Consider the following 57,671-nt stretch of genomic DNA (forward strand, 5'->3'; position numbering starts at 1 on the left):
GGCGCATGATGACTCAATTCTTCCAACTGCTCACAGTCACTCCGGTGGACCGAAATTCCCCGCCCCTGAGTAATGTAGCCTTTAATCTCATCTCCGGGAATCGGTCGACAACAACGAGCCAGGTGCGTCATCAGATTATCGACTCCTTCAACAACAACGGCATCTTTACTCGGCGCCGGTGTAGCCGTTTTCTGCTCGCTTTCCTGTAGTTTTTCCAGAACAAGCTGATCTTCTTCTTCTGCTGTCGGTTTATTAACCAGAGCATTGATGTGATTAACGATCTGATTAATCCGCAAATCACCACTTCCAATCCCGACATACAACTCATCCGGTGAATTGACATTAAACCGCTTCAGGGCATATTCGCTGGCATCTTTCAGCGTCGCTCCGATTTTTGCCAACTCTGTTTCCAGAATTTCCCGGCCGGCTTCTAAATTTTTCTCCCGACTCTGCTTCCTGAACCAAGCATTAATCTTCGCCCGAGCCCGCCCGGAGTGCACAAATCCCAGCGCGGGATTCAGCCAGTCCCGAGATGGATTCGGTTCTTTTGCTGTAATAATTTCAACCTGATCGCCCATGGTCAGCTTGTGGGTAAACGGTACAATCCGTCCGGCGACTTTCGCCCCGATACAACGGTGCCCGACTTCGGAGTGAATATGGTAGGCGAAGTCCAGTGGTGTCGCTCCCATCGGCAAATCAACCACATCACCTTTAGGTGTAAAGGCATAAACCCGGTCATCAAAAACCTGACTACGCAGCTCATCCAGCATTTCTCCGGAATCTGACATCTCTTCCTGCCAGTCGAGCAGCTTACGCAACCAGGTGATTTTCTCATCATATCCCCGATGTCCGGCAGTACTCCCTTCTTTATATTTCCAGTGGGCTGCAACCCCCAGCTCCGATTCCTCGTGCATCTGACGGGTGCGGATCTGAATCTCTATCGTCTTTCCTTCCGGACCAAGAATTACCGTATGGATAGACTGATATCCGTTTGGCTTCGGGTTTGCGACATAATCATCAAACTCACTGGGTAAATGTTTATACTTGGTATGGACAACCCCAAGTGCTGCATAACAATCCTGTAGTTTCTCCGCAATAATCCGCACAGCACGAACATCAAACAGTTCGTCAAATGCCAGACTCTTTTTCTGCATCTTACGCCAGATGCTGTATATATGTTTCGGCCGACCGCTGACTTCTGCCTGAATATTTGACAGGTGCATCTCTTCACGCAGATCTTCGACGAAGTCCTGAATATATTTTTCACGAACAATCCGCCGCTCAGACAACTGCTTCGCGATCTGTTTGTAGGTATCCGGCTGTTGATAGCGAAACGCATAATCTTCCATTTCCCATTTCAACTGACCAATACCCAGACGATTCGCCAGTGGCGCATAAATATTGGCACACTCTTTTGCAGCCTGACGACGGATCTCATCCGGCTGATCTTTGACTTCCCGCAGATTGCAAATTCGTTCCGCCAGCTTAATCACAACGCAACGAAAATCATCAACCATCGCCAATAACATCCGCCGGACATTATCCACCTGAGTCGAGGCTTCACTCCCCTGTACAGTGACGTTCAGTTGCCCGATCGCAGCCATCTCTTCAACGCCATCGATCAGTTTAATGATCTCTTTGCCATAACGTTCCTGCAAAATTTCATAATCGAGCAATCCGCCGGAAACAACAGGAAACAATAAAGCAGCGACTAGCGTTTCCTGGTCCATCGACAAAGTCACCAGAATCTCGATCATTTCACGACCTCGCCATAACAACAGAGGCCCTGCAGGATGATCTTCCACTAAATCTTCAATCTGCCGGTAAACTTGTCTCAGTCTGCCTGCAATTTTAGGGTCACGCACGATACCGGCAATCCACTTATCGAGCTCAAATTGCTCGTCCGGATTCAGATGTGCGCTTCTTACCGCAACCATTATTCTCTATTTCGTCCTAGTTTTATTTTTCGTTTATTTATGCCCGACTATTCAAATTTGACTCTATGGAACTCAAGGAGTTCATCGAACCGTCATTCTTTCACAAACAGAGCCATCGATTCCAGATGGCTGGTATGAGGAAACATATCAAGCATCCCCAGTTTTTCCAGCCGATATCCCTGTTGCAATAAACGCTGGCTATCTCTTGCCAGAGTTGCAGGGTCACATGACACATAAACAACCCGTCGGGCACCAAAATCAGCTAGCAAATCGACAATTCCTTTGGCTCCGGCTCTGGCCGGATCCAACAATATCTTATCAAATTTTTCCTTTGCCCACTCGCTTTCAGTCAGAGCGACTTCAAGGTTTGCCTGATAAAAAGCACTATTCGAAATCTGATTTCGCACTGCATTCATCCGAGCCTGCTCCACCATTTCTTCAATGCCTTCGACGCCGACAAGCGACTTCACTTGTTGCGCCATCGGTAAACTAAAGTTACCCACACCACAAAATAAATCTAGCACACGATCTACATCACTGAGTTCGAGCCACGATAACGCCTGCTGAACCATTTTCTGGTTGATATGCTGGTTGACCTGTATGAAATGGTGGGGCTGGAAAGCAATTTCAATCCCGGTTTCGCGATAAACCGGCTCATGACCACACACAAGCAGAGGATGCTCTGTATCGTCCATCACATACAGGGAAAGTGCCTGCTGCTGGGCGAAAGTCTGTAACTGCTTCTGATCCTGCTCTTTAAGCCGGCCTAAAATGCGCAATAGCATAACAATGCCATTATCTGCAGCAATTAACTCCAGATGCCCCAGTTTTTCTGGTTGTGAAATGGCTCTGAACAACTCTCGTAACTGAGGAAGCAAGCAATTCAGGCTGGGATCTAAAACAGCACAATGCTCAATATCCACAATATGCTTACTCTGTTTTTGCCGGAAACCGAATGCCAATCGGTTTTTCTTCGCTTCCCATTTCAAACTGAAACGGGCCCGGCGACGGTAACCTAAATCAACATCAGAAACGAGTGGAGCCAGTGATACTGTCTGACCGGCAAACTTACTGACCAGCTGAGATAAAGATTCTTGCTTATAGCGCAGCTGCTCCCGATGATTGAGATGCTGTAAATTACAACCACCACAGAGATGATAATGAGGGCAAAACGGAGTCGTACGCTCAGAACTACTTTGCTGTATCTGAATCAGTTTCGCACGGGCATACTTACTCTTATTTTCTGTCAGTTGAATCAGAGCCTGCTCTTCCGGTAAAGCCCCTTCGATAAAAACCGGCTTTCCTTCCAGATAAGCGATCCCGTCGCCGTGATGATCCATTCGTACCACCTGAACCGACTGATGCTTCTTATTGACTGAGTGTTGCTTTTTAGGTTGGAAAAAACGAGCCATAGTAGTGTTTGTACCGCTTGTAAGGTTACCGGATGAATTATTCCCGCCAGCAATTCCTCAACTTTTGCCGATAAAAGGAATAAACGCAATGGCAGAGATATAAACAAATTTTTACTATTTTCCCATATCCCGATCATGATGTTTAGTAAATAATCCTCTCAGAAGAAAAGGAACGAAGAGAACTGCATTAAATTTCGTGAAATAATCACCATTCTTATCAAGAATAATTGTGAATTGACGATGACTTGATTAAGCTAGCAGTTCAGATAAATCTTCTCCGTAACGGCAGAAAGTCTCAACCTAAAGCAGAAAAGATGCGTGGCCTTATGCATCGCTCTGATATTCATAATGATATTTAGATACTAATGACCACCAAATATGGCTTGCGCACCCGCGTCATCACACTGACTCTGGCTCCGACACTGATTATCGGCCTGCTGTTAAGTGCATTCTTTTCTTACAATCGTTATCACGATCTTGAATCTCAGGTCATTAACGCCGGCTCAAATATCATCGAACCTTTGGCGATAGCCAGTGAAGAAGGTTTGGAGAAACAGAGCAGAGAATCCGTGAGGCGTATTATCAGTTACGCCCATAGGAAAAACTCTCAGTTTGTCCGAAGTATTGCCGTTTTCGATAAATTCCACGAACTCTTTGTAACCTCCAACTTTCATCCTCATTTCGAATCTCTGACTTACCCGAAAAACAAGCCAATTCCTATTCTGGGCAGCTCGGAGATGAAGGATAACAATACGCTGATACTCCGAACTCCGATTCTGGCCGAGAGCCGGTTAATCGACGGTACAGCGAATGCGGAAACCTTACCTGTACTCGGCTACATTGTGATTGAGCTTGATCTGTCATCCCTGCGGCTCCAGCAATATCAGGAAATTTTTTCCGCGATTCTGGTTCTGGTTCTGGGCCTGGCTCTCTCCGGTGTTTTCGCATTCCGCTTACTGCATGATGTTACCCGCCCGATTACCCATATGAAGAACATGCTTGACCGGATCCGTCGGGGACATCTGGATGTTCGGATCGAAGGTGAAATGCATGGGGAACTGGATGAACTGAAGAAAGGGATTAATGCGATGGCTGTCTCTTTATCAGAATACCATGTCGAAATGCAGCACAGTATTGATCAGGCGACTTCCGATCTACGGGAAACACTTGAACAGCTTGAGATCCAAAACGTCGAACTGGATATAGCTAAGAAACGGGCTCAGGAAGCCGCCCGCGTGAAATCAGAATTTCTGGCCAATATGTCTCATGAATTGAGAACACCACTCAATGGTGTAATTGGGTTTACCCGTCAGATACTCAAAACCCAGCTCACAAACAGCCAGAAAGATTATCTGCAAACCATTGAGAAATCCGCCAACAACCTCCTGAATATCATCAATGACATTCTGGATTTCTCCAAGCTGGAGGCCGGTAAACTGGCTCTGGAAAATGTCCCATTTGAGTTACAGGAAAACCTGGAAGAAGTGGTGGATCTTCTGGCAACCAGTGCACATGAAAAAGGCCTGGAAATCAATCTGAAAGTGGATCCCAAGATCCCGGTGGGTCTGGTCGGAGATCCATTACGAATCCAGCAGGTCATCACCAACCTTGTCGGCAACTCAATTAAATTTACAGAACGGGGCAACATCGATATCAGTGTCGAGCTTCGTTCAGTTCGGGATGATGTAGTTGAACTACAGTTTATGGTCCGGGATACTGGCATCGGTATTTCCGAACGGCAACAGGCACAATTGTTCCAGGCATTCAGTCAGGCTGACGCCAGTATCTCCCGTCGTTATGGCGGAACCGGGCTGGGGCTGGTCATTACACAAAAACTGGTGAGTCAGATGGGCGGAGAAATCAGTCTGACCAGCCGTTTACACCGGGGTTCTACTTTCTGGTTTACAATTCGTCTGCATACTGCGGATATCGATATGGGCGAATGGTATACACCAAAACAGCTGACCGGTAAGGAAGTAATGTTGATTGAGTCACATATGCAGTCCGCTTCTATTCTGCAACAAACACTGGCCCAGTCCGGATTGCGGGTTAATTATATGTCTGTTTTCCCCGACACTGAATATCATGCCGACTATGTCATTCTCAATTTCTCCCCGGCCCAGAAGATTATTGCCGAAGAAGCTGAAGCATTAGTTGAGAAAGCCGTGGCCTGTTCCGAAAATGTTCTGTGTCTGACTAAACCACTAGCCCGAAAAAAACTGTTACAAATGATGCTGGACGCCCGGCCGGAGTTTTCCCCTTTCCGGGAAGAAACTCTCCATCATACTGCTATTGAAAAAATGCCACTAACCGTTATGGCTGTTGATGACAACCCCGCCAACCTGAAATTAATTACCGCACTTTTACAGGAAAGAGTCGATACGGTAATCAGTTGTACCAATGGACAGGAAGCTGTCGATATCGCCAGTCGCCAGAAGTTCGATATTATCTTTATGGATATTCAGATGCCTCAGATGGATGGGGTTACAGCCTGTCAGGAAATTAAACGACTGCCAATCAATACGACCACACCGATTATTGCCGTGACAGCACACGCAATGGTCGGAGAACGGGATCGGTTACTCAATGAAGGAATGGATGATTACCTGACCAAACCGATTGAAGAACATGTTCTCCAACAAGTGCTGGTTCACTGGAATCCTCAAGCTCAGCTTCCCCTGACAGAAAACCTACCGCTACAAACACTACAATCGACTGGTGTACAGCAAAACACATCCCAACAAGCTGTTGTTGATTGGAATATGGCTCTGAAACAGGCGGCGAACAAAGAAGACTTAGCAAGAGACATGCTCAGGATGCTGGTTGAGTCCATCCCGGAAATTAATCAGATCATTGAGCATTCGCTCAATGGGGAGTCAGATCAGGAAACGTTACTCCATCACATTCATAAATTACACGGAAGCTGTTCTTATAGTGGTGTTCCCCGTTTAAGAAAAATATGCGCCACACTGGAACAATCTCTGCGTTCGGGCACAAATATAGAAAGCCTTGAACCCGAACTGTTTGAATTACAAGATGAAATGGAGAAAGTAGCCAACGCAGCGAAAGATTTAATCGCCTGATTTTTCAATAATGACAGAAGCAACGGCATAACGCCGTTCATCAGAGATCGAAAGATGAATCGCATTAACGCCCATCGAATGGGCAAGCTTTTCGGCTTTTCCGCTCAGTTGCAGACGAGGTTTACCATGTTCGTCGTTTGACACAGTAAAATCATAGAGCGAAACCCCCTGCGCAATCCCTGTTCCCAGCGCTTTTGATGCGGCTTCCTTCACAGCAAACCGCTTAGCCAGAAACCGCTCCGGTTTTTTGCTCTGGGCATAAATGGCAAACTCGCTTTCAGTCAGAATCCGTTGTGCAAAGGAGTCTCCATTTCTGGAAATCGCCGCAGCAATCCGTTCAATTTCAACAATATCCGTACCAAAGCCAACAATCGCCATAAATTAACGTCTTGCCTCAATCATCGCAGACTTCATATCAGCAACAGCCTTAGCAAGCCCATCAAACACAGCCCGACCGATAATAGAATGGCCGATATTCAATTCATGAATCTCCGGCATAGAGGCGATGGCCGCAACATTGTGATAGGTCAGCCCATGACCAGCATTGACCATTAAGCCGATATCACTGGCATAACTGGCGGCTGCGGCAATTTTCTTCAGTTCATCCTGCTGGGCTGTCATCGTTTCAGCATCGGCATAATGACCGGTATGCAGCTCAATATAAGGTGCGCCACACGCCTTCGAAGCATCAATTTGTTCTTTATCGGCATCAATAAAGAGTGACACCTTGATACCAGCTTCCGTTAACTTTTGCGTGGCCGCTTTAACTTTGTCTAACTGTCCCAGAACATCCAGTCCGCCTTCGGTTGTTAATTCCTCACGTTTTTCAGGAACCAGACAAACAAAATCCGGACGAACCTCTAAAGCAATCTCAACCATTTCGTCTGTAACAGCCATTTCCAGATTCATGCGGGTTTGCAGAGTATCCCGCAGAATTTTCACATCGCGATCCAGAATATGACGGCGATCTTCTCTCAAATGAATTGTAATGCCATCTGCACCGGCACGTTCAGCGACTTCAGCTGCATGAACCGGATCCGGGTATTTAGTGCCACGTGCATTCCGTAGTGTTGCAATATGATCGATATTAACGCCTAAAAGAATTGCGCTCATGTTCCTTTACTCCGTGCTCTCGAAATACCAATTTGAGAAATAAACAGTTCCCGGCTTTTTAACGGTTTTGCTCCCAGATATGGTTTTAGTGCTATCCGGGTAAAACGTTTGGCAGCCTGTAACTGTGCTTGTGTTGTAAAACGCCGCTCACTAATAGCAATTAGCTCTTCCCCCAGAAAGGTCAGATTATCTTTCCTGACGGAAGCAATAAAGCCTTTCTGTTCCCGGTACCGGTAAGTCATATCCGGAACCACCGGTTCGCCACTGCCGGCACAATGCAGAAAGTCAACGCCATAGCCCAGACAAGACAGCAAAGACAGTTCAAAACGCCGTAAAGCTGGTTCCGGGTTCGATGACTGTGCCAGTTCGGTCAATACTTGCAGATAATCATAAAAAAGTCCCGGCAGGGGAACTTCTGAAGGGATGAGTCGTGCCAGTAGTTCATTGACATATAAAGCGGAATATAAATGAATGCCGGTTAAAGGTAAACCCAGACTAATAGCTTCAGCCTGACGCAGTGTCCGCATTGCCCCTTTTCCCGACCATTTCAGCAAAAGCGGTACAAATGGCTGTAATACACCTTTTAGTGGGGAACGGGCCCGTCTTGCCCCCTTCGACAAAAGGGTCATTCGCCCGAATTCTTCACTGAAAATGTCAATGATCAGGCTGCTCTCGCTATAAGAGCGCCGATGTAACACAAAGCAGCGCTGAAGTTGACTCTCTGACATGATTCCTATCTCTCTGAGGGAAGTCTTCCTCAGGGCTGATGAACTTTTGTAATTCAACTTTGTTTAAACCAGCCTGAGCCGATGTCTCATCCCAAAGAGCTAGAAACGAATTATAGATCGTCAATATATCCCAGACTTCTCAGGGCTCTCTCATCGTCGGCCCAACCTGACTTCACTTTAACCCAGGTTTCCAGATAAACCTTACGGCCAAACAACTCTTCCATATCAAGACGAGCTTCACGGCCAATCGTTTTGATTTTCTCGCCACCTTTGCCGATAATCATTTTTTTCTGGCCAAGACGCTCAACCAGAATCAAGCCATTGATATGGAAACCATCGGTTTCCGGGTTGTAATCAAAACGCTCAATTTCAACCGTTACCGAATAAGGAAGTTCCTCACCGGTAAAACGCATAATCTTTTCCCGCAGGATTTCCGACGCCATAAAACGTTGCGAACGGTCGGTCACGTACTCACTGGGGAAATGGTGTACCGCTTTCGGTAAATGTTCCCGCACATGCTGGCGAATAGCATCAATATTCTTTCCGTGCTTGGCCGAAATAGGGATCACATCGACAAATTCCATCTTCTTGGAAAGTTCAAGCATATGAAGCATCACTTCATTGCGGTCTTTTACATTATCGACTTTATTGACACAAAGAATCACAGGAAAACCAGCTTTATTCAGCTTGTTAAACACCATCTCATCATCTTTCGTCCAGTGTGTTCCTTCAACCAGAAAAAGAACCAGATTCACATCACTCAGTGAACTACTTGCAGCACGATTCATCAAGCGGTTAATCGCCCGTTTCTCTTCGATATGCAATCCGGGAGTATCAACATAAATCGCCTGATAATCACCATCAGTATCAACCCCCATGATCCGGTGCCGGGTCGTCTGAGGTTTACGCGATGTGATGGAGATTTTCTGTCCCAGCAACTGGTTCAGTAACGTTGATTTACCGACATTGGGACGGCCAACAATAGCCACAAACCCGCAATGCTGGTTCTCCGGTTGACTTTCTTCCTGAGATTCAGAAGCGAAGAAAGCATCAATATCAAATTCTTTATCAGCCATGGTTCAATTGCTCTAGTGCTAGCTCTGCAGCCGCTTGTTCTGCCTTGCGGCGGCTGGTGCCTTTTCCGATAACAGGCATTCCAATACCCGCGACTTCACATGACACAGTAAATTCCTGGTTGTGTGCCTCACCTTTAATATTAGTCACTGTATACACAGGAAGCGGCTTTCTTCTTCCCTGCAGATACTCTTGCAGCCGGGTTTTGGGATCTTTCTGGGACACGCCCGGCTGAATTGCATTCAAACGACTCTGATACCAGTCTAAGATAATACGGCGGACTGACTCGATACCACTATCTAAATAAATCGCACCAATGATCGCTTCTACAGCATCAGCAAGAATTGAATCCCGGCGAAAACCGCCACTTTTCAACTCTCCTGGACCTAATTTTAAGTAATCTCCCAACCCAAATTCCCGGGCCAACTCAGCCAGAGTATTTCCCCGGACAAGAGTCGCACGCATACGGCTCATGTCTCCCTCATTACTCTTTGGGAAACGATGGTATAAATCATCTGCAATGACAAAACTTAAAATTGAATCGCCCAGAAATTCAAGACGCTCATTATGCTGTCCATTGGCACTCCGGTGTGTCAGTGCCAGTTCCAGCACAGCTGCATCGTTGAACTGGTAACCTAATTTTTTCTCTAGTTGATGTGTTGGAGAATTCATGATTTCTCAATATTGAAAGGCTGATCTAATTGACCAGCCTGGTTAATATAACAAATTGACCTGATAAGAAGACTTATCGGTAAATACTAATGAATCTGACCAATCCGGTTAAAGCGAACCCCTGTCGGAACCCATGATGGCAGCACGCTATCCGGTGAACGGTCAAATTCAAAGCTAATCCATATTGCAACAGCCTTACCGAGCAGATTCGCTTCAGGAACAAATCCCCAGTAGCGGCTATCTGAACTGTTGTCCCGGTTATCTCCCATCATAAAATAATGACCTTCCGGCACAACCCATTCGTTGACACCCGGACGAGGTTTATAATTGATCGGATTATCCATCCGCCATGGACTCACCAGAATATGGTGGTTCACCTCACCTAACTGTTCATCCATCTGAACCATCGGACCGACATTTGATTTCAGTTCACTACGGACCCGGTTGGACTGAGAAACAATCTTACAAACCGACTCCCCTTTAGGCTGAATACAGATACGTTTATCCGGGCTATAGCGGACAATATCTCCCGGTAATCCAACGACGCGCTTAATATAGTCAACACTGGGATTCGGCGGATAACGGAAAACAACGATGTCACCACGTACCGGCTTGCCGGTTTCCAGTAACTGGGTATGAGTTACCGGATCTCTCAGCCCATAAGCGAATTTTTGTACCAGAATAAAGTCACCAACTAAAAGCGTAGGCTTCATCGAGCCTGAAGGAATCTGGAATGGTTCAAAAATAAATGACCGGACAATCAGAACCAAAGCAATTACCGGAAAAATAGAAACACTATTTTCTACCCACCACGGCTGCGGTAAGACTTTACTCTGCAGGGATGGATCGAGCTCATTCGTCTGAGCCAGAATGTCATCGATTTTTTGCTGGCGCTGCTTCGCCCAGACAAATTTTTCCAGAGCCCAGATAATCCCCGTCACAAGCGTCACAATGACCAGTATGAGTGAAAATGTATTCGCCATGAACTTCCCTTTGTTAAAAATACGAAAGTGAAAGAGCCTGAACTCTTTCACTTGGGTTGTTTATACCCAAGTAACCTCAAAGGCCTGTTTGGGTATCTCATCTCCGGCCAACGCCGGGCGCAAATTAATCTTTACCAACGTGGAGAATGGCTAAAAACGCTTCCTGAGGCAACTCTACGTTACCAATCTGTTTCATGCGTTTTTTCCCTTCTTTCTGTTTCTTCAACAGTTTTTTCTTCCGGCTCACGTCACCACCGTAACATTTAGCCAGTACGTTTTTCCGCAACTGCTTCACGGTTGACCGCGCAATCACGTGGTTACCGATTGCAGCCTGAATCGCAATATCAAACATCTGCCGGGGAATAAATTCTTTCATTTTTTCCACGAGCAGACGTCCACGCGTCTGAGCCTGATCTTTGTGGGTAATAATCGCCAAGGCATCAACCCGCTCTCCATTGAGCAGAACATCAACACGTACCATGCTTGACGTTTCAAACCGTTGGAAAGAGTAGTCCAGAGACGCATAACCACGAGAAGTCGATTTTAACCGGTCAAAAAAGTCCAGTACGACTTCGGCCATCGGTATATCATAAGTCAGGGCAACCTGGTTGCCGTGATAAACCATATCAACCTGCACACCACGTTTTTCAATACAGAGTGTAATCACATTGCCCAGATACTCGGACGGAACCAGAATATTACAACGGCTAATCGGTTCCCGGATTTCCTGAATATCATTCACTGCCGGTAATTTTGCCGGACTATCGATATGAATGACCTCACCATCGGTCTGTTCAACTTCATAAACCACCGTAGGTGCTGTGGTGATCAGGTCGAGATCGTATTCCCGCTCCAGACGTTCCTGAATGATTTCCATATGGAGCATACCAAGGAAACCACAACGGAAACCAAACCCAAGAGCAGCGGATGTCTCAGGCTCATAAAACAGCGATGCATCATTAAGACTTAGTTTACCCAGAGCATCACGGAAATTTTCATAATCATCAGACGAAACCGGGAATAATCCTGCATACACCTGAGGTTTTACTTTCTTAAATCCGGGTAATGGTTTCTCACACCCGTGCTTCGCATGCGTTAAAGTATCCCCGACCGGCGCACCAAGAATATCTTTGATACCACAGACAACCCAACCCACTTCGCCGGTTCGTAACTGCTCGGTATCAACCTGCTTCGGTGTAAAGATCCCAATCCGATCAACACCCCAGGCTTGCCCGGTACTCATGACTTTTATCTTGTCATTCTTTTTCAGGACACCGTTTTTCACCCGAACCAGAGAAACGACTCCAAGATAGTTGTCAAACCAGGAATCGATAATCAGTGCCTGTAACGGAGCACTCTCGTCCCCTTCCGGTGGCGGAATATCTGAAACGATTCGTTCCAGAACATCGTCAACACCCACCCCGGTTTTCGCCGAACAGCGCACAGCATCAATCGCATCAATACCGACGATATCTTCGATTTCTTCCGCAACACGTTCCGGTTCAGCCGCAGGCAAATCGATTTTATTCAGAACCGGAACGACTTCCAGATCCATTTCGATTGCGGTATAGCAGTTTGCCAGAGTCTGAGCTTCAACCCCCTGACCAGCATCAACCACCAGCAAAGCCCCTTCACAAGAAGCCAGAGAACGGGAAACTTCATATGAAAAGTCAACGTGTCCGGGCGTATCAATAAAATTAAGCTGGTATGTTTCACCATCTTTTGCCTGATAGTCCAGAGTCACACTCTGAGCTTTAATGGTGATGCCACGCTCACGTTCAAGATCCATAGAATCAAGAACCTGTTCTGCCATTTCACGGTCACTTAAGCCACCACACACCTGAATCAGGCGATCGGAAAGGGTTGATTTACCGTGGTCAATATGGGCGATAATCGAAAAATTACGAATGTGCTTCATAGGTTTGGGATGACTAAACTCTTTCAATATGTAGAAGAAAAAGAACAAACCGTCTCAATATACAGGTTCTATTCCATTTAAGTTGGCAGATTCTACCCAATTTAAAAGGGATTCGCATCATAAATCAGTTCAGCACATCTCATGTCAGAGAATCACCTCTCCCAAAACCCGGATCAAAACGACTTCCGCCTGAGAACGCTGTTCCATCCTTCTGGCCAGCATTTTGGCAATCCATATGCCACTTCCAGTAAAAACAGCCGTACAAGCAATGATCCACACCTCTCCACCACCAAACAGAGAAGCAACCCATAGCTGCCCGATCAAGGCACCCAGGATCATCATCAGCAAAGGGAATAAATAAACGAGGGCTGCGGACTGTAACAAGCTTTTTTCCGGAAATCCGATCTCAACAACCTGACCGGTTTTAACCTGATGAGAGGTATGCAATTGCCAGGTTAAAGCTTTATTACCTATCGCTTTAGAAACCACACCGGTACCACAGCTGGAGGAAGAGGAACAGTGACTGCAACTAGTTTGTTGCTGGCAACTTAACTCAATCTGGTAATCACCGGGAGTTCCCTGAACACTGGCGACAGTTGCCAAAGCAGTCATCATGGCTGCTTATCCTCTGTTGTGACATTCGAATGAGATTCAAATGTCACAGACTGCGCGATCCGTTTTGCCGTTGCCGGAGGAATATCTCCAATAACCGAAATTTCATTTTTTCCTTTCACCAGCGTTTGTAATGTCCGGCGTCCCTGACGTATCAGCTGATTTTTCAGGGAGTGGTTATCACTATCAGCCACGTAAACAGAAAAACTGAACAGGCCATCGGTATAGATCTGACTTTCAACCAGACGATTCGTAATCGCCATCCGGTAACGATTCAGTTCTTTTGAGGTAAAACCATCAGGAACCCAGCCAACATCCCAGAATGTTTTCTTGACCGGATTTTCAGGCAACGAAAGAACCTGAGGAAGCTGAGCCTTATTCAGGTTCAGCATCAACTCAGCTAATTTATCACTCAGGGAATAAGAAATGGTCCGGTATTGTTCAAGCACTTCACCATCCCGATCGACTAAGTCGGCCCGTAGCGGAAGATTACTTCGTTCGTCGATCCAAAGAACATAGGAATAACGCAGCCCATCTTTAGGTACGACACGAATAACCTGACAAGCAGCTCCGGCCTCTCTTCCCCGGCCAATTTTGACAAAATCATAATAGTTACTGAGCTGGGTCATATCGCTGTGAAGCAATGGAATAACCGGAGCTACCATTTTACCGGATTCAATCGTAAAAGGTTCAACACCGGGTTCGATATAACTCACCTCATCACCACGGCGAATGACTTCCCGGACGGGGCCACTTAAGTAGATCAAATGTGCCAGAGAATAACCATCTTCAACGGCATGTCGATACAACAATGGCTCAATCCCATTTTTCTTAATCAGAATATAGGAAAGTTCGTAGTTTAATTTTTGGCTGGCGCGGCTCATCTGATGCAATAAAGCCTCTGCAGACGTATCATCTGCAAAGGCTAATGAGATGTTCACACTGAACAGCGCAGTCACAACACTGACCAGAAATTTTTTCATTCAACAACTAACTCTTGCTGTCCACCTGGACGATAGGATGATTCCCGATTTTTTTGACTATTATAAAGTCTTAACTGTAACTCATAATCTTGCAACATCGCATTCACACGGCGACGCTGTTCTTGTGCACTACTTTCAGTCACATGTTTCTTAACCGAATCACGGGTCAGACTCACAGGCTCAGCCGTTCCGGCTAAAGGAATGGTCTGTAACACGGGAAGTTGCCCACTGTCAGAAGCAGTCACAGCTCCAGTGCCGTCGTCGGTATTATACTGCTGAACCCCTACAATCACGACCAGAGAAACACAAGCGGCAACGGCTGCCTGACCCAACGAGCCAAGCCACGCGGGCAATTGTCTCCTCGACTGTTTTGGTAAAGGCTGAGACTCCAAAGGCGTTACATTTAAAGTGTCCGAGTTCTCAGCTTTATTCTGTCTGTGGGCAATGTCTTGTCCATAAACAGGCTCATCTTCCAGCGCCAGTGCTACCCGCCCGGCAATATCCCATTCTCCCTGAGGCGTATCACCACGCATCACATCACCAATCATGTGATAATTGCGCCATGTTATTAAACCTTCATGGTCCTGAGATAACTCGCTTATCAACGATTTATCGACCAATTCGCCATCCATAAGCGCCGAAAGTTTTTCTTTATCAGCCATTCTATTCACCATTATCTAGACAACTCCAGACATTACAAAAGCGAAGCAATCCGCTTTTCTACCGCCTCTCGTGCTCGAAATATCCGGGATCGTACTGTTCCGACAGGACAATCCATTACCGCAGCAATCTCTTCATAGCTTAGTCCTTCCAGCTCTCTCAAAGTCATTGCGGTCTTCAAATCTTCAGGCAACGCATCAATTGCCGCAAAAACAGCATGTTTCAATTCTTTCGACAACGTAATGTTCTCTGGGTTCGAAATTTCTTTTAAAACATTGCCATTTTCGTAATATTCAGCCTCTTCAGCATCCACATCATTCGCAGGAGGGCGTCTACTCTGTGCAACTATATGGTTCTTTGCCGTATTGACAGCAATCCTATAGAGCCAGGTATAAAACGCGCTTTCTCCCCGAAATGAAGGAATAGCCCGGTAGGCTTTAATAAAAGTTTCCTGAGCGACATCAGCAACGTCACCGCTGTTGTTCACATATCTGGCGATGAGGTTACAAACTTTATTCTGGTACTTCACCACCAAGAGATTAAAGGCTTGCTTATCTCCACTCTGAACGCGCTCAATCAATACTTGATCAGTTAACTGCTCGTGCATTCGAGCGTATACTCCTATCGTTCATCCCTTACCTTCTCAGATATGGGTATTAATACTTCAAAATGTAGTATTGACACCACCGCTTACATGAGCAGTATAGTGAGACTCATGCGCAGGGAAATAGTTCCCCCGGCTTTAAAAATTTTTCTTCATTCTAGAGGGGAATATTCCTCTCCACAAATTTGAGCTTCGTCACTTCCCCCGAATGAGGTAAAATTTCGTCGATGACAACCATATTTATAAAGCATTGCATGTAGTGAAAGAGAAAAACAAGCGAAATCGGGAATCCATTCATTCTTTCTATCTTCTTGATTCATTATATCGCCTCTATACATCAATACTTAAGGTTCAATTGTCGATTCAGGGAACCATGTTCATCACGAAGATGGGCAGGAAATAAAATATTTTTGGGAAAATAGAAAACTATGAGTGGAAATCAAGAACATCAGTGCGATGTGCTCGTTATCGGAAGCGGTGCTGCCGGGCTGTCACTCGCATTACGCGTTGCAGAAAAATGCCAGGTGATTGTGCTGAGTAAAGGCTCCTGGAGTGAAGGAGCAACCTATTATGCACAAGGAGGAATTGCAGCGGTATTCGATGAATCAGACAGCATCGAATCACATGTTCAGGATACGCTCATTGCCGGTGGCGGTATCTGTGAAGAAGAGACGGTCCGCTTTATTGCAGAGAATGCCAAAGAATGTGTTCAGTGGCTGATTGACGGCGGCGTTCCGTTTGATCTGGATGAAGACAGCAATGATGATCATCCTAAATACCACCTGACCCGTGAAGGCGGGCACAGCCACCGAAGAATTCTGCATGCTGCTGACGCTACAGGAATGGCAATGCAAACCTCTTTGCAGGATAACGTGATAAATCACCCGAATATCAAAGTGCTGGAACGTCATAATGCCCTTGACCTGATTACCGAAGATAAAGTTGGCGGAGATCCAAAGAAAATTATCGGCGCCTATGTCTGGAACCGGAATGATGAACATGTAGAAACCGTCAAAGCAAAATTCATTATTCTGGCGACCGGCGGTGCATCGAAAGTATATCAGTATACGTCAAATCCGGATGTCTCATCAGGAGACGGTATTGCGATGGCCTGGCGTGCTGGTTGCCGGGTCGCCAATCTGGAGTTCAACCAGTTCCATCCAACTTGTCTTTATCATCCTGAATCCCGCAATTTTCTGTTAACGGAAGCCTTACGAGGTGAAGGCGCATTCTTGCGTCGCCCCGATGGTTCCCGGTTTATGCCGGACTTTGACGAACGTGCGGAACTGGCTCCCCGGGATGTCGTCGCCAGAGCCATTGACTACGAAATGAAGCGAATTGGTGCGGATTGTATGTATCTCGATATCAGTCATAAACCCGCCGACTTTATTGAAAAACATTTCCCGACGATTTACTCCCGGCTTCAGAGTCTGGGAATCGACATGACCAAAGAACCGATCCCAATTGTCCCTGCAGCCCATTATACCTGTGGCGGAGTCATGGTAAATCAACAGGGTGAAACAGATATCAGCCGGTTATACGCAATTGGTGAGGTCAGCTATACAGGCTTACACGGAGCCAACCGCATGGCATCAAACTCATTACTTGAATGTGTGGTCTATGCTCGTGCAGCAGCACAGGATATTCTCAGCAAACTTGAGGATGCTCAGATTGCAGGCCCGCTTCCGCCATGGGATGAAAGTCAGGTCACCTGCTCCGATGAAGAAGTTGTCATTCAGCATAACTGGCATGAACTCCGCCTGTTCATGTGGGATTACATGGGGATCGTCCGGACGGATAAGCGTTTGGAACGGGCCCTGCGGCGTATTCATCTGCTCCAGCAGGAAACACATGAATACTATAGTAATTTCAGAGTTTCCAATAACTTGATTGAACTCAGAAACCTGCTTCAGGTTGCCGAACTGATGATCTGTTGTGCGATGCAACGTAAAGAAAGCCGGGGGCTGCATTATACCCTCGACTATCCGGAACAGCAGGAAAACAGCGGACCGACAATTCTTGATCCACAAGATTTCTGAACACTAGGGGCTGTTGACCTTTCGTGGTTGAGTTTTGTTCAATCTGAACGGGTGTTGATCGCGGCGCGGGGCATGCCGCTTAGCCATCCTAAGCAAATGACCCGCAACAAAGAGCAAGACACGTTCAGATGATGAACCCTATGGGCAGCATTTGTCGCCCATTTATCCAGCGTTAGGTCATAGTTCATGTAGATCGCTACACTTCACATGACCTGCCTTGGCTAAATGAACGACAAATTGCTGCAAAAAACATCACGAAAGGTCAACAGCCCCTTGCTTCAGGAATCCAATGACAAACGGGGGCGATAACGCCTCCGTTTTTCCAGCACCACAATCTGTCGGTATGATTGTTCCCGGCAACTGTCCCGCCAAAGTATCTGACGCTCTCCCTGTTGCCCGACAAAAACAACGAACCACGTTGCAAAAGAGATTTCAATTCTCTCAATCAGTTGTTGTCGCTGTGCATAAACGAGGTTTCCGGAGTCGGTGTATCGGCACGACTCTGATATAAAAGGGAGTAACAGTGCCCGCTCAACCCAATGGCCCAGCAGCCAGAAAATCAAAATAACAGAGATAATCAGAGGAAGGTCGGCAATAAGTAATGCCCAAATGGAGAGTTGAACAATAAACAACTGAACCATGCAGGCATTCAAAGAAACTGAAGGACAAAGACTAACGGACTTTACCAAGGTTATAAGCAACCATCTTATCAACCATAGATGCATGGCTCAGATTTTCGCTCCGTTTGTGTCCCATGAGCCAGGAAAACAGATCCGGATCATCACACTCAAGCAGCGATACAAAATCCTGCTGCTCAGATTCGCTCAACTGCTCAAAACACTCCTCAAAGAATGACATAATCACCACATCCAGCTCCAACATACCACGCCGGCATGCCCACTTAATCCGGGCCTTCTCTTCGTCGGTATACATTCTAAAACCTCATTGATTTAATTTTTTATAAGTGTATCAAGGGAACGATCTGCCAACCACTCACTGAATCACAATCCACACCAGGCTGACAAAACTTATCCGATTTAACATATCTTCCGGATAGTTAGCAAAAGATTTGTCTGAAAACGATGACATGATTTGAACTCACCCGTGTTTGTGGACAAATATCCATCTTCATCCCCTTTTAAAACCCCATCAATCCGGTACATATCAAGGGTGAATCCGGAGGTGACTTGGGTCTCAAAAGATTTGGGTATAGAATGCATTCATTCAATCGGCAGAAGGTGATACAGAACATGAACTGGGAAAATAATTTTCACCCTTTCGAGCATACGCCAGAAACTCCATTACCGAATTTACTCCTGACTCATCTCACTTCATGGGGATACATTTCAGCCACCGGAGATGATCAAAAATCCTACCTGCAAGGCCAGGTGACCTGTGATGTTGTTTCTCTCGCAAAAGATCAGTCAACATATGGCGCACACTGCGATCCTAAAGGAAAAACATGGTCTGTCTTCCGGATATTCCATCACAAAAACGGCTATGCCATGTTCCAGCCTCTTAGTGCAATCGAAGCAGAATTGCGGGAACTCAGAAAATATGCCGTGTTCTCTAAAATAGAACTGCTTCCGGGAAGCGATATTGCTCTGGGTGTACTTGGAAAGAATGCTGAAGACTACATCGATACACTGAGTAACTCCCGTGGGGATGTTCGTGAGATTGAAGGTGGCACTGCCGTAAAAGTTTCCCCACAACGCTGGCTGTTGCTACTCAATGAATCCGCAGCCCAGACACTGACCGAGAACTTCAGCGGTGAAAAAGTGACTGAGAGTCTGTGGACTCGTTTTGATATCGAAGAAGCACTGCCAGTTGTTACATCTGACGAGCAGGAACAGCATATTCCTCAGGCACTGAACCTTCAGGCTCTTGGCGGCATCAGCTTCACCAAAGGCTGCTATACCGGTCAGGAAACTGTAGCCAGAGCCAAATATCGTGGTATCAACAAGCGAGCCATGTATATTGTACAAGGGAACACAGATACCACACTAAACAGCGACCACCCGCTTGAGCTGGAACGTTCCGTCGGAGAAAACTGGCGTACTGCCGGACGTTTTCTTACATTTTTTTCATTCAGTGATAACACCGCACTTGGCCTGATCGTCCTCCCTAACAATCTGGAAGATGGCACCCGATTCAGAATCACAGGACATCCCCAAACCGAATGGAAAATACAACCACTCCCATATAGTCTGGATGATGAATCATAATCTGGAGACAAAAGTCCTTCATTTTCTCCGGCAGCAGCAGATTTCCCACCGGCTGCTGCCGCAAAAAGAGGCGGCTGTCACCATTGAATCAGTGGCAATGTTACGGGGCATCAGACCTGCTCAGATGGTCAAATGTGTCTTACTGAGAGATATGGGTGATCGCTATGCACTCGCTTGTGTCCCGGGGCATTTATCTGTCGATCCAAAGAAAGTCAGAGCCTGTCTCGGATGGCGAAGAATGACTTGTGCAGCCAGTGACAAAGTCCTGCAAATCACCGGATATCCCGTTGGTGCGGTCGCTCCGCTACTCCTGAAAACGGAAATACCCATTCTGTTTGATCCTGAAATTACTCAGGAACAAGAAATCACAATCAGTAGCGGACATCTACAAGCCGGAATAGCCATGCAAGTTCAGGATTTACTCGATCTTGTTCACCCATTGGTGACTTCTATTCACCGCTAACCTTATGTTTATTGATGTAATCCATTTCACAAACATGTGATACAGATCAAATATAACCAAATTAATAAATGAATTGTTAGTCAAAAATAAAACATAAATAGTCACAGCTCTATTTTTCACGTAGTCTTATTTCGTTGGTTCTGTGACGCTTCCTCAGCATGTTAGCCACTGAACCGACTGAAAAGTGAATCCACTGAATTCATTCAGTACATCCACTTTTTGTGTAATGCATCTGTGACTATTTCGCCCGCATCCGTACAGATGCGGGCTTTTTTTTAATCTGTCATCGGGGGATTTTTTTTGACAGTGACCGGTCAAAATCTATATTCAGAGATAAGAATAGATCAGTTACACAGCTCCAAAGGCTGATGATTTTTCTGTAACAGAGCAACCGGGAATGACAGAAATTTCACAGAGGTTCATTTATCCCGTTATAAAAATGTCATATTTATCCGGCTTAATGGACCACCGAAAACGGGCATATCGCCTGATTGCAGACGTGAATTGTAAGTTGTCTCAGAGTTAACAGAACAGATACAAAGAATTCATTTAATTCTGCTAAATATGTAGATGACAGCACAAAAATTTAATTAACTCATCATGTCGTGATTATTCCACTACAAATATCACAACATAAAGAGACAGACTAAATAGAATAGTTAGAGTGAGTTGGCTTCTCACAATGTTTATAGTGAGGTTTGCCGATCCTGAGCAACTCAGGTCAACAAATACCTCAGGCATTCACAAAAGGACGATGATATGAGACTGTTTAAGCGCTATACACCCGGTATGATTGCTAAACATATTAGTCGACTATTTAAAGGTAGAATCTACATTTATGGCATCGGTAAATTTGAGTTCGATCAGGGGAAACTAATCCTCCCGGAAAAAGCCGAACCACGCCACTACCAGACGGTCAAAGAGGTCAATCAGGAAATCATGCGATTGAAGTACATCCATGTTTAATCCGATACGGGCAACGGCTTCGGTTAGTTGCCCATCAGAATATCTGCTCTACATCCATTCTCACTCAGAAAATGTTGATTTAGCCAATTCAGGCAAATCTCCCCGAATGCCCAGTGCTCGCTGCATCATTTCATTTTTTACTGTCGGGATCTGATTCAACACTGACATTCCAACGCCCCGGAGCAACTTTTTCACCGGAAAATCCCCGGCAAAGGCCTCTTTGAATCCTTGCATTGCTGCAATCATCTTCGCCGCTTCAGCCTTTCTCCACCGCTCATACTGGCGGAGATTACGCCGGTAACCAATATCTTTTCCCTGCTGCCATAAGACTGTAATTTCCTGAGCCAGTGACGCGGCATCAAGCAGTCCGAGATTCACCCCCTGCCCAGCTAGTGGATGAATCGTATGTGCTGCATCTCCGGCTAATGCAATACGATCACACACAAAGTCCCGTGCATAACGCATTTTCAACGGAAACACAGCCCGTTCACTCACCAGCTCACATAAACCGAGGCGGTGATCAAACTCGACACAAAGCGCCCGGTTAAACGATTCGGTTTCCATAGTCAGTAGTTCATTTGCTCTTAGTGGCTCAGTCGACCATACGATAGAACACATGTTCGGATGCTCCAGAGGCAGAAACGCTAATGGCCCCTGTGGCGTAAAGATCTGCCGGGCGACTTGCTGATGAGGTTCTTCCGTCATCACATTCGCAACTAAAGCTGCATGTCCGTAGTCCCAGTGAGTCAAAGGAATATCCTGCTGCTGACGAACCCAGGAATTTGCTCCGTCAGTCCCCACAACCAGCTTGGTGGTCAGTGAACTACCGTTATCAAGTGTTAGCCAGACTTCACTTTCACCAACAACCATACTCTGACACTGAGACGGCATGAAAAAAGTAACATTGTTCTGATTCTGAACCGCATCCAATGCTGCCAGTTGAATGACACGATTCTCAACGATATGACCTAAATCCGGCTGCGCAAGCTGCTGACAGTGAAACTGAATATGAGCAAAACTATCCTTCTCCCACACATACATTTCACGGTAAGGGGCAGCCCGACGCTGAATAATGCCATCCCAAATCCCGACATTTTTCAATATCTGCTCACTGGCACGGCTTAACGCAGAGACCCGGATATCCGGAGATTCTCCCAATGTAGGATCGGGTGTGTGCCCTTCAATTACGGCAATTCTCAGGTCTGTATTCTTCAGTGCCGCAGCCAGCGTTAGTCCGACCATTCCGCCACCGATAATGGCAATATCAAAACTTTGCATCATATATAAAACCTTTTAGCGAGACACTTGTCCCAATGTCCGGGTCAACAAGGGCTTTCTGAGTACAGACAGATTGTCGATAGCCATCAGCCCCAGATTCCTTCCCACAACAGCAGGAAACCACTCATTTGAGAAGATGTGGACCAGAGTGGAAGTCATTTCCATCGTTTTTTGCCGATCCGGTTCCCGGCGTTGCTGAAATGCATGTAGAGCCGCATAATTTCCGACATCTTCGGGATGGTGGCGTACTTCGTCAACCAGTGTCGCAATATCCCGAATCCCCAGATTAAACCCCTGCCCGGCAATCGGATGAAGCGTTTGCGCTGCATTGCCTATAATCGCAAACCGGTGTGAAACAGCCCGGGAGCGATAACTTAGCTTTAAGGGATATGCAACCCGGCTTCCGACCCGCTTCATTTTGCCTAGCCGCCAGCCAAAAGCTTGTTGTAACGCCAAAAGAAACTCATTGTCATCCAGACCTGTTATACCTTCCAGTGACTCTGGTCTGACACACCAGACCATTGACATACGCTGACGACTCATTGGCAGTAAAGCGAGTGGTCCGGTCGGCGTAAATCGCTCAAAAGCTCTGCCCTGATGAGGCTGACTGATTTCGACATTGGCAATGACAGCAACTTGTTCAAAATCGTGAATTTCAGAAGAGATTCCCAATTGTTGGCAACAGGTTGACGTATTCCCGTCGGCGGCAATCAACAGCTTACCGTAAAGAGTCGTCTCATCCTCCAACGAAATCCGGACTTCGGTTTCCGAGCGTTCCACCGTACGGATCGAAGCCGGACAAAACAGAGAAATCGCCGGACGTTCCTGTAACAAGCGATGATAAACCTGCCCGACTTCTGCCAGTTCGACCACATATCCCAGAGCGGATAGTCCAAGTGGCTCTGCTTTAATATCGGTCATACCTGCATGTCCCCGGTCAGAAACATGAATATGAGAAATTGGCGTCGCATAAGGTTGGATAGCATCCCATAGCCGGTATTCTCTGAGTATCTGTACCGTTCCGTCAGAGAGTGCAATGGAACGGGCATCAAATCCAGGATGAACCTGAGCTGAAATATCACATGATTCGACAACAGCAATCCGGAGTTTACCGCCAAAGCGGGCATCTAAAGCCAGCGCCAGTGTTGCACCGGCCATTGCTCCACCAGAGATAATGACATCAAATATTTTCACTCGACTATTTTCCGTTCTCACTCATATCCGTTTTCACATTCATCACGTAACGATTTAATGAATTGTTGGCTTCTTACTCTGTGATTTTACCCGAACACCACATTCCGCATGAATCGTGAGTACACACGCTTTTATATGCTCGATAACCTGCTCAAGCAGTAACGCCTGTTCTTCAAGATCATCATCTTCATCAATTCCTAACCGGGCAATCTCTTCCAGATCGGTCAATGCTTCTTTCGCATCATCTGAAAGTGAACTGATGTTCGAATGTGCCAGCCCCAGCCCGGAGATAAAATGATTCACCCACTCAGACACACCATCAGCCAGCTCAAACAGGCCAGTATCGCCACTACCTTCAGGTAAAAACAAAGACAACTGGAAATGTTGCTGTGTCATTTCTTCTGCCGTACCGGAAATCAACTCACCGGCCAGCCCCAATGCTGCCATCGGCCATCCCATTCCGTCATTGGTATAATCAAACAGTAATGGCTGCCAGCGTTCATCGTCCGGATTTAAACCACCGGATAACATCCCGGTTAAAAGGCCGTGCAGCTCGGCAGGTGTTACCGCTAAAGAAGCTGACTTCAGGATATCAGCAGAAGAAAGGTATTCGGGAAACTTATTATCACTCATGATGCAATCTGCAGAAAAAATAAACCTAATCCTATCACCTCAACCTCATTGCTGAAATGCCCACGGCATCAAATCTGCTAACCTGTCCCGATCAATAGCACAGCTTTTGTCCGAATTGTCCAAGATCTGAGTTTTTGACCTATCATTGACGCGGATATGCAGGGAAAGACTTGAATCTTATCGTGGCTTTACCTATAGTTTCCGTCTTGATGATACCGTCAATGTATCATTCACAGTGGCATGTTACGAGTTCATAAGTCATGAGTAATCAAGCGGTTGATGTTGAGATTTTAGGAAAAGTCACACGAGTGAACTGCCCTGCAGGTCAGGAAGATTCGCTCGTTCAGGCAGCAAAAGAACTTGATGATCGTTTGAAAGAAATGGCGGAAAGAACTAAGGTGACTAATGAGGTTAAGTTACTGACAATCGCTGCTTTAAATATCTGCTATGAATTACAAAATCAGATAAAAGAAAATAAACAGACAACAGATCATCTCGCGACGCGCATGGAGCAACTCTCAGCATCGCTTGATAGTGTGATTCGTAAGGTCGAGCCAGGACAGCAGTAACTTTACGCCACAGAATTTACCCTGAAGTGTTCGTCAGCGGATTACGTCCCTGAGCCGATAAGCAATACCTAAGGGTTAGTACTTGCTGGCTATTGAGCAAGCTCGGCACGCACCGAGAAGCCTACGGTCAACATTACTGATCCGCCTTGAACCAGCTGGTTCAAGGGTCAAACATCTGCAACGGCACTTTGGGGTTCTCTATGCACCAGAATATGATGACACGCGCTGAGTTCAGGAAGCTGATCAGGGAAAGAAGGAAACAGCTCTCGGCTGATTTCCAGCAAACCGCTAGTGAACAAGTCATCGGGCATCTTTCTAATTTACCCGAAATTCACTCCAGTCAGAACATTGCACTCTACCTTTCAGCCGATGGCGAGCTCGCAACACCAAAGCTCATCGAGTGGCTCTGGCAACAGGGTAAATCCGTTTATCTCCCCGTGATTCATCCGTTTTCAACCGGACAGCTGCTCTTCTTACACTACACCCCGGAAACTCCGATGGTTAACAATCGCTATGGGATTGCTGAACCTCGCCTGAATAAAGAACTCATCCTGCCGACCCGTCAGCTTGATCTGATTTTTACCCCGTTGGTCGGTTTCGATGCATCAGGACACCGGCTGGGAATGGGTGGCGGCTATTATGACCGGACTCTGGAACCCTGGTTTAAAAATAAAAGCGGAGCCAAGCCGATTGGTCTGGCTCATTCATGTCAGTTTGTCGAAAAACTGCCAGTGGAATCCTGGGATGTCCCACTACCTAAGATTGTCACACCAGATAAAATCTGGCACTGGGAATAAAGCGACGCTACCGGACCGGATTCCCCTTCAGTACATATCAGACAGACTTTATCCGATATCTACACCAACCCTGGTGAAACACCTGTGATCACTGGCGTGACAATGTGATTAATGCACAGGAAAAGACGTATTGACGCTGCATCTTGAGGTGACTTGGGTATATAATCCCCCGCCAGAATACCCAATCAATATATCCCAAGTAATTTAAAATAAGATTTAAATGTAATCAGCAGGAGATCAATACATGACCCAAGACGAAATGAAAAAAGAAGCGGGATGGGCTGCACTCAAGTATGTCATCAAAGGTGGCATTATCGGGGTAGGTACAGGCTCAACCGTGAATCACTTTATCGACGCCTTGGGCTCAGTAAAAGATAACATCAAAGGAGCCGTTTCCAGCTCAAAAGCATCAACAGAAAGACTAGAAGCTCTGGGAATCCAGGTCTACGACTGCAACGATGTTGAAAAACTGGATGTTTATATCGATGGTGCCGATGAAATCAATCCGACACGGGATATGATTAAAGGTGGCGGTGCAGCTCTTACCCGGGAAAAAATCGTTGCTGCAATCTCCGAAAAATTCGTCTGTATTGTTGATGGCACAAAAACAGTTGAAGTTCTGGGCAAATTCCCGCTTCCAATTGAAGTGATTCCCATGGCCCGCGAACAGGTTTCCCGTGAACTGAAAATGTTGGGCGGAAGCCCGGTTTACCGTGAAGGCGTGATCACTGACAACGGGAATATCATTCTGGATGTTCATGATATGCAGATTACCGATCCCAAAACACTGGAATCAACCCTTAATAATATTCCAGGCGTTGTCACTAATGGTCTGTTTGCGCACCGGGGGGCTGATGTCGTAATTATCGGAACTCCAGACGGCACACAATTTATCGAGTAATTTATCGACTAATATTCACCATCATTTATCGACATTGGTGAGAAATCATGAAAAAACGGTACGTTTATGTACCGTTCTTTCATTGGCTATAGAAAAATTATTCCTTATGACGTAATTTTCTTACCAATTGGAGATGTTTTTTGTTACTTTATGATGAGAAGATGCACAAGGCAAACGTTTGCTTGTTAACAAAATGCTAATTTTCCCGATTTAGCAGCTGTGCACCTCGTTTCTTCACCTTTCCATCGTTAAGGACAAAAATAATGGCCAAGTTTTCATTGGAAAAAGACAAAATTAAAATTTTACTTCTTGAAGGTGTTCACCATTCCGCAGTGGAGGTGCTTCAGGAAGCTGGCTATACCAATATCGAATATCATAAAGGTTCCTTAGCTGAATCCGAACTATTAGAAGCCATTCAGGACGCTCATTTTGTCGGTATCCGTTCCCGCACCAATCTGACAGAAACTGTTATCAACGCTGCCAAGAAGCTTGTCGGTATCGGTTGTTTTTGTATCGGAACCAATCAGGTCGATTTGAATGCAGCTGCAAAACGAGGTATTCCGGTATTTAATGCACCGTTTTCAAATACCCGCAGCGTTGCTGAACTGGTGATGGGAGAAATTCTCCTGCTATTACGTGGTGTACCGGAAAAGAATGCGCTGGCTCACCGTGGTGTCTGGAAAAAAAGCGCCGATAACAGCTATGAAGCTCGTGGTAAAAAGCTGGGAATTATCGGATACGGCCACATCGGTACTCAGTTGGGTATTATTGCTGAAAACCTGGGTATGAGCGTCTATTACTACGATATTGAGAATAAGCTCTCTCTGGGAAATGCTGTACAGGTATCTTCACTGGCAGAACTGTTAGGCAAATGTGATGTTATTTCTCTCCATGTCCCGGAAACACCCGATACGAAAGACATGATGTCCAGTAAAGAGTTTTCTCAGATGAGACCAAACGCCATCTTTATCAACGCTGCTCGCGGTACTGTCGTTGATATTGATTCACTGTGTGGTGCTCTGGAATCCGGACATATTTCCGGTGCAGCTATCGACGTCTTCCCTGTCGAACCCAAAACCAATGCAGAACCGTTTGAATCACCACTGACTCAGTTCGACAATGTAATTCTTACGCCTCATGTTGGTGGCTCTACCCATGAAGCCCAGGAAAACATCGGTATTGAAGTCGCCGGTAAGATGGTGAAATATTCTGATAATGGTTCAACGCTCTCCAGCGTCAACCTGCCGGAGGTTTCACTGCCGGAACTCAGAGAATGTTCCCGCCTGCTGCACATTCACCAGAACCGTCCGGGTATTCTGAATCAGATCAACACGATCTTCGCTCAGGATGCTATCAACATCGCAGCACAGTACCTGCAAACATCTGCAGATGTCGGTTATGTTGTCATTGATGTCGAGACCGCCCGCTCAGAAGAAGCATTGAGCAAACTGAAGAAAATTGAAGGTACAATCCGCGCACGGATTCTGCATTAATCTTATCAGATATCTCACAATAGAAAGCCCTTTCTCCGGAAAGGGCTTTTTTCTTCTGCGCATTTGAAATCGATGTAAAAAAGCCTGCTTAAAGCAGGCTTTTTATTGATTCAGATTTGCTTATTCAACTAGCATCATCTTTAGTGAATTACCAGATTCGGTAACCAGGTGACCAGATCAGGGAAGATCATACAAATCACCAAAACAACAAACTGGACGGAAATAAAGGGCAGCACTGATTTATAGAGATCCATCATAGTCACACCTTTCGGTGCAATCCCCTTCAGGTAGAACAAGGCAAAACCGTAAGGTGGCGTCTGAACGGCAATCACGATGTTCAGAATCATCAGTACACCGAACCAGATAGGATCGTATCCCAGCGATACCGCAACCGGCGTAAAAATCGGGGCACACATCAGGACAATAATGAACTCATCAATGATGAAACCTAAAAGCAGCATGATCAGCTGGAACATAATAATGATCATGATCGGTGGCAGATCCAGTCCTTTGGTGAATCCGGACACCATGCCCTGAATTCCCATCAACAGGTGGAAGTTACTGAAAACTGAGGCTCCGAGGATGATCCACATAGCAACACTTACCAGCATCGCGGTCTGCATCCCGGAACGCATTAACATTTCCGGTTTAAAACGCTTAAACAGGATTGAAAGCAGAATTGCCCCCATAACCCCCAAAGCACCAGACTCGGTAGGCGTTGCAATACCGGCAATAATACTGCCGAGAACAACGACAATCAGAGCCAGTGAGGAAGCACCGTCCCGGATCGTCTTAAACATCTCATATCCTTTCGGCACCTGAATATCGTTGTCAGAGTCAAGCGGTGCACGTTCGGGACGCAACTTACAGGAGATCACCACATAAGTAATCAGTAAAATAATCGTGATTAATGCCGGAATCATCGCACCCAGAAACATTTTCCCGACCGAGTTTTGCGTTGCCGATGCAAACATGATCATTGGAATACTGGGTGGAATCAGGATTCCCAGAGAACCACCAGCCATAATCACGCCAAGAGCAAGTTTCTTATCGTATCCGCGATCCAGCATTGGCTTCAGCGCAATGCTACTGGAAGTCATAATACCGGCACCAATGATTCCAACCATGGCACCAATCATTGAACAGACCCCGATGACACTAATGGCCAGAGAACCACGCAACCGTCCGATTGCCAACTGACTGGCATTAAACATGGCATCGCCAATTCCGGAGCGGGTCAGGATTTGTCCCATATAAATATAAAGAGGAATCGCCAAAAGGATAAAGTTAAAAAATGTGCTCTCAACGGTGGTCGGAATAATATTAAACAGCGCCTCGCCCCAGACCAGATAGCCGACACCCATGGCAATCCCACCCAATGCCAGACCGACCTGAGCGCCCAGAACAAAAGCGGTCAGAATACAGGCCAGCAAAATAAGGGTTAACATCTCAATTCCCATTTGGATTCTCCTTGTCAAAAACGGACTTTTCTACCTGATGGCTATCAGAGTTGAAGGGTTCATCATCTAAGCTGACATGGAAAGGCTGGTCATCTAAGCTGACATGCGGATGAACTTTTCCGTTCAATTCGCGTCCTGTAGCGAGGAAAAACAGATTACTGATGAATTCGGTCGAATACTGAGCAATAAAAATGGTTGCCGAAACGGTAATCATCAACCAGAAATGATTCATAGGCGGCGCCCATTCACTCTGGGTTTTGTAATGATACTGGAGACTTTCCAGAAACATGCCGTAGCAGGTTTTTATCATGACAGCTAAAAAGCCCATTGCCAGTACGGCGGTAATCAGATCGAAAATCCGGCGAGTCTTTTCCGGTACTTTACCGTGGACAATATCCACATTGATATGCGCTTCACGTTGCTGGGCGTATGCTCCGCCTAAAGCAGCAATATACCCGAACAGAAACAGAGAGGTGTCATATCCCCAAATAGTTGGTTTATCAATGACATAACGTGCAAATACTTCGTAAGCAACAATCGTGGCTAAAACAGGAAGCAGATATGAAACCGAACGCCCGATCAGGCCAACAACATATCTGACTACCTGGCAGTATCCTCTTAAAATTGGTTCAACCATATAAACTCCCAAACCAATCAAGGTGAATCAAATGATTCACCTTGATCATTCCTTGTTACTGCTTGTTCAGGATATCAACAAGCTGTTTTGAATAAGGGTCTTCACTGGCATATTCCTGCGCAAGTGACATACCGGCTTCTTTCCAGGCTTTTTTATCCGCTTCAGATGGTGCAGGACTCCATTTCAGGCCTTTTGATTCCATCTCTGTTACAGCCTGAGATTCCCACAGTTTAGATTTGGTTAACTGCTCAATCGCATGTTCAGCCGTCGCACCTTTTACAATCGCTTTCAGGTCTTCCGGTAATTTGTTCCATGCTTTCTGGTTCACAATCACAGGCAGAACCTGAGCACCGGCAATCGGTAGTGGGTACATATATTTTGCAACTTCCACGTGGTTACCATCACGGTGGTCGATCATATTGGAACCGATAGAACCATCAATAACACCAGTTGCCAGTGAGGTATAGATCTCACTCCATGCCAGAGATACCGGAGCTGCTCCCAGATTACGCAGGAACTTACCGTATGCACCTGGCGCACGAATTTTCATACCTTTAAAGTCAGCAATAGAGTTGATTGGCTTTTTCGTGATGATGTAAACAGGTGGCTGAATATAAGGTTCTAACCAGACAAGCCCCTGAGATGCGTATGCTTTCTTCAGCACTTCACCCCATCCACGCTCATGGAACAGTGTCATCAGTTCACCGGTATCTGATGTACCGCCTGGCAGACCCACTTCAACAACCCCTGCCGGGAACTCACCCGCATGCATTGGCTGGAAAGGTGCTCCCATCGTAATCAGGCCGGAACGTACAGCACTTAAAATACCACTGGTACCAACGCCTTCCCCGGAGTACAGAACCTGCACAGAAATACGGCCATTGGACATGGTTTCGATATTTTTGGCCAGATCTTCGTAAACAGCACCGAATGCGGTACCGCGACCATAAAGGTTTGCAAAGCGCCAGTTATATTCAGCTGCAAAGCTGACAGTGGAACTAGCGAGAGCACTCACACCCAGTGTGACTGCCAGTAATTTCTTCGCAAGCTTCTTTCCCTTTAACCCAAACATAGAAATTCCTCTTCCTGTGTCGTTACTTGTTTGTTACCGATTTGTTTCACGAGTTAATATGAAGAAAGCTCAGCCAAAGCAATAGAACCAGAAAGGTAATTTGTATGGTACCAGTTATAAATCTATCACTGGTACCACACAATTGATCTAACTGGTACTTCGAGAGGAATCAGCTTTGGATCTAACATCCCCTTAACAGCTAACAAAAGAGACACAAAGATGGACCAAATTGTTAACAAAAACCTACTAAAAGCAACGTGTCCTTTCAGTGAAGATGCGATTGCAGTCCTTAATCCGGCAACCGATGAGACTCTGACTTATATTCCTTCGGTCCAGACTACGGATATTCTGGCTTTGATTGAAAAATCCAAGCAGGCTCAACAGGCATGGCAGCAGCGCTCAGCAGCAGAAAGATGTGCCATTTTAAGACGCTGGTACGATCTGGTTGTTGAAAATAGTGACGATTTGGCAAGGATTATGACACTGGAACAGGGCAAACCATTGGCGGAAGCGAAAGGTGAAGTCATGTACGGTGCATCTTTCATTCAATGGTTCGCAGAAGAAGGGAAACGGACCTACGGTGATACAATTCCAGCACCAACTTCTAACAAACGTTTAATGACTATTAAACAACCCGTTGGTGTTGCCGCTGCAATCACTCCATGGAACTTCCCGATTGCAATGATTACCCGTAAAGCAGCACCGGCACTAGCTGCCGGATGTAGTTTTATCGTCAAACCGGCAAACCAAACGCCACTTTCAGCTTATGCAATCGCAGAGCTGGCTTATGAAGCTGGCCTGCCGCAAGAATTGCTAATCGTGGTAAACAACCACTCTTCCGTTGCTGTCGGTGATATTTTCTGTACGCATGATGATATCAAGAAGCTTTCTTTCACCGGCTCAACTCAGGTTGGCAGTCATCTGATTAAACAGTGCGCCGAAACCGTAAAACGTACCTCAATGGAATTGGGTGGTAACGCGCCATTTATCGTGTTTGATGATGCTGATATCGATGAAGCCGTTAAAGGTGCGATTGCATCGAAGTTCCGTAATGCCGGACAAACCTGCGTATGTGCAAACCGCTTCTATGTTCAGGACAGCGTTTACGATGAATTCGTCGAAAAATTTGCCAAAGCCGTTGCAGAACTGAAAGTCGGTAATGGTGTTGAACCTGGGGTGAATATCGGTCCGCTGATCGACATTAAAGCGAAAAACAGTGTACTGGGTTACATCAATACAGCCGTCGAACAAGGAGCAAAGATCGCAATTGGTGGTCGCTCTCTGGATGGTCTGTTTGTTGAACCGACCATTCTGACTGAAGTCACTCAGGATATGGACATCGTCCAAACCGAATTATTCGGTCCGGTTGCTCCGGTTGTCCGGTTTACCAACGATGATGAACTGGTCGAAAAAGCTAACGATACGATTTACGGATTAGCCAGTTACTTCTACACCAGTGCTCTGAATCGTGCATTTCGTATTGCCGAGCAGCTTGAATACGGCATGGTCGGGATTAATGAAGGCATTATCTCAAATGAAGTCGCACCATTCGGTGGTGTAAAACAATCCGGCTTTGGCCGGGAAGGTGCCAAACAAGGGATTGATGAATATCTCAATGTGAAATATCTCTGCTTTGGTGGCTTCTGACATCTCACAATAACTACTGTTTGAATGTGAAGGAATTAAACTCATGACGAATATGGAATGGCAAGCCCGTAAGGAAAAAGTAGTCGCAAAAGGTATGGCTAACCTGGCACCGATCTACGCGGCGAGCGCAAAAAATGCAATCATCACGGATATCGAAGGCAAAGAGTATATCGACTTTGCTGCCGGTATCGCCGTTAATAATACAGGTCATTCTCACCCACAGATTATTGAAGCGGTCAAAAAGCAGTTAGATAACTTCAGCCATACCTGTTCAATGGTGACACCATACACCAGCTTTGTTGAACTGGCTGAAAAGATTGTTGCAAAAACGCCGGGGAATTTTGAGAAGAAAGCAGCATTTGTAACCACCGGTGCAGAAGCGGTAGAAAATGCAGTAAAAATCGCACGTGCCCACACCGGCCGCTCAGGTATTATCGCATTTAAAGGCGGATTCCACGGACGTACCAACATGTGTATGGGACTCACTGGAAAAGTTGCGCCTTACAAAGCGGGTTTTGGACCATTCCCGAATGAGATTTACCACCTGCCATTCCCAAATACCTACCATGGTATTACTGAAGCCCAAAGCCTGAGTGCTCTGGATGATCTGTTTGCCTGTGATATCGAGCCAAGTCGTGTGGCAGCCATTATCTTTGAACCAATTCAGGGCGAAGGTGGTTTCTATCAGGCTCCGGCAGCCTGGGCACAGAAAATCCGTGAAGTTTGTGACAAACACGGCATCGTTTTGATTTGTGATGAAATTCAGACTGGTTTTGCCCGGACTGGCAAGATGTTTGCTACGGAGTATCTCGGTATTGAAGCCGATCTGATCACAATGGCAAAAGGGATTGCCGGTGGTTTCCCGCTTTCAGGTGTTGTCGGTAAAGCAGAGATCATGGATTCAGCCAATCCCGGCGGTGTTGGTGGTACCTATGCAGGTTCTCCTCTGGCATGTGTTGCAGCACTGGAAGTTCTCGATATCATTGAGAAAGAAAATCTCTGTGAAACAGCTCAACATATTGGTTTACTATTTAAGGAACAATTGACTGAATTGCAAAAAGAGATTCCCCAAATTGGTGACATTCGCCAGGTTGGTGCCATGATTGCAATCGAACTCAATGATCCGGACAGTGGCGCACCACTTGCAGATCTGACTAAGCAACTGGTAGTAAAAAGCAACCATGCTGGTGTGATTTTGCTGTCTTGTGGTGTCAAAGGAAATGTAATTCGCTTCCTGCCACCACTGACCATCGAGCCAGAGCTTATTGTGAAAGGTCTTGATATCATTAAAGCAGAGTTACAAACGTTGCTCGCTCACTAAATACATCCGGCGAAGATACAGTAGTCTCCCTCATCTCTGTATCTTCGCTTCCTTACCCGGATTAGTCAGCGGCGCAAGAAAGAGTTGTAGGAGCCGTATGCTAAGCCAGTATATCCACATCGATCCTCAGGATTCGAAAACCCTTCAGGATCAAATCAAAAGCAGCCTTGCCAAAGCAATCTTCGATGGCTTTATACCTAAGCAATCCAGTCTGGTCTCTTCACGTAAACTGGCAAAAGATCTGAATGTTTCCCGAAACACAATTCTGCGGGTCTACGAACAACTGACGGAAGAAGGTGTACTTGTTTCCGTCGAGCGGAAAGGCTATTTCGTCAATCCTGCTCTGGATATCTCAGCAACACCGGTCAAACAACCCAGAGAAGAACAGGAACAGACAACACAGCTCGACTGGAGCCGCTATCTGATCTCTGAAAATACCGTATCTGAACTCGAGGCAAAAGATCTCAAAAATTACCCTTATCTGTTTGTCAGCGGTGTGGTTGATGATGACCTGTTTCCGGTTTCGGAATGGCGCAAGTGTAGTATTCAGTCCCTCAATCGCATCAATCACCGGACCTGGACATCAAATGATTCGGACTACGATGATCTGATTGAACAAATCCGTACCCGGGTGCTGACCAAACGGGGCATATTCGTAAACCGGAACAATATTGCAATCACGCTTGGCTGTCAGAACAGTCTGTACTATCTGTCCAAGCTCTTGCTTTCTTCTGCTTCATCAATTGCCGTTGAGAATCCCGGTTACCCGGAAGCATTACACCAGTTTCAGGCCAGACGCTCCCGCATCGTTCCGATCGATGTCGATCAGGAAGGCATGGTGATTGATGAACGTCTGACTAACTGTCAGTTGGTTTACACAACACCAAGTAATCAGTTTCCGACCACGGTTCGTTTGTCTGCTAATCGCCGCAAAAAGCTACTCGCACTGGCAGAAGAACATGATTTACTCATTATTGAGGATGACTTCGAACATGATATTAATTTCATCGAAGATACATGTCCGCCACTGAAAAGTGAGTATTCCAGCGAACGCATTATCTATATCTCCAGTTTTTCTTCGACGATTGCTCCGGGGCTGAGACTCGGATATATCGTCGCACCGGATCCTCTGATTTCCCAGATAAAGGCACTGCAGTTCAGAACCCATAGTCTGCCACCGAAGAACAACTGCCAGACGCTCGCCCTGTTCCTGAGTCTGGGATATTACGATGCTCTGGCACAAAAGATGCTCAAACGTTACCGGGAAAAATGGCTGACGATGGAAAAGGCACTGAATTATTATTTCCCCCAATCCGGAGTCACGCCATCACTGGCCGGCACCGCTTTCTGGATCGACTATAAGCAGGGCTTCGATGCCGAAAAATTTGAACAACTGGCAGAGCAACACGGCATCCTGATCAATAACGGAGCCAAGTACTATTGTTGTGATGAGCGTACCAATAGCTTTCGTTTATGTTTTCAGTCCATCAGAACCGATCTCATTCGGGAAGGCATCGCCCTGCTTTCCCAAATCGCCAAGCAGGTCATGCCAATAGAAACACTACAGGAATGTCAGCAGCCTCCGTTAAGTAGTAAAGCCATTCGCCGGCTCCTGAAAAATCAGACACTACTGACCAAAGATTGCTTCAATATTCCTTACCGGATTACATTTCAGGCAGACGGAAAAATGACCGGAGTCTCTGACCGCCCCAATGATATGGATGAAGGTTACTGGTGGGTCGAGCATGATCGTTTTGTCTACCAATGGCGGAACTGGCAGTTTTCAGATATCCGGAAAATTACCATTGTGCTTGAAAATGAAGAAGTGAAACGATTTGATGAGGATGGCTACTTTATCGGAGAAGCCCGATTGATATCCAGCAAGATTGACTAGACGGTTGACCTAAAGAAAAAACCGGCTAATGCCGGTTTTCTCAATTCAATCTGATGACATCAAGCCCGGAGAGCACGCTCACGACGAGCAATTCCGACCACACCACTACGGGCTACTTCGATCACTTCCGTCACTTCGGAGATGGCTTCAATAAACGCATCAAGCTTTTCAGAAGTTCCCGTCATCTGAACCGTATACTGACTCCCGGTGACATCCACGATCTGACCTCTGAAAATGTCGGTCGTACGCTGTACTTCGGCCCGGGCAGCACCGCTTGCTCTCACCTTCATCAACATCAGTTCCCGTTCGACGTGCTCAAACTCAGAAACTTCCTGCACTTTGAGTACATCAATCAGTTTATGCAGCTGCTTCTGAATCTGCTCCAGCTCCATATCATTGGTCTTTGTTGTAATATTCAGACGAGATAAAGTTTCGTCATCTGTCGGGGATACATTTAATGTTTCAATGTTGAAACCACGTTGGGAGAACAATCCAACCACACGAGACAAAGCACCGGGCTGGTTCTCCATTAATACTGAAATAATGTGTCTCATCAGGTTCTCTCCGTTTTGCTCAACCACATTTTGTCCATCCCTTCACCTTTGATCTGCATCGGATAGACGTGCTCTGTTTCATCGACATTGATATCCACAAACACCAGACGATCTTTGAGATCCAGTGCTTTCTTCAACCCGGCTTCCAGTTCATCCGGAGCCGAGATGCGAATACCGACATGTCCATAAGCTTCTGCGATTGCAGCAAAGTCCGGAACGGAACTCATGTACGAGTTCGAATGGCGTCCCTGATAGATAATATCCTGCCACTGTTTCACCATTCCCAGAAAACGGTTATTCAGGTTGATGATTTTGACCGGAATATCATATTGAAGTGCCGTCGACAGTTCCTGAATATTCATCTGAATACTACCGTCACCGGTAATTACGACAACTTCCTCATCCGGATGAGAGAATTTCACGCCCATTCCGGCGGGTAAACCGAAGCCCATGGTTCCCAGACCGCCGGAGTTGATCCAGCGACGAGGCTGATTAAACGGATAATAAAGTGCAGCGAACATCTGGTGCTGTCCGACATCGGAAGCAACATAGGCATTACCACCGGTTAACCGGTGCAGCGTTTCGATCACCTGTTGCGGTTTGATTCGCTCACTGGATTTATCGTAAGCAAGACACTGGCGATCCCGCCAGACCTGAATCTCTTTCCACCATTGCGTCAGTGCATCCGCGTCATTAGAACCGCCCTGTTCTACCAATAATTTCAGCATGGTATCGAGAACTTTCTCAGCTGAACCTACAATCGGCAGATCGGCCGGTACATTTTTCGAAATCGAGGAAGGATCGATATCGATGTGCATGACTTTGGCATTGGGGCAATATTTTTCCAGATTATTGGTCGTTCGGTCATCGAAGCGGACACCCACACCAAAAATCAGATCGGCATTGTGCATGGCCATATTTGCTTCATAGACACCATGCATTCCCAGCATCCCTAAAGCATTTGCATGGGTTCCGGGGAAAGCCCCCAATCCCATCAGCGTACTGACAACCGGAAGATTCAGCGCTTCCGCTAACTGAAGAATCTGCTTGTCCGCACCGGAAATAACCGCACCACCACCAACATATAAAACTGGTTTTTTCGCATCCAGAAGGGCTTTCAGCGCCTTCTTAATCTGCCCTTTATGTCCGGTAGTCGTCGGATTATAAGAGCGCATCTTGATGGTCTGCGGATATTCATAAGGCAATTTAATCTGTGGATTCATTACATCCTTCGGTAAGTCAATGACTACCGGACCGGGGCGCCCGGTCGAAGCAATATAAAATGCCTTCTTAATTGTTTCGGGGATATCTTCAGCTTTTTTTACTAAAAAGCTGTGTTTGACAATCGGACGGGAAACCCCAACGATATCACATTCCTGAAACGCATCATTCCCAATCAGATTGTTGGGTACATTTCCTGAAATGACGATCATTGGAATTGAATCCATATAAGCTGTCGCAATACCGGTTACTGTATTGGTTGCTCCGGGGCCGGAACAAACCAGCACGACACCAGGTTTTCCTGTTGAACGTGCGTAACCGTCAGCCATATGTGTCGCAGCCTGCTCATGACGAACGAGGACGTGCTTAATCTGGTCGGTTTTTTCGTGCAGAGCATCATAGATATCAAGTACAGATCCTCCAGGATAACCAAAAATCTGCTCGACACCTTCTTCGATCAGAGACTGTACGACCATCTCTGCACCGGATAGCATTACCATATTGTTCTCCTTACCAGCATCTGTTTCCCGAGGTCAGTTCAACAGTCTGGTGGTTACATAGTCTAGGGCTTATTCGTAGCCTAATCGAAATCGATTCACTTGCGGCTATGTCCTTACAGAGTCATAACCCTGCAAGGGATAGAGCAACTTTACTCGCTTCCGGAGGATTGGTCTAATCCGCTCATCGTCGTATTTTACGGAAAATGTCGTACACGGATATCATCAAAGATATCTCTTCGGAAAAAAACCTCAAAATCAGATGAGTATGTCAAAGTTACATATGAAAAAAACATAAAATATTTATTTCATGTAAAAAAAGTCATCAAGATGCTAAGAAAGATTACAGTTCCGTTGAGATTGAGTGATATTTTTCACAACAAAAAACCGTCAGAAAACGGAAGAGATGAAATCTATGAAATATTGCCCTTCCATACGGTCAGGCAACATCAGTCACATGTCTGGAATGGTCTATCCGACAATTTCATTACAGATAAGCATGAGTTGTTCTCTTAACCAACCATGCCCCTTATCTTTTTCATTGGATTCGTGCCAGCTTAAATAACCACTAATCTGCTTACGTTCGAATGGTAAAGCGATTGTTTGCAGTTGCTCCCGATTAGGAGAACCTTCCACCAGCCAGCGAGGTGCAATGGTGATGAGTTCCGACTGACTGACTACATAAAGGACATTACTCAGACTAGTCCCTTCATAGTGAGAATGGCAGTCAATGTCCCGGTAAGCCTGCTCGCTGAAACTCCGGATACCATGGGCCTGCGACAGTTTCGCATGTTGCTCTTCTATTACTTGCGCAGGAGTAATGTTGCCCTGAATACGAGGATGTAATTTAGATGCAACAACAACTAGTTCATCCCGGAAAAGCTCAGTGCTGGAGAAACCAGGTTCTTCGAAACGAGCATAATCAATCACAAAATCGACTTCCTGATAGCGTAACCGCTCTGCAAGCTGCTGATTGGAGTCTGCTTCCAGATGAAGCTGAACCTGAGGAGCCTGCTCATGAATCGATGAGAAGATCTTAGGGGCAAAACGCAGATCATTCGGACTGCAAATTGCCAGATTGAACTGTCTGGTTGATGACTCAGGCGTAAATACGGAATTCGGTAGCTCATTACGGATTAACTGCAATGCCTGACGAATCGGCCCAAAAAGCTGACGGGCACGCTGAGTCGGTTGAATTCCCCGGCCCTGACGCATGAAAAGTTCATCATTGAACATCACTTTAAGACGGGCAACAGCATTACTAACCGCCGGCTGAGACATACCTAAATTGTGTGCTGCCCGGGTAATATTCTGTTCTTGCATCACAGCATCAAACACAGTAAGCAAATTCAGATCAACGCCTCGTAACGTACTTTCCATTCGATAGCTGGCTACAGGTTGGATTACTTCTTTTTTCTCTAACATTGGAATGCCTCTTGTTTTGCTATAGATCAGCAATCACTTTTTATTATCCCACCGGGATAACACCATATCAGTTAAAATCAGTTAGTGACTCACCATGAGTGTATCTTGACCAATATATTGATAATTCATATAGGTAAGTTGTGTAACCAACTATCTTTTAATTGATACCCAAAAGGCAACTAGATTGATAAAAAGTCAGTTTATTTTATGTTGTCAAAAAAAATATGATTAATAATCAACACCTTGAGAAAATATCAAAAAATATAAAATCGCTATTTTTATAGTATTTACAAAATTAATTGACACTGGTTATATATTTCACGGCTAAAAGCGACATCTATTCACAACTCATATAATGTGTTACAGATATTCAGTCTGATCAATGAGTCAGCCCGTTTTATACCGTCACATAATCAGGGAAATTAACCTGTTTCCATAGTGTATGGCACAGATGCTGATGATCATCCCAGCGCCCCTGAATAATCCATTCAGCAATCGCATGCGCAACATCCGGATAAATCACCCGCTCTGCATTCGGTTCATCTAACCATTGCCGAATCAACGCCACATCAAGAGATTCCATCGTTGATGCAAGTCCCAGCATCTCAAGTGTTGCAACATTACTCTGTTGTTCAAATTGTCCCATCAGAGGCTTAAGCAGCAATTTTTTCCCATATGACATCGCCTCAGAAGGTAACTCAAACCCGCCGTTGGCAATGACTCCGGCACAGCAACGCAAATGTTCATGGAAGCGCTCATGACATAATGGGTGGAACATCATATTTTCAGTTTGCTCCACTTCAGTGATAGCCGGGTGATAGCAGACAAACTGATAGCTACCGAAACGAAGTAAGAGATCCGTAATCTCTTCCAGAGATTCAAACGGTAAATAGACGAGAATAAAAGGCTGATTTTCGGTCGCCTCATCTCTGGTATCGACAATTGGCGGAAGAATAGGACTTTCGAAGTGATACCAGTGCAGTCCGAGATAATAATCAGCCGGAGCAAAACTGGTAATAATTTTCTTATCCAGCCAGTTTGCTCCCTTTAACGGAACCGGATAGCGGAAAGCATTCTGATGGCTCAGACTGATACAGGGTTTGTGCTGTAGTTTTGCTGCCCAGGCAGTCACTGGTTCAAAATCACTGATCACCAGATCATAAGAACTGAGATCCAATTGACGAATATCAGAGAGCAACTGGCTGAAACTATTCTGTCTGGCAGTTTTAAAATAATTCACCCGTCCCTGTTCTGTTACAAAAGTCAGCCCCCGGCGGGTTTGATAATCACCAAAGCTGTCCATCGAGAAATATTTGTCTTTGTCTCTGCCACTAAAGATGAAATCGACATCAACATGATATTGCCGGAGCGCGTGACTCATTGCTCTGGCCCGAGCCGTATGACCGTTTCCGGTTCCCTGAACACCATAGAGAATTTTCAAATCATCCACTCCGTCGTTAACAACAATCCGGCCTGGGCACAACTCATTCCCAACAGAGCACCAATCAGAACATCTGTAAAAAAATGCACTCCCAGCAAGATGCGTGCAGCCCCAATGCAACCTGCCCATAAAAAAACTACGATAGATAATGGCGGATAAAAATAAGCAATTAACGTCGCCATCAGAAAACCGGCACTGGTGTGTCCGGAAGGTAAACTAAAACGATCTGAAGGCGTGATATAAGCGGTAACCATCGATGATAATTCCTGAGGACGCCGCCGCTGAAAGAAGTTTTTTGCCAGCCAGTACAATGGCAACTCAATCAGAAACGATATCATTCCGGCAGCTAAGAGTGCCTTACCGTACATATCATCAGCCAGAAAAGCGATGCCACCGAACAGCACGTATAAATGACCATCTCCGGTATGAGAAACCGCCCGGCTGATGCGTGCCAGCGGATCACTGAATCGATGCTGTAGACAGAACAGAGAAAAGGCCAGATCAAATTTCACAATCGGTTCAATAACTCTCATGATTGCACTCCCGTATTTCAGTCCCTTTATATAAACGACACTAATCAGAACAGATGACAACCGCGTTACTGTTTGTTGTCGGAACCATGAATATTGTTGGATAATCCAACTCAGCAAATATCGGAGCTATGCAGGCGCATCAGGAGAAAGAGACTTAGCCCGGTGAGAGTATTGATTGACGACGTTGATATAAACATCTATAAAAAAGGCCCTGAACCGTATTGCCAACACAATACAACCAAGGAACCCGGTGAGAATCCGGGGCTGTACCCGCAACTGTAAGTGAATACTCACAAGCCAGATACTTGGGTTCAGGATAATTATGTCCAGAGAACATCTCCCGGAAGGCGAGTTCATTTGGGTATATATCACCGGGCGGGAATACCTGGTACTCTGTCGTTGGCTTTTACTTCAACTTCCCCCGACACAGTCATCAGAACATTTCTCCCTTAAGGTATGCTTTTCCCCTTGAGGTTAGATATGCGATTTATCATCCTTTTTATGGCCTTGGTTTACTGCTCTTTTTCCTGGGCCGGAAATACCAGTCAGCAAATACTAATGCTGGTTTCACAACGTAATGCAGAAACAATTGCCGAAGCAGGAGCTCACTTACATCAGCAATATCCCCGGATAAAGTTGGTAGCCCGGACAGAAAATCAATGGATAGCCCTGTCTGCACAACAAAGAGCACAATATTTGAGCCATGCGGATGTTCTGATCGGGATTGGTCTGTATGGCGCAATAGTTGGCGAACTGAATCAGGATCTGAAGTTATCATCGCCGGACAATATATTTATTTTCAACAGTGATCATCACCTTGTGAAGCAAAGCCGTTTGCAACGGAATTTACAATTTCAGGATGACAAAACACTGACCACTCTGACGGCGATGCGTCCGGACGGATCTCTGCATCTCTGGCTGACCAATATATTGACTCGTTATCCTCAACAAACGTCCTGGTTAACGGCCCGTAGTTACTGGCAGGCTGGTGGCGTAGACAATACCGTAGCACTGCTGACCTGGGCAGCCAGTGTAAAAGATCCTTCAATATCCAGTCTTCCTCCCCGGAAGCAACCCCGGTTACGCTGGTGGATGCAAGGTCAGTATTTCGAGCAAATTCCATCATCTTTACCGGCTAAACCTGTCGTGATGCTGTTGGATCACCTCGGTGCAGACAGGCCCAGCGACAGTCAGTTGTTTCAGCACCTCTGTCAGGTTATTACCCGGCAGAAAACTCTTCAGTGCATTGTCGCACTTGCCGCCTGGGGAGATGCCAGTGTTGAAGCAGTCGCTCAGTTACAATCTCTGCCTGTACCGTTGTCCTCCATTGTTATGTTGCAGGATTTTGTCATCGGTGGCGGAGAAGGCCGGGAGAAAACCACACAATTACTCACAAAGCTGAATGTACCGCTACTTAAAGCAATCAAACTACGTGACAGAACCAAAACACAGTGGCAACTTTCTGCTGATGGAATCCGACCGGATAAAGTCTATTATCAGGTTGCTATGCCCGAGATCCAGGGTGCCAGTCAACCAATGATTGTCGCAACCGCGGGGATAATCCGGACTGACTCACTATCCGGTATTCAGATCCAGCCGATTCAGCCGGAAGAACATGGCATAGAGACGCTTGCCAGACGGATTCACCGTTGGCATACCCTACAGATAAAATCCAACGCTGATAAACGCATTGCCATCGTTTATTACAATCATCCGCCGGGCCGCCATAATATCGGTGCTGATAATCTGGATGTTCCTGCCAGCCTGTGGCAGATTCTCAACCGTCTGAAAGCATCTGGTTATCAGGTCGGAGATTTACCGGAATCACAAGAAGCCCTGCTGGATCTCATTCAGGAGCGTGCTGTCAATCTGCCGAATGATCGTCAGGCTCTGGCTACAATGAGCTCTCAGATTCCAACCATTGCTCCTGAAGATTACCGACACTATTTTGAGACATTACCACCAGTCATCCAGAACGAGATGATTAACGGCCCGTTCGGACGATTGCAGGAACAGTTAAAAACCGCGATCCAGCACAATCTGTCTCAACAGGCACAGCGATTGCTCGATAACACTATGGCAGAGATGGTGCATCTGGTAGAAGGCGTCAATCACCCGTCCAGAAAACGGGCACTCTCATTACTGACTCAATTGAAATCCTGTTATCAAAGCACAATTGAACATAGCCCGAAGCCTTGCTGGGAACATGCTCAGAAAATCATCACTGCCCTACAACAGACCGGGATTGAAGGACTCGGTGGCTGGGGAGAACTCCCCGGCAACGTGATGGTCTACAACGATAAAATACTGCTCCCCAGTCTGACTTTTGGTCATATTCTGATTAGTCCCCAACCTCCCAGAGGATGGGAAGTGAACCCGGAACTGCTCCATGCCAACCTGGCTTTTCCACCACCTCATCAGTATCTGGCTTACTATCATTACCTGAAAGATACCTTTAAAGCCGATGCCATCATTCATGTGGGCCGTCATTCAACCTATGAATTTCTGCCCCATCGTTCCGTCGGTCTCGGCGACGATGATTACTCGCGTCTGATTGCGGCAGATATACCGGGAATCTACCCTTATATCGTCGATGGTGTCGGAGAAGGAATTCAGGCCAAACGGCGCGGACTCGCCGTCATGGTCGATCACCTGACACCACCGCTGGAAAGTACGCCGCTTTATGATGATTTATTGCAATTACGGCAGTTAGTTGAAAGCTTTGAATCGAATCACGACAACAACAATCAATCACTGAAGCACAAATTGATCAGTCAGATCCGTCATAAAGTTGAATCTCTCGATCTTAAAGAAGAACTGACTGAATCCATGTCGGCGGAGCTGGCTGTTATGGGAATCGGATTTGAAGAAGTCAGTGATGATATGCTCGTGCATGAAATCGGCCACTACCTCACTAATCTGCAAGAGCGATTCATGCCTTATGGGCTGCATATTTTTGGTAAAACGTGGCAACCCGATGCGATTGACATGATGGTTCACTCGATGTCTCCGGTAGATCAGCAACAGCGAGGGCACTGGCACCAATTGCTTCAACAATCCCCGGCTCATGAAATGACAGCTTTGCTCAACGGGCTGAACGGACGCTTCATAGAACCAGGGAAAGGGAATGATCCGATCCGTAGCCCGGAAAGTCTGCCGACCGGCCGAAACTTTTATGCGCTGGATAACAGCCTGATTCCCAGCCGTATTGCCTGGCAACTCGGACAGGAAATGGCTCGCGATGCCAGAAAAAATAATCCTCACCAACCTTCCAGACGAGAAGCGCTGGTGCTATGGGCATCGGACATTGTCAGGGATGAAGGCGTCATGATTGCATTTGCTCTGGACATGCTCGGTCTGGAACCGGTATGGAACAGCCGGGGACTCGTCAAAGGACTGAAATATCAGACAGTCACACCGGACACACCTCGCCGGGATATGGTGTTCACAACCTCAGGATTATTCCGGGATCTCTATGGTCAACAGATGCACCTGTTGGATCAGGCAGTATTGATGGCACTGGATGCTGCCTCTGAAACGATTATTCGGGAACATCCGGCATTAACAGAAACACTTCAGTTTGCACTGAAACCTCTGGGCAGTCATCGACATGGTGGAAATGAATCTTTGCAACAGAATCAAGTCGCAGCACACTGGGTGGAAGACAGCCGTAAACTTTTATCACAGGGGAATCAGCCACAGAAAACTGCACTTCTGTCAACCTTAAGAGTTTTTGGTGATGCACCCGGTAGCTATGGCGCCGGAGTCAACCGGCTTGCCGAACGTTCCGGAGCATGGCAACAAAGAGCAGAGCTCGCTGATGTTTATCTGCGCCGCCTCGGTCATGGTTTCAGCCAGCAAGAATATGGCATCGCTGCCGAAGAAACATTCCGAACCCTGCTACATAGTGTTGAGAATACTTATTTCGGACGTTCCAGTAACTTATACGGTTTGATCGACAATAATGATGCATTTGATTATCTCGGAGGCCTGAGTCTGGCAGTTGAAACACTCTCAGGTCACGCGCCGAACAACTATGTAATCAATCATGCCAATCCGGAAAAAATTGTCGCCCAGCCTCTGGGGACAGCTCTGCGTCAGGAACTGAGAGGACGTTTTCTGAATCCCGAATGGTTAAGCGGGTTGATGAAACATGGTTATGCCGGAGCCCGTACCATGGGGAATGAATTTCTGGAATACCTGTGGGGCTGGCAAGTGACCAATCCGACACTGGTCGGCGACTGGGCATGGCAGGAGGTCAAAGAGGTTTATTTTGATGACCGCTACCAGCTAGGTGTCGATCAATTTCTGGAACAGGGACACAATGTACACGTGAAGTCTAATATGCTGGCAATCATGTTAGTTGCCATCCATAAGGGATTCTGGCATCCGGATCCTGAAACAACAAAAGATCTGGCACATCAGTTTGCCCAACTAGTGATCAAACATGGCCTTCCCGGCAGCGGACACACAGTTCCCGATCATCCGATGATGCCGTGGATCAAACAATATCTGTCACCAGCGGAGCAAAAACAGTTCGAACAGTTACTACAACGGTCACAAATGCCCCGGACAGAAAAACCAGAAATTCACTCACTGACCGAAGTGACCGTGAAGTCATCTGCGGAAACTCAGGTTAATCAGACCCCGTCTTCCCAGAGCGAAGCCACCTCGCAACAATCCCCGCCGATCATACTCGGCTTTTATCTCATGATTCTGCTGCTTGCAATTGTGCTGATCGGCCTTGGATTCAGACGCAGCAGACAAACGGTTCGCCATATGAAAGGAGCAAATCAATGATTCATGGCTACACATTAGGCTTATTACATCATCTGGTCGGATGGATGCTTTATCCGGTATTAGCAGGGCTGGCTCTGTGCCTTTTTGCTCTGCTCTGGGAAACAGGGATAACGCTCAATGAAAAATTCGGTGGACTGCGAACGCTACAGTCGGTCGAATCAATGGTTTTTGAGCGTTACGCAGCCACACGTCTGGAACGTGTCGATCTACTGGCCAGAAGCGGTCCCGTCCTCGGATTAATGGGAACCCTGATTCCGTTAGGTCCGGGATTAGCGGCTCTGTCTGACGGTCATATCGACCAACTGGCAACAGCAATGACAGTTGCATTTGACACGACAGTTGTCGGACTTTTTATCGGTCTGATCGGCTATATGCTCGGACGAGTTCGTCGCAGATGGTACGAAACACAACTGATGGATATCGAACAGAGAGAATATGATGTCGCAGCAACAGAATAAACCACGCTCATCGCACAGACTTTGGCAGGGTGGTCGTTTTCATCAGGAAGATACCGATCCTTTAAGCGGATTTGCCAATATCATGGATGTGATGCTGGTATTTGCTTTAGGGTTACTGATTGCTCTGATTTCTCAGAATGAAACTCTGCAACAGCACTTTTCCCTGACTGATGTCGAAGTCACAGCTCAGCAGGAACTGGTTGAGTTACCTGACAGTATGCAGGGGAAAGGAGATGCCCGTCAGGGAATGGAAAATGTCGGTACCGTATACCGGGATGCTAAAACCGGAAAACTGATTCTGGTGGGACAGTAAATATCCCGCGAGTCAGAAGATGAATCAATATCCGTGACAGCGCTGATTTCACCCGGGATAAAAGAGGTACAACCAATAAATATGCATTTTTGGGTTGACGTAATGTTTCAGGTGCGGTACTAATTTGTTATCTAATTTTGTGGAAAGTGAATTAATATGTCATTCCGTTTTTCTCTCCTGCTAGGCCTCCTTCTAATCGTGAATCGATCGCGCGGGTAGCCTGTGGACTGAAAACACCACAAAGAATTAAGAAACCCGCATCAGAATGCGGGTTTTTTTATAGCTGAAAACACCATGTGAGCAACACAGCAAGTCACCGGTCTAGGAGCCAATATGAACGATCAGGTCATTATCTTCGATACAACCTTACGGGACGGAGAACAAGCATTATCTGCGAGTTTAACGGTTAAAGAAAAATTACAAATTGCCTACGCTCTGGAACGACTGGGAGTCGATGTTATTGAGGCAGGATTCCCGGTGTCATCTCCGGGAGATTTCGAGTCAGTACAAGCCATAGCCAAAAATATTAAGAACAGTCGGGTGTGTGCGCTTTCCCGTGCAGTAGAAAAAGACATTGATGCTGCCGCAGAAGCATTAAAAGTTGCCGAAGCATTCCGTATTCATACGTTTATTTCTACATCAACAGTCCACGTTCAGGATAAACTTCGTCGTAGCTACGATCAGGTTGTAGAAATGGGAGTTAAGGCTGTAAAGCATGCCCGGCGTTACACTGACGATGTTGAATTTTCCTGCGAAGATGCCGGGCGGACTCCTATTGATAACTTATGCCGAATGGTTGAAGCAGCGATTGATGCTGGTGCCGGAACAATTAATATCCCTGACACAGTGGGTTATACTGTTCCCGGTGAATTTGGTGGTATCATTCAAACATTGTTCAACCGTGTCCCCAACATCGACAAAGCGATTATCTCTGTACACTGCCACGATGATCTGGGAATGTCCGTTGCAAACTCCATTGCTGCCGTTCAGGCCGGAGCACGTCAGGTTGAAGGGACGATCAATGGTATTGGTGAACGAGCTGGAAACTGTGCTCTGGAAGAAATTGCCATGATCATCAAAACCCGTCAGGAGTTACTTGGTGTTCATACCAACATCAAGCATGATGAAATCCACCGGACCAGTAAAATGGTCAGCCAACTCTGTAATATGCCGATTCAGAGTAACAAAGCGATTGTGGGTGCCAATGCATTCAGTCACTCATCCGGTATTCACCAGGATGGTATGCTGAAGAATAAAAATACTTATGAAATTATGACACCAGAGTCGATTGGCCTGAAAAATCAGGCTCTGAATCTGACCAGCCGTAGCGGCAGAGCCGCAGTGAAAAGCCATATGGATGCCATGGGCTACCAAGAAGAAGACTATAATCTGGATGCACTGTATGAAGACTTCCTGAAGCTTGCAGACCGTAAAGGTCAGGTCTTCGACTACGACTTAGAATCATTGATGTATTTCTCTAACTTACGGGACGAAGATGATTTTTACAAACTGAACTATCTGAGTGTTCAGTCAGGAAGTGTAATGGCAACGACGACCATCAAACTGCAGTGCGGTGATGAAGAGAAATGCGAGGCCGCTGTCGGTAATGGCCCCGTAGATGCCTTGTACCAATGCATCTATCGTGTCACCGGTTACGATATCGTACTGGATAAGTTCGACCTGACAGCCAAAGGGGAAGGAGAAGATGGTTTAGGTCAAGCTGATATTATTGCCAACTATAAAGGCCGGAAATATCACGGAACAGGCATCTCAACAGATATCGTTGAAGCATCAGGAGAGGCGTTACTGCACGTCATCAACAGTATCCAGCGTGCCGATCAGATTGAAGTGATCAAACAGAAAAGAATAGCAACAGTATAAAGGTTCCTGCCAACTGGTCCCCGTGTCATCACGCGGACCAAAACAGGTCTCCGAATTCATAAATACGAGAGTGAACAAGGACTCACATGACAGACAAAACTTATAAAATCGCAGTACTACCCGGCGACGGTATCGGACCGGAAGTCATGCAACAGGCGCATAAAGTACTCGATGCGATTGAAACAAAGCACAGCATAACGTTTGACCGTACCGAGTACGATGTAGGTGGTATTGCGATCGATAATCATGGCAACCCACTTCCCGAGCATACACTGAAAGGATGTGAACAGGCGCAAGCCGTCCTGTTTGGTTCGGTCGGTGGACCAAAGTGGGAACACCTGCCACCAAACGAGCAGCCTGAACGAGGTGCTTTATTACCGTTGCGTAAGCATTTCCAACTGTTCTGCAACCTACGTCCGGCACAGATCCATCAGGGACTTGAAACTTTTTCTCCGCTACGTGCGGACATTTCTGCCAATGGTTTCGATATTGTCGTCGTACGGGAGCTGACCGGCGGTATCTACTTTGGTCAACCCAAAGGCCGTGAAGGTGAAGGTGCCAATGAGAAAGCTTTTGATACCGAAGTCTATCATCGCTATGAGATTGAACGTATTGCTAAAATCGCTTTTGAATCTGCACGTCTGCGCCGCAAAAAAGTCTGTTCAATCGATAAGGCGAACGTATTACAAAGTTCTATCCTGTGGCGGGAAGTGGTCAGTGAAATCGCCAAAGACTATCCGGATATCGAGCTGTCCCACATGTATATCGATAATGCAACCATGCAGTTGATTAAAGACCCTGCTCAGTTCGATGTCATGCTATGTTCAAATATCTTTGGTGATATTCTCTCTGATGAGTGTGCAATGATCACAGGTTCAATGGGGATGCTCCCTTCAGCTAGTCTGAATGAAAGTAATTTCGGACTGTACGAACCGGCGGGTGGAAGTGCTCCGGATATCGCAGGGAAAAATATTGCGAACCCAGTAGCTCAGATTTTATCGGCGGCATTAATGCTACGTTATAGCCTGGGCGAAGAAGCCGCAGCTCAGGATATCGAAGCAGCAGTTAGCCAGGCATTGTCCGCCGGGGAGCTGACCGCAGATCTGGCTACAGATAAACCGGCACTGACAACCTCAGAAATGGGCGACAAAATCGCTGCCTATATATTAAGTGCATAAGCATGTGACCGGGTGAACTCCCGGTCCGCAAACAAGCTCAAGGTAGAAGCAATGTCAAAAGCAAAAACGTTATACGAAAAAATCTACGATGCACACATCGTGGTTGCCGCCGAAGGTGAAAACCCGATTTTGTACATCGATCGTCATTTGGTCCATGAAGTCACATCACCACAAGCTTTCGACGGGCTGAGAGAAAAAGGCCGTAAGGTTCGTCAGGTGAATAAAACCTTTGCTACTATGGACCACAACGTCTCCACAACAACCAAAGACATCAGTGCTTCCGGTGAAATGGCCCGGATCCAGATGGAAACATTGTCGAAAAACTGTGAAGAGTTTGGCATCACTCTCTACGATATTAATCATAAATATCAGGGTATCGTACACGTCATGGGGCCAGAGCTGGGGATTACCCTACCGGGAATGACCATTGTTTGTGGTGACTCTCATACTGCAACACACGGTGCATTCGGCTCTCTGGCCTTTGGTATCGGTACTTCCGAAGTTGAACATGTTCTTGCCACCCAGACACTCAAGCAAGCTCGTGCAAAAACCATGAAAATCGAAGTCAAAGGCAAGGTTGCTCAGGGTATTACTGCGAAAGATATCGTTCTGGCGATCATCGGTAAAACCACAGCAGCAGGCGGCACAGGATACGTGGTTGAGTTTTGTGGTCAGGCGATTCGTGATCTTTCTATGGAAGGTCGTATGACCGTCTGTAATATGGCAATAGAACTGGGTGCCAAAGCAGGCCTTGTTGCTCCGGATCAAACGACCTTTGATTATGTCAAAGGCCGTAAATTTGCTCCGACAGGTGAAAACTGGGACAAAGCTGTCGAATACTGGCAGACATTACAGTCTGACGAAGGTGCGGAATACGATGCGGTAGTGACATTAGATGCAGCAGAAATCAAACCTCAAGTAACCTGGGGAACCAATCCAGGACAGGTAATTGCTATTGATACACCAATTCCGTCTCCGGAAAGCTTTACTGATCTAATCGAACAATCATCAGCAATCAAGGCGCTGAACTACATGGGACTCGAAGGTGGAAAACTGCTATCTGACTATAACGTCGATAAAGTGTTCATCGGTTCTTGCACCAATTCCCGGATCGAAGATATGCGTGCCGCCGCTCAAATCGCTCAGGGTAAAAAAGTAGCATCTCATGTTCAGGCAATCGTGGTTCCCGGCTCAGAACAGGTCAAAGCACAAGCTGAATCAGAAGGTCTGGATAAAATATTTACCGATGCCGGATTTGAATGGCGCTTGCCGGGATGCTCTATGTGTCTGGCGATGAATAATGACCGTTTAGGGCCAGGAGAACGCTGCGCATCAACATCAAACCGTAACTTTGAAGGACGTCAGGGCCGGGATGGCCGCACGCACCTTGTGAGTCCGGCAATGGCGGCAGCGGCGGCAATCGCCGGACACTTTGTTGATATTCGTACACTTGAGCAAGGGGAATAATGATGTCAGGTTTTAAACAACATACAGGATTAGTCGTTCCTCTTGATGCGGCAAACGTCGATACCGACGCAATCATTCCCAAGCAGTTTCTGCAAAAAGTAAACCGTATCGGTTTTGGGAAACATCTGTTCCATGACTGGCGATTTCTTGATGATGCCGGAGAACAACCCAATCCAGAGTTCGTCATGAACTATCCTCGCTATCAGGGGGCAAGTATCCTGCTGGCCCGTGAGAACTTTGGTTGTGGTTCATCCCGGGAACATGCTCCATGGGCTCTGGCAGATTACGGTATTCGAGTCATGATAGCACCAAGCTTTGCTGACATTTTTTACGGTAACTCAATCAATAACCAGATGGTGCCAGTTCGTCTGACGGAAAATGAAGTTGATGAAATTTTCCAGTTTGTCGAAACAACCGAAGGTGCTGAAATTACTGTAGATCTGGAAGCGATGAAAGTTCAGGCAAACGGTAAAGAATACAGTTTTGAGATTGATGAATTTCGTCGTCACTGTCTTCTGAACGGGCTGGATAATATCGGTCTGACATTACAGCATGAAGACAAAATCGCTGAATATGAAGCAAATATTCCCGGATTCTTGAGCTAAAAGCTGTCATAACAAATCATGTAAAGCTGATGCCACTGGTATCAGCTTTTTTGTGCCATATTATTCGTCATATTGTGAAAAATGGGAAGAAATGAAAAAAGCCCTGACATTGTCAGGGCTCTAAATGGGTGTTTAGCAGTGACCTACTCTCACATGGGGAGACCCCACACTACCATCGGCGCTGTTTCGTTTCACTTCTGAGTTCGGCATGGAATCAGGTGGGTCCAAAACGCTATGGCCGCTAAACAAAATTTATTGTTCGTTTTTATACTGGTGCTGATACCCAGACTCGAACTGGGGACCTCATCCTTACCAAGGATGCGCTCTACCACCTGAGCTATATCAGCAAATTTGGTAAAAGCCCGTCTACCTGGGCATCACTAAATCAAGTCTGATGCAACTGCTGCTTCATTTAGCTCGGTTCTCATCTTCTCAAAGACAAAAACATAATGTAAGCCTGGCGATGACCTACTCTCACATGGGGAGACCCCACACTACCATCGGCGCTGTTTCGTTTCACTTCTGAGTTCGGCATGGAATCAGGTGGGTCCAAAACGCTATGGCCGCCAGGCAAATTCTTCTAATCCGGAAAGCTGTATTCTCATATCCACAATCAAGTCTCTTCAGAGCCCTAAAACCCCTTCGGTGTTGTATGGTTAAGTCTCACGGGCAATTAGTACAGGTTAGCTCAATGCCTCACAGCACTTACACACCCTGCCTATCAACGTTCTGGTCTCGAACAACCCTTCAGGACACTTTAAGTGCCAGGGAAGACTCATCTCAGGGCTCGCTTCCCGCTTAGATGCTTTCAGCGGTTATCGATTCCGAACTTAGCTACCGGGCAATGCGATTGGCATCACAACCCGAACACCAGAGGTTCGTCCACTCCGGTCCTCTCGTACTAGGAGCAGCCCCCTTCAATCTTCCAACGCCCACGGCAGATAGGGACCGAACTGTCTCACGACGTTCTAAACCCAGCTCGCGTACCACTTTAAATGGCGAACAGCCATACCCTTGGGACCGACTTCAGCCCCAGGATGTGATGAGCCGACATCGAGGTGCCAAACACCGCCGTCGATATGAACTCTTGGGCGGTATCAGCCTGTTATCCCCGGAGTACCTTTTATCCGTTGAGCGATGGCCCTTCCATTCAGAACCACCGGATCACTATGACCTGCTTTCGCACCTGCTCGAGCCGTCACTCTCGCAGTCAAGCGGGCTTATGCCATTACACTAACCTCACGATGTCCAACCGTGATTAGCCCACCTTCGTGCTCCTCCGTTACTCTTTGGGAGGAGACCGCCCCAGTCAAACTACCCACCAGGCACTGTCCTCAACCCGGATTACGGGCCTAAGTTAGAACATCAAACATACAAGGGTGGTATTTCAAGGTCGGCTCCACAATCACTGGCGTGACTGCTTCAAAGCCTCCCACCTATCCTACACATGTAGGCTCAATGTTCAGTGCCAAGCTGTAGTAAAGGTTCACGGGGTCTTTCCGTCTAGCCGCGGGTACACTGCATCTTCACAGCGATTTCAATTTCACTGAGTCTCGGGTGGAGACAGCGTGGCCATCATTACGCCATTCGTGCAGGTCGGAACTTACCCGACAAGGAATTTCGCTACCTTAGGACCGTTATAGTTACGGCCGCCGTTTACCGGGGCTTCGATCAAGAGCTTCGCATACGCTAACCCCATCAATTAACCTTCCGGCACCGGGCAGGCGTCACACCGTATACGTCATCTTACGATTTTGCACAGTGCTGTGTTTTTAATAAACAGTTGCAGCCACCTGGTATCTGCGACTCCCGTCAGCTCCATCCGCAAGGGACTTCACCATCAGGAGCGTACCTTCTCCCGAAGTTACGGTACCATTTTGCCTAGTTCCTTCACCCGAGTTCTCTCAAGCGCCTTGGTATTCTCTACCCGACCACCTGTGTCGGTTTGGGGTACGATTTCTTGTGAACTGAAGCTTAGAGGCTTTTCCCGGAAGCATGGCATCAATGACTTCACTACCGTAGCAGCTCGACATCGTGTCTCAGCCTGTTGTGGAACCGGATTTGCCTAATCCCACAGCCTACGCACTTGAACCTGGACAACCGTCGCCAGGCCCACCTAGCCTTCTCCGTCCCCCCATCGCATTCACAACAAGTACGGGAATATTAACCCGTTTCCCATCGACTACGCCTTTCGGCCTCGCCTTAGGGGTCGACTCACCCTGCCCCGATTAACGTTGGACAGGAACCCTTGGTCTTCCGGCGAGGAGGTTTTTCACCCCCTTTGTCGTTACTCATGTCAGCATTCGCACTTCTGATACGTCCAGCATGCCTTACAGCACACCTTCAGCCGCTTACAGAACGCTCCCCTACCCAATATGATAAATCACATTGCCGCAGCTTCGGTTTACAGCTTAGCCCCGTTACATCTTCCGCGCAGGCCGACTCGACTAGTGAGCTATTACGCTTTCTTTAAATGATGGCTGCTTCTAAGCCAACATCCTAGCTGTCTGAGCCTTCCCACATCGTTTCCCACTTAGCTGTAATTTGGGACCTTAGCTGGCGGTCTGGGTTGTTTCCCTCTCCACGACGGACGTTAGCACCCGCCGTGTGTCTCCCGGATAGTACTTACTGGTATTCGGAGTTTGCAAAGGGTTGGTAAGTCGGGATGACCCCCTAGCCTTAACAGTGCTCTACCCCCAGTAGTATTCGTCCGAGGCGCTACCTAAATAGCTTTCGGGGAGAACCAGCTATCTCCGGGTTTGATTGGCCTTTCACCCCTAGCCACAAGTCATCCGCTAATTTTTCAACATTAGTCGGTTCGGTCCTCCAGTTGATGTTACTCAACCTTCAACCTGCCCATGGCTAGATCACCCGGTTTCGGGTCTATATCCAGAGACTAAGCGCCCAGTTAAGACTCGCTTTCGCTACGGCTCCCCTATACGGTTAACCTTGCCACTGAATATAAGTCGCTGACCCATTATACAAAAGGTACGCAGTCACAGGACAAAGCCTGCTCCTACTGCTTGTACGTACACGGTTTCAGGTTCTATTTCACTCCCCTCACAGGGGTTCTTTTCGCCTTTCCCTCACGGTACTGGTTCACTATCGGTCAGTCAGGAGTATTTAGCCTTGGAGGATGGTCCCCCCATATTCAGACAGGATATCACGTGTCCCGCCTTACTCGATTTCACTTAAGCAGCGCTGCCGGTTACGGGGCTGTCACCCTGTATCGCGTGCCTTTCCAGACACTTCACCTGACGCTGCCTATGCTTAAGGGCTGGTCCGATTTCGCTCGCCGCTACTTTCGGAATCTCGGTTGATTTCTTTTCCTCGGGGTACTTAGATGTTTCAGTTCTCCCGGTTCGCCTCATTAACCTATGGATTCAGTTAATGATACATGCTTATGCATGTGGGTTTCCCCATTCGGAAATCTCAGACTCAAGTGGCTCTTACTGCCTCATCTGAGCTTATCGCAAGTTAGTACGTCCTTCATCGCCTCTGACTGCCAAGGCATCCACCGTGTACGCTTAGTCACTTAACCATACAACCCGAAGAAGTTTCAGATTGCACTGTCAGCAACCAAAGTTGTCTCTCATTGATTTACATGAGCGAGAGACTGGTTTTGCCGGACTCAATTGAATACATACATTAAATGTATTCCAAGAACACTTGATTGTGTTGGTCTTTCTCTTTCGAGAAAGTATTGAGAACTTTTACAAGTAATCTGTTGTTTCTTTAAAAACAACCATTACTTTGTCAGCTTTCCAAATTGTTAAAGAGCAATGTGTTATTCCTGAGAGTCAGGCAACACTTTCTAATGACTTTCGGCGCCAAAAAATCGAACCACAACAACATCAGCAGGTGGTTTGGACATTCGGACCAAAAATATTTAGAAAGTGGTGGGCGATACCGGGTTCGAACCAGTGACCCCCTGCTTGTAAGGCAGGTGCTCTCCCAACTGAGCTAATCGCCCACTTTGTTTGACTTTCCGTAGCAGAAAATGGTGGGTCGTACAGGATTCGAACCTGTGACCAATTGGTTAAAAGCCAACTGCTCTACCAGCTGAGCTAACGACCCCTTTTCACTTCAGGAAAGTGGTATCCCGTAGGGGAGTCGAACCCCTGTTACCGCCGTGAAAGGGCGGTGTCCTAGGCCTCTAGACGAACGGGACATTGCGCTACTTCTATAAACCAAATCAATCTGTGTGAACACTCATACAACAACATCTTTACGTAAGGAGGTGATCCAGCGCCAGGTTCCCCTAGCGCTACCTTGTTACGACTTCACCCCAGTCATGAACCACAAAGTGGCAAGCGTCCTCCCGAAGGTTAAACTACCTGCTTCTTTTGCAGCCCACTCCCATGGTGTGACGGGCGGTGTGTACAAGGCCCGGGAACGTATTCACCGTAGCATTCTGATCTACGATTACTAGCGATTCCGACTTCATGGAGTCGAGTTGCAGACTCCAATCCGGACTACGACGTACTTTTTGGGATTCGCATGCTCTCGCGAGTTAGCTGCCCTCTGTATACGCCATTGTAGCACGTGTGTAGCCCTACTCGTAAGGGCCATGATGACTTGACGTCGTCCCCACCTTCCTCCGGTTTATCACCGGCAGTCTCCCTGAAGTTCCCGGCCTAACCGCTGGCAATCAAGGATAAGGGTTGCGCTCGTTGCGGGACTTAACCCAACATTTCACAACACGAGCTGACGACAGCCATGCAGCACCTGTCTCAGAGCTCCCGAAGGCACACCAGAATCTCTTCCGGCTTCTCTGGATGTCAAGAGTAGGTAAGGTTCTTCGCGTTGCATCGAATTAAACCACATGCTCCACCGCTTGTGCGGGCCCCCGTCAATTCATTTGAGTTTTAATCTTGCGACCGTACTCCCCAGGCGGTCTACTTAACGCGTTAGCTCCGAAAGCCACGAC

Annotated in this window: 44 protein-coding genes, 4 tRNA genes, 4 rRNA genes, 1 other RNA gene, 2 pseudogenes and 1 riboswitch (2 of these 56 cut by a window edge); of the genes and pseudogenes, 21 read left to right on the forward strand and 34 right to left on the reverse strand. The window is 46.7% G+C overall.

Features of this window, described 5'->3' with window-relative positions; genetic code table 11:
- Positions 1–1,937, reverse strand: partial view of a GTP diphosphokinase gene (relA, locus tag OCU74_RS13475; RefSeq protein ID WP_087481247.1) — the 5' portion only. The gene continues 283 nt to the left of window position 1, outside the view; the window shows 1,937 of its 2,220 coding nt (coding positions 1–1,937); its start codon is at positions 1,935–1,937; its stop codon lies off the left edge, out of view.
- A gap of 92 nt (positions 1,938–2,029) precedes the next feature.
- Complete coding sequence (gene rlmD, locus OCU74_RS13480) at positions 2,030–3,349, reverse strand: 23S rRNA (uracil(1939)-C(5))-methyltransferase RlmD (RefSeq protein WP_087481246.1); 1,320 nt, start codon at positions 3,347–3,349, stop codon at positions 2,030–2,032.
- 365 nt (positions 3,350–3,714) lie between these two features.
- Here rlmD and barA point away from each other — a divergent pair.
- Positions 3,715–6,018 (forward strand): annotated as a pseudogene (barA, locus tag OCU74_RS13485) (two-component sensor histidine kinase BarA); the annotation flags it as partial.
- A gap of 78 nt (positions 6,019–6,096) precedes the next feature.
- A pseudogene (locus OCU74_RS22120) lies at positions 6,097–6,432 on the forward strand (Hpt domain-containing protein); the annotation flags it as partial.
- Here OCU74_RS22120 and acpS read toward each other — a convergent pair.
- The 11 genes from acpS to rpoE form a co-directional block, all read right to left on the reverse strand.
- Positions 6,421–6,810, reverse strand: coding sequence for a holo-ACP synthase (gene acpS / locus OCU74_RS13490; RefSeq protein ID WP_087481244.1), 390 nt, complete (start codon positions 6,808–6,810; stop codon positions 6,421–6,423). The pseudogene OCU74_RS22120 and the gene acpS sit on opposite strands and share 12 nt — an antisense overlap.
- A 3-nt stretch (positions 6,811–6,813) precedes the next feature.
- Entirely contained in the window at positions 6,814–7,545 is a 732-nt protein-coding gene (gene pdxJ / locus OCU74_RS13495; RefSeq protein ID WP_087481243.1) for a pyridoxine 5'-phosphate synthase, read from the reverse strand.
- Positions 7,542–8,273 (reverse strand): DNA repair protein RecO, encoded by a 732-nt coding sequence (gene recO, locus OCU74_RS13500; protein WP_087481242.1) that lies wholly within the window; start codon positions 8,271–8,273, stop codon positions 7,542–7,544. Before recO ends, pdxJ begins: the two co-directional genes overlap by 4 nt.
- Before the next feature lie 110 nt (positions 8,274–8,383).
- A complete protein-coding gene (gene era / locus OCU74_RS13505; RefSeq protein WP_087481241.1) occupies positions 8,384–9,349 on the reverse strand; it encodes a GTPase Era in 966 nt (321 codons plus the stop codon).
- Entirely contained in the window at positions 9,342–10,019 is a 678-nt protein-coding gene (gene rnc, locus OCU74_RS13510; protein WP_087481240.1) for a ribonuclease III, read from the reverse strand. Before rnc ends, era begins: the two co-directional genes overlap by 8 nt.
- Before the next feature lie 86 nt (positions 10,020–10,105).
- Complete coding sequence (gene lepB, locus OCU74_RS13515; protein ID WP_087481239.1) at positions 10,106–11,002, reverse strand: signal peptidase I; 897 nt, start codon at positions 11,000–11,002, stop codon at positions 10,106–10,108.
- Between the two features lie 124 nt (positions 11,003–11,126).
- A complete protein-coding gene (gene lepA / locus OCU74_RS13520; protein ID WP_087481238.1) occupies positions 11,127–12,920 on the reverse strand; it encodes a translation elongation factor 4 in 1,794 nt (597 codons plus the stop codon).
- A 144-nt stretch (positions 12,921–13,064) separates the two neighbouring features.
- Complete coding sequence (locus OCU74_RS13525) at positions 13,065–13,535, reverse strand: SoxR reducing system RseC family protein (RefSeq protein ID WP_087481237.1); 471 nt, start codon at positions 13,533–13,535, stop codon at positions 13,065–13,067.
- On the reverse strand, positions 13,532–14,515 hold the full coding sequence (gene rseB, locus OCU74_RS13530) for a sigma-E factor regulatory protein RseB (protein ID WP_087481236.1): 984 nt from the start codon (positions 14,513–14,515) through the stop codon (positions 13,532–13,534). The genes OCU74_RS13525 and rseB overlap by 4 nt, the downstream gene beginning before the upstream one ends.
- Positions 14,512–15,177 (reverse strand): sigma-E factor negative regulatory protein, encoded by a 666-nt coding sequence (locus OCU74_RS13535; RefSeq protein ID WP_087481426.1) that lies wholly within the window; start codon positions 15,175–15,177, stop codon positions 14,512–14,514. Before OCU74_RS13535 ends, rseB begins: the two co-directional genes overlap by 4 nt.
- Before the next feature lie 32 nt (positions 15,178–15,209).
- Positions 15,210–15,782: an RNA polymerase sigma factor RpoE gene (gene rpoE, locus OCU74_RS13540; protein ID WP_087481235.1), complete on the reverse strand. Its 573-nt coding sequence runs from the start codon at positions 15,780–15,782 to the stop codon at positions 15,210–15,212.
- A gap of 425 nt (positions 15,783–16,207) precedes the next feature.
- Here rpoE and nadB point away from each other — a divergent pair, with 425 nt between their 5' ends.
- Positions 16,208–17,818 (forward strand): L-aspartate oxidase, encoded by a 1,611-nt coding sequence (nadB, locus tag OCU74_RS13545; RefSeq protein WP_087481234.1) that lies wholly within the window; start codon positions 16,208–16,210, stop codon positions 17,816–17,818.
- Between the two features lie 278 nt (positions 17,819–18,096).
- Here nadB and OCU74_RS13550 read toward each other — a convergent pair whose 3' ends face one another.
- Entirely contained in the window at positions 18,097–18,459 is a 363-nt protein-coding gene (locus OCU74_RS13550) for a hypothetical protein (RefSeq protein WP_087481233.1), read from the reverse strand.
- Positions 18,460–18,490: 31 nt separating this feature from the next.
- Positions 18,491–18,751 (reverse strand): FAD assembly factor SdhE, encoded by a 261-nt coding sequence (locus OCU74_RS13555; RefSeq protein ID WP_087481232.1) that lies wholly within the window; start codon positions 18,749–18,751, stop codon positions 18,491–18,493.
- Positions 18,752–19,068: 317 nt separating this feature from the next.
- Between OCU74_RS13555 and ygfZ the strand changes: the two genes are divergently transcribed.
- From ygfZ to OCU74_RS13570, 3 genes are all read left to right on the forward strand, one after another.
- Positions 19,069–20,043: a tRNA-modifying protein YgfZ gene (gene ygfZ, locus OCU74_RS13560; RefSeq protein WP_087481425.1), complete on the forward strand. Its 975-nt coding sequence runs from the start codon at positions 19,069–19,071 to the stop codon at positions 20,041–20,043.
- Positions 20,033–20,506 (forward strand): aminoacyl-tRNA deacylase, encoded by a 474-nt coding sequence (locus tag OCU74_RS13565; protein WP_200807741.1) that lies wholly within the window; start codon positions 20,033–20,035, stop codon positions 20,504–20,506. Before ygfZ ends, OCU74_RS13565 begins: the two co-directional genes overlap by 11 nt.
- A gap of 759 nt (positions 20,507–21,265) precedes the next feature.
- Positions 21,266–21,472, forward strand: a complete 207-nt coding sequence (locus OCU74_RS13570; protein ID WP_087481230.1) for a DUF1107 domain-containing protein — start codon at positions 21,266–21,268, stop codon at positions 21,470–21,472.
- A 60-nt stretch (positions 21,473–21,532) separates the two neighbouring features.
- On the opposite strand, the gene OCU74_RS13575 is transcribed toward OCU74_RS13570, so the two are convergent.
- From OCU74_RS13575 to OCU74_RS13585, 3 genes are read right to left on the reverse strand one after another with little or no spacing between them, the layout of a single operon-like run.
- Positions 21,533–22,753 (reverse strand): FAD-dependent 2-octaprenylphenol hydroxylase, encoded by a 1,221-nt coding sequence (locus tag OCU74_RS13575; protein WP_087481229.1) that lies wholly within the window; start codon positions 22,751–22,753, stop codon positions 21,533–21,535.
- Between the two features lie 12 nt (positions 22,754–22,765).
- The gene (gene ubiH, locus OCU74_RS13580) at positions 22,766–23,944 is read right to left on the reverse strand and encodes a 2-octaprenyl-6-methoxyphenyl hydroxylase (RefSeq protein WP_087481228.1); all 1,179 of its coding nucleotides are present in this window, start codon (positions 23,942–23,944) and stop codon (positions 22,766–22,768) included.
- Between the two features lie 54 nt (positions 23,945–23,998).
- A complete protein-coding gene (locus tag OCU74_RS13585) occupies positions 23,999–24,577 on the reverse strand; it encodes a YecA/YgfB family protein (RefSeq protein WP_087481227.1) in 579 nt (192 codons plus the stop codon).
- Positions 24,578–24,837: 260 nt separating this feature from the next.
- On the opposite strand from OCU74_RS13585, the gene OCU74_RS13590 reads away from it, so the two are divergent.
- The 5 genes from OCU74_RS13590 (at position 24,838) to serA (ending at position 28,337) form a co-directional block, all read left to right on the forward strand.
- The gene (locus tag OCU74_RS13590) at positions 24,838–25,146 is read left to right on the forward strand and encodes a cell division protein ZapA (protein ID WP_087481226.1); all 309 of its coding nucleotides are present in this window, start codon (positions 24,838–24,840) and stop codon (positions 25,144–25,146) included.
- A 15-nt stretch (positions 25,147–25,161) separates the two neighbouring features.
- A non-coding RNA gene (gene ssrS / locus OCU74_RS13595) (6S RNA) lies at positions 25,162–25,345 on the forward strand.
- A gap of 16 nt (positions 25,346–25,361) precedes the next feature.
- Positions 25,362–25,943, forward strand: coding sequence for a 5-formyltetrahydrofolate cyclo-ligase (locus tag OCU74_RS13600; protein WP_390623657.1), 582 nt, complete (start codon positions 25,362–25,364; stop codon positions 25,941–25,943).
- Between the two features lie 244 nt (positions 25,944–26,187).
- Positions 26,188–26,844, forward strand: coding sequence for a ribose-5-phosphate isomerase RpiA (rpiA, locus tag OCU74_RS13605; protein WP_087481225.1), 657 nt, complete (start codon positions 26,188–26,190; stop codon positions 26,842–26,844).
- 263 nt (positions 26,845–27,107) lie between these two features.
- Positions 27,108–28,337, forward strand: a complete 1,230-nt coding sequence (gene serA, locus OCU74_RS13610) for a phosphoglycerate dehydrogenase (protein WP_087481224.1) — start codon at positions 27,108–27,110, stop codon at positions 28,335–28,337.
- Between the two features lie 140 nt (positions 28,338–28,477).
- Here serA and OCU74_RS13615 read toward each other — a convergent pair whose 3' ends face one another.
- From OCU74_RS13615 to OCU74_RS13625, 3 genes are read right to left on the reverse strand one after another with little or no spacing between them, the layout of a single operon-like run.
- Complete coding sequence (locus OCU74_RS13615; RefSeq protein WP_087481223.1) at positions 28,478–29,797, reverse strand: TRAP transporter large permease; 1,320 nt, start codon at positions 29,795–29,797, stop codon at positions 28,478–28,480.
- Positions 29,787–30,434: a TRAP transporter small permease subunit gene (locus OCU74_RS13620; protein ID WP_087481222.1), complete on the reverse strand. Its 648-nt coding sequence runs from the start codon at positions 30,432–30,434 to the stop codon at positions 29,787–29,789. The genes OCU74_RS13615 and OCU74_RS13620 overlap by 11 nt, the downstream gene beginning before the upstream one ends.
- A 55-nt stretch (positions 30,435–30,489) precedes the next feature.
- A complete protein-coding gene (locus OCU74_RS13625) occupies positions 30,490–31,506 on the reverse strand; it encodes a TRAP transporter substrate-binding protein (protein ID WP_087481221.1) in 1,017 nt (338 codons plus the stop codon).
- A 219-nt stretch (positions 31,507–31,725) separates the two neighbouring features.
- On the opposite strand from OCU74_RS13625, the gene OCU74_RS13630 reads away from it, so the two are divergent.
- The 3 genes from OCU74_RS13630 (at position 31,726) to pdxR (ending at position 36,368) form a co-directional block, all read left to right on the forward strand.
- Positions 31,726–33,153: an NAD-dependent succinate-semialdehyde dehydrogenase gene (locus tag OCU74_RS13630; protein WP_087481220.1), complete on the forward strand. Its 1,428-nt coding sequence runs from the start codon at positions 31,726–31,728 to the stop codon at positions 33,151–33,153.
- A gap of 43 nt (positions 33,154–33,196) precedes the next feature.
- A complete protein-coding gene (gene gabT, locus OCU74_RS13635; RefSeq protein ID WP_087481219.1) occupies positions 33,197–34,474 on the forward strand; it encodes a 4-aminobutyrate--2-oxoglutarate transaminase in 1,278 nt (425 codons plus the stop codon).
- A gap of 97 nt (positions 34,475–34,571) precedes the next feature.
- On the forward strand, positions 34,572–36,368 hold the full coding sequence (gene pdxR, locus OCU74_RS13640; protein WP_087481218.1) for a MocR-like pyridoxine biosynthesis transcription factor PdxR: 1,797 nt from the start codon (positions 34,572–34,574) through the stop codon (positions 36,366–36,368).
- A 59-nt stretch (positions 36,369–36,427) separates the two neighbouring features.
- On the opposite strand, the gene ilvN is transcribed toward pdxR, so the two are convergent.
- The 5 genes from ilvN to OCU74_RS13665 form a co-directional block, all read right to left on the reverse strand.
- Entirely contained in the window at positions 36,428–36,922 is a 495-nt protein-coding gene (ilvN, locus tag OCU74_RS13645; protein WP_087481217.1) for an acetolactate synthase small subunit, read from the reverse strand.
- On the reverse strand, positions 36,922–38,643 hold the full coding sequence (locus OCU74_RS13650) for an acetolactate synthase 3 large subunit (protein ID WP_087481216.1): 1,722 nt from the start codon (positions 38,641–38,643) through the stop codon (positions 36,922–36,924). Before OCU74_RS13650 ends, ilvN begins: the two co-directional genes overlap by 1 nt.
- 468 nt (positions 38,644–39,111) lie before the next feature.
- On the reverse strand, positions 39,112–40,065 hold the full coding sequence (leuO, locus tag OCU74_RS13655) for a transcriptional regulator LeuO (protein ID WP_087481215.1): 954 nt from the start codon (positions 40,063–40,065) through the stop codon (positions 39,112–39,114).
- A gap of 397 nt (positions 40,066–40,462) precedes the next feature.
- Positions 40,463–41,506, reverse strand: a complete 1,044-nt coding sequence (locus OCU74_RS13660; RefSeq protein ID WP_087481423.1) for an MJ1255/VC2487 family glycosyltransferase — start codon at positions 41,504–41,506, stop codon at positions 40,463–40,465.
- Complete coding sequence (locus OCU74_RS13665) at positions 41,503–42,039, reverse strand: phosphatase PAP2 family protein (protein ID WP_087481214.1); 537 nt, start codon at positions 42,037–42,039, stop codon at positions 41,503–41,505. The genes OCU74_RS13660 and OCU74_RS13665 overlap by 4 nt, the downstream gene beginning before the upstream one ends.
- A 197-nt stretch (positions 42,040–42,236) precedes the next feature.
- Positions 42,237–42,367, forward strand: a riboswitch (cobalamin riboswitch).
- A gap of 152 nt (positions 42,368–42,519) precedes the next feature.
- Here OCU74_RS13665 and OCU74_RS13670 point away from each other — a divergent pair.
- The 7 genes from OCU74_RS13670 (at position 42,520) to leuD (ending at position 52,741) form a co-directional block, all read left to right on the forward strand.
- Complete coding sequence (locus OCU74_RS13670) at positions 42,520–46,839, forward strand: cobaltochelatase subunit CobN (RefSeq protein WP_159457424.1); 4,320 nt, start codon at positions 42,520–42,522, stop codon at positions 46,837–46,839.
- A complete protein-coding gene (locus OCU74_RS13675; RefSeq protein WP_087481212.1) occupies positions 46,836–47,297 on the forward strand; it encodes a MotA/TolQ/ExbB proton channel family protein in 462 nt (153 codons plus the stop codon). The genes OCU74_RS13670 and OCU74_RS13675 overlap by 4 nt, the downstream gene beginning before the upstream one ends.
- Positions 47,275–47,610, forward strand: a complete 336-nt coding sequence (locus OCU74_RS13680; RefSeq protein WP_087481211.1) for a DUF2149 domain-containing protein — start codon at positions 47,275–47,277, stop codon at positions 47,608–47,610. The genes OCU74_RS13675 and OCU74_RS13680 overlap by 23 nt, the downstream gene beginning before the upstream one ends.
- A gap of 333 nt (positions 47,611–47,943) precedes the next feature.
- Positions 47,944–49,491 (forward strand): 2-isopropylmalate synthase, encoded by a 1,548-nt coding sequence (gene leuA, locus OCU74_RS13685; RefSeq protein ID WP_087481210.1) that lies wholly within the window; start codon positions 47,944–47,946, stop codon positions 49,489–49,491.
- 86 nt (positions 49,492–49,577) lie between these two features.
- Positions 49,578–50,669, forward strand: a complete 1,092-nt coding sequence (leuB, locus tag OCU74_RS13690; RefSeq protein ID WP_087481209.1) for a 3-isopropylmalate dehydrogenase — start codon at positions 49,578–49,580, stop codon at positions 50,667–50,669.
- Positions 50,670–50,720: 51 nt separating this feature from the next.
- Positions 50,721–52,136 (forward strand): 3-isopropylmalate dehydratase large subunit, encoded by a 1,416-nt coding sequence (gene leuC / locus OCU74_RS13695; protein WP_087481208.1) that lies wholly within the window; start codon positions 50,721–50,723, stop codon positions 52,134–52,136.
- 2 nt (positions 52,137–52,138) lie between these two features.
- A complete protein-coding gene (leuD, locus tag OCU74_RS13700) occupies positions 52,139–52,741 on the forward strand; it encodes a 3-isopropylmalate dehydratase small subunit (RefSeq protein ID WP_087481207.1) in 603 nt (200 codons plus the stop codon).
- A 130-nt stretch (positions 52,742–52,871) separates the two neighbouring features.
- Here the strand turns inward: leuD and rrf (OCU74_RS13705) are convergent.
- The 8 genes from rrf (OCU74_RS13705) to OCU74_RS13740 form a co-directional block, all read right to left on the reverse strand.
- Positions 52,872–52,987, reverse strand: a 5S ribosomal RNA gene (gene rrf, locus OCU74_RS13705).
- 25 nt (positions 52,988–53,012) lie between these two features.
- Positions 53,013–53,088, reverse strand: a tRNA-Thr gene (locus tag OCU74_RS13710).
- Positions 53,089–53,196: 108 nt separating this feature from the next.
- Positions 53,197–53,312 (reverse strand): 5S ribosomal RNA (gene rrf / locus OCU74_RS13715).
- Positions 53,313–53,393: 81 nt separating this feature from the next.
- Positions 53,394–56,282: ribosomal RNA gene (locus OCU74_RS13720) — 23S ribosomal RNA — on the reverse strand.
- A gap of 356 nt (positions 56,283–56,638) precedes the next feature.
- Positions 56,639–56,714: transfer RNA gene (locus OCU74_RS13725), tRNA-Val, on the reverse strand.
- Between the two features lie 28 nt (positions 56,715–56,742).
- A tRNA-Lys gene (locus OCU74_RS13730) sits at positions 56,743–56,818 on the reverse strand.
- 18 nt (positions 56,819–56,836) lie between these two features.
- Positions 56,837–56,912: transfer RNA gene (locus tag OCU74_RS13735), tRNA-Glu, on the reverse strand.
- A 62-nt stretch (positions 56,913–56,974) separates the two neighbouring features.
- Positions 56,975–57,671 (reverse strand): 16S ribosomal RNA (locus OCU74_RS13740) (it continues 845 nt past the right edge of the window).
- Together the 16S, 23S and 5S rRNA genes with 4 tRNA genes alongside form the textbook arrangement of a ribosomal RNA operon.

The sequence above is a fragment of the Vibrio mangrovi genome, from assembly GCF_024346955.1.
Lineage (GTDB): Bacteria > Pseudomonadota > Gammaproteobacteria > Enterobacterales > Vibrionaceae > Vibrio > Vibrio mangrovi.

Bases quoted from the DNA above. Each gene is read 5' to 3' on its own strand.
- rlmD (WP_087481246.1), bottom strand. From the start codon at position 3,349: ATGGCTCGTTTTTTCCAACCTAAAAAGCAACACTCAGTCAATAAGAAG.
- acpS (WP_087481244.1), bottom strand. From the start codon at position 6,810: ATGGCGATTGTTGGCTTTGGTACGGATATTGTTGAAATTGAACGGATT.
- pdxJ (WP_087481243.1), bottom strand. From the start codon at position 7,545: ATGAGCGCAATTCTTTTAGGCGTTAATATCGATCATATTGCAACACTA.
- recO (WP_087481242.1), bottom strand. From the start codon at position 8,273: ATGTCAGAGAGTCAACTTCAGCGCTGCTTTGTGTTACATCGGCGCTCT.
- era (WP_087481241.1), bottom strand. From the start codon at position 9,349: ATGGCTGATAAAGAATTTGATATTGATGCTTTCTTCGCTTCTGAATCT.
- rnc (WP_087481240.1), bottom strand. From the start codon at position 10,019: ATGAATTCTCCAACACATCAACTAGAGAAAAAATTAGGTTACCAGTTC.
- lepB (WP_087481239.1), bottom strand. From the start codon at position 11,002: ATGGCGAATACATTTTCACTCATACTGGTCATTGTGACGCTTGTGACG.
- lepA (WP_087481238.1), bottom strand. From the start codon at position 12,920: ATGAAGCACATTCGTAATTTTTCGATTATCGCCCATATTGACCACGGT.
- OCU74_RS13525 (WP_087481237.1), bottom strand. From the start codon at position 13,535: ATGATGACTGCTTTGGCAACTGTCGCCAGTGTTCAGGGAACTCCCGGT.
- rseB (WP_087481236.1), bottom strand. From the start codon at position 14,515: ATGAAAAAATTTCTGGTCAGTGTTGTGACTGCGCTGTTCAGTGTGAAC.
- OCU74_RS13535 (WP_087481426.1), bottom strand. From the start codon at position 15,177: ATGGCTGATAAAGAAAAACTTTCGGCGCTTATGGATGGCGAATTGGTC.
- rpoE (WP_087481235.1), bottom strand. From the start codon at position 15,782: ATGCACGAGCAGTTAACTGATCAAGTATTGATTGAGCGCGTTCAGAGT.
- nadB (WP_087481234.1), top strand. From the start codon at position 16,208: ATGAGTGGAAATCAAGAACATCAGTGCGATGTGCTCGTTATCGGAAGC.
- OCU74_RS13550 (WP_087481233.1), bottom strand. From the start codon at position 18,459: ATGGTTCAGTTGTTTATTGTTCAACTCTCCATTTGGGCATTACTTATT.
- OCU74_RS13555 (WP_087481232.1), bottom strand. From the start codon at position 18,751: ATGTATACCGACGAAGAGAAGGCCCGGATTAAGTGGGCATGCCGGCGT.
- ygfZ (WP_087481425.1), top strand. From the start codon at position 19,069: ATGAACTGGGAAAATAATTTTCACCCTTTCGAGCATACGCCAGAAACT.
- OCU74_RS13565 (WP_200807741.1), top strand. From the start codon at position 20,033: ATGAATCATAATCTGGAGACAAAAGTCCTTCATTTTCTCCGGCAGCAG.
- OCU74_RS13570 (WP_087481230.1), top strand. From the start codon at position 21,266: ATGAGACTGTTTAAGCGCTATACACCCGGTATGATTGCTAAACATATT.
- OCU74_RS13575 (WP_087481229.1), bottom strand. From the start codon at position 22,753: ATGATGCAAAGTTTTGATATTGCCATTATCGGTGGCGGAATGGTCGGA.
- OCU74_RS13585 (WP_087481227.1), bottom strand. From the start codon at position 24,577: ATGAGTGATAATAAGTTTCCCGAATACCTTTCTTCTGCTGATATCCTG.
- OCU74_RS13590 (WP_087481226.1), top strand. From the start codon at position 24,838: ATGAGTAATCAAGCGGTTGATGTTGAGATTTTAGGAAAAGTCACACGA.
- OCU74_RS13600 (WP_390623657.1), top strand. From the start codon at position 25,362: ATGACACGCGCTGAGTTCAGGAAGCTGATCAGGGAAAGAAGGAAACAG.
- rpiA (WP_087481225.1), top strand. From the start codon at position 26,188: ATGACCCAAGACGAAATGAAAAAAGAAGCGGGATGGGCTGCACTCAAG.
- serA (WP_087481224.1), top strand. From the start codon at position 27,108: ATGGCCAAGTTTTCATTGGAAAAAGACAAAATTAAAATTTTACTTCTT.
- OCU74_RS13615 (WP_087481223.1), bottom strand. From the start codon at position 29,797: ATGGGAATTGAGATGTTAACCCTTATTTTGCTGGCCTGTATTCTGACC.
- OCU74_RS13620 (WP_087481222.1), bottom strand. From the start codon at position 30,434: ATGGTTGAACCAATTTTAAGAGGATACTGCCAGGTAGTCAGATATGTT.
- OCU74_RS13625 (WP_087481221.1), bottom strand. From the start codon at position 31,506: ATGTTTGGGTTAAAGGGAAAGAAGCTTGCGAAGAAATTACTGGCAGTC.
- OCU74_RS13630 (WP_087481220.1), top strand. From the start codon at position 31,726: ATGGACCAAATTGTTAACAAAAACCTACTAAAAGCAACGTGTCCTTTC.
- gabT (WP_087481219.1), top strand. From the start codon at position 33,197: ATGACGAATATGGAATGGCAAGCCCGTAAGGAAAAAGTAGTCGCAAAA.
- pdxR (WP_087481218.1), top strand. From the start codon at position 34,572: ATGCTAAGCCAGTATATCCACATCGATCCTCAGGATTCGAAAACCCTT.
- ilvN (WP_087481217.1), bottom strand. From the start codon at position 36,922: ATGAGACACATTATTTCAGTATTAATGGAGAACCAGCCCGGTGCTTTG.
- OCU74_RS13650 (WP_087481216.1), bottom strand. From the start codon at position 38,643: ATGGTAATGCTATCCGGTGCAGAGATGGTCGTACAGTCTCTGATCGAA.
- leuO (WP_087481215.1), bottom strand. From the start codon at position 40,065: ATGTTAGAGAAAAAAGAAGTAATCCAACCTGTAGCCAGCTATCGAATG.
- OCU74_RS13665 (WP_087481214.1), bottom strand. From the start codon at position 42,039: ATGAGAGTTATTGAACCGATTGTGAAATTTGATCTGGCCTTTTCTCTG.
- OCU74_RS13670 (WP_159457424.1), top strand. From the start codon at position 42,520: ATGCGATTTATCATCCTTTTTATGGCCTTGGTTTACTGCTCTTTTTCC.
- OCU74_RS13675 (WP_087481212.1), top strand. From the start codon at position 46,836: ATGATTCATGGCTACACATTAGGCTTATTACATCATCTGGTCGGATGG.
- OCU74_RS13680 (WP_087481211.1), top strand. From the start codon at position 47,275: ATGATGTCGCAGCAACAGAATAAACCACGCTCATCGCACAGACTTTGG.
- leuA (WP_087481210.1), top strand. From the start codon at position 47,944: ATGAACGATCAGGTCATTATCTTCGATACAACCTTACGGGACGGAGAA.
- leuB (WP_087481209.1), top strand. From the start codon at position 49,578: ATGACAGACAAAACTTATAAAATCGCAGTACTACCCGGCGACGGTATC.
- leuC (WP_087481208.1), top strand. From the start codon at position 50,721: ATGTCAAAAGCAAAAACGTTATACGAAAAAATCTACGATGCACACATC.
- leuD (WP_087481207.1), top strand. From the start codon at position 52,139: ATGTCAGGTTTTAAACAACATACAGGATTAGTCGTTCCTCTTGATGCG.